At 41.7% G+C, this 57671-nt stretch carries 66 protein-coding genes (2 of these 66 only partly in view); 59 read left to right on the top strand and 7 right to left on the bottom strand.

Translation table 11 applies throughout. The annotated features are described in order from the left end of the window. On the bottom strand, window positions 1–86 hold the 5' portion of the coding sequence (locus MHH26_RS08970) for a YpzI family protein (RefSeq protein WP_066030721.1). 46 nt of this gene lie to the left of the window's left edge; 86 of the gene's 132 nt are visible here — the first part of the coding sequence; the start codon lies at window positions 84–86; the stop codon falls past the left edge of the window. 120 nt (window positions 87–206) lie between these two features. On the opposite strand from MHH26_RS08970, the gene MHH26_RS08965 reads away from it, so the two are divergent. The 36 genes from MHH26_RS08965 to ypjB all read left to right on the top strand — a co-directional run bounded on the left by MHH26_RS08965 (window position 207) and on the right by ypjB (window position 31959). Continuing rightward, on the top strand, window positions 207–809 hold the full coding sequence (locus tag MHH26_RS08965; protein WP_334749544.1) for a YphA family membrane protein: 603 nt from the start codon (window positions 207–209) through the stop codon (window positions 807–809). Then, complete coding sequence (locus MHH26_RS08960) at window positions 806–1690, top strand: YIEGIA family protein (RefSeq protein ID WP_034661083.1); 885 nt, start codon at window positions 806–808, stop codon at window positions 1688–1690. Before MHH26_RS08965 ends, MHH26_RS08960 begins: the two co-directional genes overlap by 4 nt. 6 nt (window positions 1691–1696) lie before the next feature. Further along, complete coding sequence (locus tag MHH26_RS08955) at window positions 1697–1891, top strand: capping complex subunit for YIEGIA (protein ID WP_003215794.1); 195 nt, start codon at window positions 1697–1699, stop codon at window positions 1889–1891. A 159-nt stretch (window positions 1892–2050) separates the two neighbouring features. After that, window positions 2051–3361: a ribosome biogenesis GTPase Der gene (der, locus tag MHH26_RS08950; protein WP_034661082.1), complete on the top strand. Its 1311-nt coding sequence runs from the start codon at window positions 2051–2053 to the stop codon at window positions 3359–3361. A gap of 14 nt (window positions 3362–3375) precedes the next feature. Continuing rightward, window positions 3376–4413, top strand: a complete 1038-nt coding sequence (locus MHH26_RS08945) for an NAD(P)H-dependent glycerol-3-phosphate dehydrogenase (RefSeq protein ID WP_034661081.1) — start codon at window positions 3376–3378, stop codon at window positions 4411–4413. A gap of 265 nt (window positions 4414–4678) precedes the next feature. Then, the gene (locus tag MHH26_RS08940; RefSeq protein ID WP_034318888.1) at window positions 4679–4882 is read left to right on the top strand and encodes a DUF2768 domain-containing protein; all 204 of its coding nucleotides are present in this window, start codon (window positions 4679–4681) and stop codon (window positions 4880–4882) included. Between the two features lie 18 nt (window positions 4883–4900). Beyond that, window positions 4901–5626, top strand: coding sequence for a hypothetical protein (locus MHH26_RS08935; protein WP_034661080.1), 726 nt, complete (start codon window positions 4901–4903; stop codon window positions 5624–5626). 205 nt (window positions 5627–5831) lie between these two features. Further along, window positions 5832–7310, top strand: coding sequence for a stage IV sporulation protein A (spoIVA, locus tag MHH26_RS08930; RefSeq protein WP_008344534.1), 1479 nt, complete (start codon window positions 5832–5834; stop codon window positions 7308–7310). A 374-nt stretch (window positions 7311–7684) separates the two neighbouring features. Beyond that, window positions 7685–7963: a non-specific DNA-binding protein Hbs gene (hbs, locus tag MHH26_RS08925; RefSeq protein ID WP_003215863.1), complete on the top strand. Its 279-nt coding sequence runs from the start codon at window positions 7685–7687 to the stop codon at window positions 7961–7963. 190 nt (window positions 7964–8153) lie between these two features. Beyond that, entirely contained in the window at window positions 8154–8723 is a 570-nt protein-coding gene (folE, locus tag MHH26_RS08920) for a GTP cyclohydrolase I FolE (RefSeq protein ID WP_034661079.1), read from the top strand. 24 nt (window positions 8724–8747) lie between these two features. Further along, a complete protein-coding gene (gene mtrB, locus MHH26_RS08915; protein WP_008344541.1) occupies window positions 8748–8978 on the top strand; it encodes a trp RNA-binding attenuation protein MtrB in 231 nt (76 codons plus the stop codon). A 114-nt stretch (window positions 8979–9092) separates the two neighbouring features. After that, window positions 9093–9860, top strand: a complete 768-nt coding sequence (locus tag MHH26_RS08910) for a heptaprenyl diphosphate synthase component 1 (protein ID WP_307499836.1) — start codon at window positions 9093–9095, stop codon at window positions 9858–9860. Between the two features lie 3 nt (window positions 9861–9863). Continuing rightward, entirely contained in the window at window positions 9864–10568 is a 705-nt protein-coding gene (locus MHH26_RS08905; RefSeq protein ID WP_034661076.1) for a demethylmenaquinone methyltransferase, read from the top strand. Between the two features lie 24 nt (window positions 10569–10592). Beyond that, window positions 10593–11555 (top strand): heptaprenyl diphosphate synthase component II, encoded by a 963-nt coding sequence (gene hepT, locus MHH26_RS08900; RefSeq protein ID WP_034661075.1) that lies wholly within the window; start codon window positions 10593–10595, stop codon window positions 11553–11555. Window positions 11556–11684: 129 nt separating this feature from the next. Beyond that, on the top strand, window positions 11685–12131 hold the full coding sequence (ndk, locus tag MHH26_RS08895) for a nucleoside-diphosphate kinase (protein WP_034661072.1): 447 nt from the start codon (window positions 11685–11687) through the stop codon (window positions 12129–12131). 145 nt (window positions 12132–12276) lie between these two features. Continuing rightward, window positions 12277–13056 carry a CheR family methyltransferase gene (locus MHH26_RS08890; protein ID WP_307499834.1) on the top strand — a complete coding sequence of 260 codons (780 nt, stop codon included), beginning with the start codon at window positions 12277–12279 and terminating at the stop codon, window positions 13054–13056. Between the two features lie 73 nt (window positions 13057–13129). Next, window positions 13130–14302 carry a chorismate synthase gene (aroC, locus tag MHH26_RS08885; protein ID WP_060596745.1) on the top strand — a complete coding sequence of 391 codons (1173 nt, stop codon included), beginning with the start codon at window positions 13130–13132 and terminating at the stop codon, window positions 14300–14302. Beyond that, window positions 14302–15393: a 3-dehydroquinate synthase gene (gene aroB, locus MHH26_RS08880; protein WP_307499833.1), complete on the top strand. Its 1092-nt coding sequence runs from the start codon at window positions 14302–14304 to the stop codon at window positions 15391–15393. The genes aroC and aroB overlap by 1 nt, the downstream gene beginning before the upstream one ends. Further along, window positions 15390–15773 carry a chorismate mutase gene (aroH, locus tag MHH26_RS08875; protein ID WP_034661065.1) on the top strand — a complete coding sequence of 128 codons (384 nt, stop codon included), beginning with the start codon at window positions 15390–15392 and terminating at the stop codon, window positions 15771–15773. Before aroB ends, aroH begins: the two co-directional genes overlap by 4 nt. Window positions 15774–16004: 231 nt before the next feature. Continuing rightward, entirely contained in the window at window positions 16005–17552 is a 1548-nt protein-coding gene (trpE, locus tag MHH26_RS08870; protein ID WP_307499831.1) for an anthranilate synthase component I, read from the top strand. After that, window positions 17524–18546, top strand: a complete 1023-nt coding sequence (gene trpD / locus MHH26_RS08865) for an anthranilate phosphoribosyltransferase (RefSeq protein WP_307499830.1) — start codon at window positions 17524–17526, stop codon at window positions 18544–18546. Before trpE ends, trpD begins: the two co-directional genes overlap by 29 nt. Next, the gene (gene trpC, locus MHH26_RS08860; protein WP_095285336.1) at window positions 18539–19291 is read left to right on the top strand and encodes an indole-3-glycerol phosphate synthase TrpC; all 753 of its coding nucleotides are present in this window, start codon (window positions 18539–18541) and stop codon (window positions 19289–19291) included. The genes trpD and trpC overlap by 8 nt, the downstream gene beginning before the upstream one ends. A gap of 5 nt (window positions 19292–19296) precedes the next feature. Then, a complete protein-coding gene (locus MHH26_RS08855; RefSeq protein WP_307499829.1) occupies window positions 19297–19956 on the top strand; it encodes a phosphoribosylanthranilate isomerase in 660 nt (219 codons plus the stop codon). Next, window positions 19937–21136, top strand: a complete 1200-nt coding sequence (trpB, locus tag MHH26_RS08850; protein ID WP_309415597.1) for a tryptophan synthase subunit beta — start codon at window positions 19937–19939, stop codon at window positions 21134–21136. Before MHH26_RS08855 ends, trpB begins: the two co-directional genes overlap by 20 nt. Next, window positions 21133–21936: a tryptophan synthase subunit alpha gene (gene trpA / locus MHH26_RS08845; protein ID WP_095285333.1), complete on the top strand. Its 804-nt coding sequence runs from the start codon at window positions 21133–21135 to the stop codon at window positions 21934–21936. Before trpB ends, trpA begins: the two co-directional genes overlap by 4 nt. A 10-nt stretch (window positions 21937–21946) precedes the next feature. Beyond that, entirely contained in the window at window positions 21947–23044 is a 1098-nt protein-coding gene (gene hisC / locus MHH26_RS08840) for a histidinol-phosphate transaminase (RefSeq protein ID WP_340973207.1), read from the top strand. Window positions 23045–23159: 115 nt separating this feature from the next. Further along, the gene (locus tag MHH26_RS08835; RefSeq protein WP_340973205.1) at window positions 23160–24275 is read left to right on the top strand and encodes a prephenate dehydrogenase; all 1116 of its coding nucleotides are present in this window, start codon (window positions 23160–23162) and stop codon (window positions 24273–24275) included. Between the two features lie 10 nt (window positions 24276–24285). Next, window positions 24286–25572 carry a 3-phosphoshikimate 1-carboxyvinyltransferase gene (gene aroA / locus MHH26_RS08830; protein ID WP_187703938.1) on the top strand — a complete coding sequence of 429 codons (1287 nt, stop codon included), beginning with the start codon at window positions 24286–24288 and terminating at the stop codon, window positions 25570–25572. A 290-nt stretch (window positions 25573–25862) separates the two neighbouring features. Next, complete coding sequence (locus MHH26_RS08825) at window positions 25863–27134, top strand: tetratricopeptide repeat protein (protein WP_340973203.1); 1272 nt, start codon at window positions 25863–25865, stop codon at window positions 27132–27134. A 75-nt stretch (window positions 27135–27209) separates the two neighbouring features. Beyond that, a complete protein-coding gene (locus MHH26_RS08820) occupies window positions 27210–27749 on the top strand; it encodes a ReoY family proteolytic degradation factor (RefSeq protein WP_008344562.1) in 540 nt (179 codons plus the stop codon). Between the two features lie 61 nt (window positions 27750–27810). After that, the gene (locus MHH26_RS08815) at window positions 27811–28257 is read left to right on the top strand and encodes a YpiF family protein (protein WP_034661055.1); all 447 of its coding nucleotides are present in this window, start codon (window positions 27811–27813) and stop codon (window positions 28255–28257) included. Window positions 28258–28401: 144 nt separating this feature from the next. Continuing rightward, window positions 28402–28908: a ubiquinol-cytochrome c reductase iron-sulfur subunit gene (locus MHH26_RS08810; RefSeq protein WP_007500911.1), complete on the top strand. Its 507-nt coding sequence runs from the start codon at window positions 28402–28404 to the stop codon at window positions 28906–28908. Window positions 28909–28910: 2 nt separating this feature from the next. Beyond that, window positions 28911–29585, top strand: coding sequence for a menaquinol-cytochrome c reductase cytochrome b subunit (gene qcrB, locus MHH26_RS08805; protein ID WP_003215804.1), 675 nt, complete (start codon window positions 28911–28913; stop codon window positions 29583–29585). A 43-nt stretch (window positions 29586–29628) separates the two neighbouring features. Then, window positions 29629–30396, top strand: a complete 768-nt coding sequence (locus MHH26_RS08800; RefSeq protein WP_003215888.1) for a menaquinol-cytochrome c reductase cytochrome b/c subunit — start codon at window positions 29629–29631, stop codon at window positions 30394–30396. A 100-nt stretch (window positions 30397–30496) separates the two neighbouring features. Further along, complete coding sequence (locus MHH26_RS08795; RefSeq protein WP_334749519.1) at window positions 30497–31090, top strand: DUF1405 domain-containing protein; 594 nt, start codon at window positions 30497–30499, stop codon at window positions 31088–31090. 65 nt (window positions 31091–31155) lie between these two features. Next, window positions 31156–31959, top strand: coding sequence for a sporulation protein YpjB (ypjB, locus tag MHH26_RS08790; RefSeq protein WP_060596735.1), 804 nt, complete (start codon window positions 31156–31158; stop codon window positions 31957–31959). Between the two features lie 31 nt (window positions 31960–31990). Here the strand turns inward: ypjB and MHH26_RS08785 are convergent, their stop codons facing one another. Next, a complete protein-coding gene (locus tag MHH26_RS08785; protein WP_003215598.1) occupies window positions 31991–32863 on the bottom strand; it encodes a YitT family protein in 873 nt (290 codons plus the stop codon). Window positions 32864–33000: 137 nt separating this feature from the next. Between MHH26_RS08785 and MHH26_RS08780 the strand changes: the two genes are divergently transcribed. From MHH26_RS08780 to MHH26_RS08700, 17 genes are all read left to right on the top strand, one after another. Further along, complete coding sequence (locus tag MHH26_RS08780) at window positions 33001–33336, top strand: nucleotide pyrophosphohydrolase (protein WP_003215805.1); 336 nt, start codon at window positions 33001–33003, stop codon at window positions 33334–33336. A 5-nt stretch (window positions 33337–33341) separates the two neighbouring features. Then, a complete protein-coding gene (gene dapB / locus MHH26_RS08775; RefSeq protein ID WP_058014826.1) occupies window positions 33342–34145 on the top strand; it encodes a 4-hydroxy-tetrahydrodipicolinate reductase in 804 nt (267 codons plus the stop codon). Window positions 34146–34162: 17 nt separating this feature from the next. Continuing rightward, window positions 34163–34582 carry a methylglyoxal synthase gene (gene mgsA, locus MHH26_RS08770; protein ID WP_012010363.1) on the top strand — a complete coding sequence of 140 codons (420 nt, stop codon included), beginning with the start codon at window positions 34163–34165 and terminating at the stop codon, window positions 34580–34582. Continuing rightward, window positions 34569–35273, top strand: coding sequence for a bacillithiol biosynthesis deacetylase BshB1 (bshB1, locus tag MHH26_RS08765; RefSeq protein WP_034661049.1), 705 nt, complete (start codon window positions 34569–34571; stop codon window positions 35271–35273). Before mgsA ends, bshB1 begins: the two co-directional genes overlap by 14 nt. Window positions 35274–35275: 2 nt before the next feature. Further along, the gene (gene bshA, locus MHH26_RS08760; RefSeq protein WP_106039206.1) at window positions 35276–36421 is read left to right on the top strand and encodes an N-acetyl-alpha-D-glucosaminyl L-malate synthase BshA; all 1146 of its coding nucleotides are present in this window, start codon (window positions 35276–35278) and stop codon (window positions 36419–36421) included. Next, on the top strand, window positions 36414–37616 hold the full coding sequence (locus MHH26_RS08755; RefSeq protein WP_340973199.1) for a CCA tRNA nucleotidyltransferase: 1203 nt from the start codon (window positions 36414–36416) through the stop codon (window positions 37614–37616). Before bshA ends, MHH26_RS08755 begins: the two co-directional genes overlap by 8 nt. Continuing rightward, on the top strand, window positions 37589–38572 hold the full coding sequence (locus MHH26_RS08750; RefSeq protein WP_034661046.1) for a biotin--[acetyl-CoA-carboxylase] ligase: 984 nt from the start codon (window positions 37589–37591) through the stop codon (window positions 38570–38572). Before MHH26_RS08755 ends, MHH26_RS08750 begins: the two co-directional genes overlap by 28 nt. Window positions 38573–38769: 197 nt before the next feature. Further along, window positions 38770–39609, top strand: a complete 840-nt coding sequence (gene panB, locus MHH26_RS08745) for a 3-methyl-2-oxobutanoate hydroxymethyltransferase (RefSeq protein WP_334749512.1) — start codon at window positions 38770–38772, stop codon at window positions 39607–39609. Beyond that, complete coding sequence (panC, locus tag MHH26_RS08740) at window positions 39606–40472, top strand: pantoate--beta-alanine ligase (protein WP_307499821.1); 867 nt, start codon at window positions 39606–39608, stop codon at window positions 40470–40472. The genes panB and panC overlap by 4 nt, the downstream gene beginning before the upstream one ends. Further along, window positions 40465–40848 carry an aspartate 1-decarboxylase gene (gene panD / locus MHH26_RS08735; protein WP_340973195.1) on the top strand — a complete coding sequence of 128 codons (384 nt, stop codon included), beginning with the start codon at window positions 40465–40467 and terminating at the stop codon, window positions 40846–40848. Before panC ends, panD begins: the two co-directional genes overlap by 8 nt. Before the next feature lie 113 nt (window positions 40849–40961). Beyond that, window positions 40962–43754 (top strand): ATP-dependent DNA helicase DinG, encoded by a 2793-nt coding sequence (gene dinG, locus MHH26_RS08730; RefSeq protein ID WP_340973194.1) that lies wholly within the window; start codon window positions 40962–40964, stop codon window positions 43752–43754. Window positions 43755–43886: 132 nt separating this feature from the next. After that, on the top strand, window positions 43887–44057 hold the full coding sequence (locus tag MHH26_RS08725; protein ID WP_008344594.1) for a YpmA family protein: 171 nt from the start codon (window positions 43887–43889) through the stop codon (window positions 44055–44057). A 12-nt stretch (window positions 44058–44069) separates the two neighbouring features. Further along, window positions 44070–44555 carry a cell wall elongation/penicillin-binding protein regulator TseB gene (tseB, locus tag MHH26_RS08720; RefSeq protein WP_060596725.1) on the top strand — a complete coding sequence of 162 codons (486 nt, stop codon included), beginning with the start codon at window positions 44070–44072 and terminating at the stop codon, window positions 44553–44555. 114 nt (window positions 44556–44669) lie between these two features. Further along, window positions 44670–45962, top strand: a complete 1293-nt coding sequence (gene asnS, locus MHH26_RS08715) for an asparagine--tRNA ligase (protein WP_095285348.1) — start codon at window positions 44670–44672, stop codon at window positions 45960–45962. A gap of 98 nt (window positions 45963–46060) precedes the next feature. Then, window positions 46061–46765 carry a DnaD domain-containing protein gene (locus tag MHH26_RS08710; protein ID WP_307499819.1) on the top strand — a complete coding sequence of 235 codons (705 nt, stop codon included), beginning with the start codon at window positions 46061–46063 and terminating at the stop codon, window positions 46763–46765. A 17-nt stretch (window positions 46766–46782) separates the two neighbouring features. Further along, window positions 46783–47445 (top strand): endonuclease III, encoded by a 663-nt coding sequence (gene nth / locus MHH26_RS08705; RefSeq protein WP_340973192.1) that lies wholly within the window; start codon window positions 46783–46785, stop codon window positions 47443–47445. Then, on the top strand, window positions 47442–47951 hold the full coding sequence (locus MHH26_RS08700; RefSeq protein WP_334749499.1) for a YpoC family protein: 510 nt from the start codon (window positions 47442–47444) through the stop codon (window positions 47949–47951). The genes nth and MHH26_RS08700 overlap by 4 nt, the downstream gene beginning before the upstream one ends. Before the next feature lie 35 nt (window positions 47952–47986). Here the strand turns inward: MHH26_RS08700 and MHH26_RS08695 are convergent, their stop codons facing one another. Both MHH26_RS08695 and recU read right to left on the bottom strand, forming a co-directional pair. Then, complete coding sequence (locus tag MHH26_RS08695; protein ID WP_340973190.1) at window positions 47987–50692, bottom strand: PBP1A family penicillin-binding protein; 2706 nt, start codon at window positions 50690–50692, stop codon at window positions 47987–47989. 43 nt (window positions 50693–50735) lie between these two features. Then, on the bottom strand, window positions 50736–51347 hold the full coding sequence (recU, locus tag MHH26_RS08690; RefSeq protein ID WP_060596723.1) for a Holliday junction resolvase RecU: 612 nt from the start codon (window positions 51345–51347) through the stop codon (window positions 50736–50738). Window positions 51348–51393: 46 nt separating this feature from the next. Between recU and MHH26_RS08685 the strand changes: the two genes are divergently transcribed. Further along, window positions 51394–52350, top strand: a complete 957-nt coding sequence (locus MHH26_RS08685) for a DUF2515 domain-containing protein (protein WP_340973189.1) — start codon at window positions 51394–51396, stop codon at window positions 52348–52350. Window positions 52351–52372: 22 nt separating this feature from the next. Here MHH26_RS08685 and sspM read toward each other — a convergent pair whose 3' ends face one another. Next, window positions 52373–52477 (bottom strand): acid-soluble spore protein SspM, encoded by a 105-nt coding sequence (sspM, locus tag MHH26_RS08680; protein WP_012010346.1) that lies wholly within the window; start codon window positions 52475–52477, stop codon window positions 52373–52375. Window positions 52478–52673: 196 nt separating this feature from the next. Here sspM and MHH26_RS08675 point away from each other — a divergent pair, with 196 nt between their 5' ends. The 3 genes from MHH26_RS08675 (at window position 52674) to MHH26_RS08665 (ending at window position 53897) form a co-directional block, all read left to right on the top strand. Then, entirely contained in the window at window positions 52674–52907 is a 234-nt protein-coding gene (locus MHH26_RS08675) for a DUF5446 family protein (RefSeq protein ID WP_340973188.1), read from the top strand. Between the two features lie 58 nt (window positions 52908–52965). Beyond that, window positions 52966–53337 carry a YppE family protein gene (locus tag MHH26_RS08670; protein WP_340973187.1) on the top strand — a complete coding sequence of 124 codons (372 nt, stop codon included), beginning with the start codon at window positions 52966–52968 and terminating at the stop codon, window positions 53335–53337. 107 nt (window positions 53338–53444) lie between these two features. Next, a complete protein-coding gene (locus MHH26_RS08665) occupies window positions 53445–53897 on the top strand; it encodes a YppG family protein (protein ID WP_060596720.1) in 453 nt (150 codons plus the stop codon). A gap of 20 nt (window positions 53898–53917) precedes the next feature. Here the strand turns inward: MHH26_RS08665 and MHH26_RS08660 are convergent, their stop codons facing one another. Further along, window positions 53918–54337 (bottom strand): Hsp20/alpha crystallin family protein, encoded by a 420-nt coding sequence (locus MHH26_RS08660; RefSeq protein ID WP_060596719.1) that lies wholly within the window; start codon window positions 54335–54337, stop codon window positions 53918–53920. Between the two features lie 167 nt (window positions 54338–54504). On the opposite strand from MHH26_RS08660, the gene MHH26_RS08655 reads away from it, so the two are divergent. Beyond that, a complete protein-coding gene (locus MHH26_RS08655) occupies window positions 54505–55011 on the top strand; it encodes a PTS sugar transporter subunit IIA (protein WP_340973185.1) in 507 nt (168 codons plus the stop codon). Window positions 55012–55064: 53 nt separating this feature from the next. Here the strand turns inward: MHH26_RS08655 and MHH26_RS08650 are convergent, their stop codons facing one another. Then, window positions 55065–56183: an NADH-dependent flavin oxidoreductase gene (locus MHH26_RS08650; protein WP_223250492.1), complete on the bottom strand. Its 1119-nt coding sequence runs from the start codon at window positions 56181–56183 to the stop codon at window positions 55065–55067. Window positions 56184–56343: 160 nt separating this feature from the next. Between MHH26_RS08650 and MHH26_RS08645 the strand changes: the two genes are divergently transcribed. Continuing rightward, window positions 56344–57671 carry the 5' portion of a DEAD/DEAH box helicase gene (locus MHH26_RS08645; protein ID WP_340973183.1) on the top strand. It continues 919 nt past the right edge of the window, so the window shows 1328 of its 2247 coding nt (coding positions 1–1328); its start codon is at window positions 56344–56346; its stop codon lies off the right edge, out of view.

Here is a 57671-nt window from a genome sequence, read left to right as displayed (position 1 = left end):
GCCCCTTTATGATGAATGGATTGATCACGGTCAGATTCCACTCTTTTTGATGCCTTTAAGCGTTTTTCCTGTCTATCTTTTCCCATCATGCATCCCTCCTCAATTATTAGAGTGTCACCTCTTGTTTATTTCATACAATGCCCAAAGCGATCCCTTACGTTTAAAAATTGGGGATTTTCCCATAATGTAATTGAGGTGATGAGACGTTGGAGGCTTTGTACTATTATTGGTCCATATGGTTCGTTTGGATTATGGTGACATTTATTATGGAAAAAAGCTCATGGCGCAGTATGCTAGGCGTTTGTGTCCTCGTCCATATTATATGTAGTCATTTCATGGTATCCATGTTTGATATGAGCCTCAATGCGGGGTACTTGATGACCTTTTTATATGCATGTGCAGGTTTCGTTATATTCCGGTCTGGCCATCAAATGATGAGAATCATGCAATTAGGCTCTATGGTGAGCGCATATGCCTTTTTTATGATTTTTGCATTATATGACCCGGTTTGGTTCACGCTAATAAAAGTGGATTGGGTCGTATTTGCCTTGCTGATCTTGATGTCTTTGACATATGGACATCATTTCACAGAACGAGTCACCCTATGGATGATGTCTATATGTCTTGGCGAAGCCCTTTATGCGCTGACGATTCACCGCCTGACATCATCGATTGTCATAGGAGATCTCTCTTTTCTGTCCCTTGTTGTTCAAGGGTCCATCTTCCTATTAGGTGTCGATCAGCTTGAAAAGCTCTTGAACGCCCGTTCATCAAGAAAACCAGTAAAAGGGGCTGCAAAATCAACATGACGGATTATACGTTTCCTGTGATTATTGGTGTCATCTTTGGGATGGCGGCCAGACTTTATATGTTAAGAACAGATTACCGGCAATACCCCACGTATATTCATGGACAAGTGATTCATATTGCGCTTGGTTTTATCGCTTCAGGACTTGGTGCGATCATTATGCCTGCACTCATTCAGGAGGAATTTACGGCGATTACCTTTCTCACGCTGGCGGCCACGCAATTCCGAGATGTCCGCAATATGGAAAGAAATACGTTAACTCAAATGGATTCATATGAGCTAGTCTCAAGAGGCAGTACATATATAGAAGGCATTGCCATTGCCTTTGAAAGCCGGAATTATATTGCGATTCTCACGGCACTGATTACTACCACAGCCTGTATTTTCTTCTCGCTCGTTATTGGGACAGTGGTCGGTATTCTTTGTTTTTTCTTGGCAAAGCTATTAATGTCTGGCAGCCAATTAAAGGATATTGTCAATATACAAAAAGGAGAGCTTCGCTTTGATGGGGCAGGGCTTTATGTGAATGATATTTACATCATGAATATCGGACTGCCCGAAAAGCAAAAGCTCATTTTAGAGCATGGGATGGGCTTTATTTTGACGCCGAAAAATTTCAACTCAGCCACAACGATTGCCAATCTTGGGCAGCGGCAAGCCATTTTATTTGATTTATCCAACGTACTTGGGGTGTATCGCGACTCTGGTGAACCATCGCTCTGTCCGCTCGCAAAACGTGATCTAAATAACGGCACACTTGGCGTGTTCATTTTACCGCAATGGTATCGTGAAGATTTGGCTGTCCGTGTATTGGAAGAAGTACCTATTTTAGAAAATGCCATCAGAATGCCGACAGAGTTCATAAAAAAGAAAGTGAGGTAATAGGGCATGGCGAACACCATTGAACAATTTATACTCGCTGTGGCTACAACAAATAAAGAGCGGGTCATGGGCGGAACAGCCGTTTTTTTCTGTGAAAATAAAGAAGAACTCGACATGTACGCCATGAATTTAGAGGCCATTTTAGATGGAATTGCACACGGAATTGGAGAAGATCTTTACTTGATTGTCAAACATTTTTAAGTTATTCATTGTGGTCTGATTAAAAATTGATATAATATATAAGTTGAACCCTTCATGTTTGAAGGGTTTATTTCATAAAACTGAATGAAAATTTTAAATCCCGGTTGAAACATGATGATGAACATATTGAATCGCGGCTGGATTGAAAGGAAGGGTACTATGGGTAAACCTGTCGTAGCCATTGTTGGAAGGCCCAACGTTGGAAAATCTACAATTTTTAATCGAATCGCAGGCGAAAGAATATCGATTGTAGAAGACACACCTGGTGTAACAAGAGATCGAATCTATAGCTCTGCTGAATGGTTAAATTATGACTTTAACTTAATAGATACTGGTGGAATTGATATTGGAGATGAGCCATTTTTAGCGCAAATTCGCCATCAGGCAGAAATCGCAATGGATGAAGCGGATGTCATTATCTTTATGGTGAATGGCCGAGATGGTGTCACATCTGCGGACGAAGAAGTCGCAAAAATTTTATATCGCACGAAAAAGCCAGTTGTACTTGCTGTCAATAAACTGGACAACCCTGAAATGAGAAGTGACGTGTATGACTTTTATGCACTAGGGTTTGGCGAACCGTATCCGATTTCTGGAACGCACGGATTAGGTCTAGGTGATCTGCTTGATGCTGTCGCAGAACACTTCAAAAACTTACCGGATACACAGTATGCGGAAGAAGTTGTTCAGTTCTGCTTAATTGGCCGCCCGAATGTAGGGAAATCTTCTTTAGTGAATGCAATGCTTGGAGAAGACCGGGTCATTGTGAGCAACATCGCTGGTACGACAAGAGATGCTGTGGATACGATGTTTACGTACAATCAGCGTGACTTTGTCATTGTCGATACAGCAGGTATGAGGAAAAAAGGAAAAGTATATGAAACAACAGAGAAATACAGTGTGCTTCGTGCATTAAAAGCCATTGATCGTTCTGATGTTGTCGCTGTTGTTCTAGACGGTGAAGAAGGCATTATTGAGCAGGATAAACGTATTGCAGGCTATGCACACGAAGCTGGTAAAGCTGTTGTGATCGTTGTGAACAAATGGGACGCTGTTGAAAAAGATGAGCGTACAATGAAGGAATTTGAGCAAAACATTCGCGAGCATTTTCAATTCCTGGATTATGCACCTGTCTTGTTTATGTCTGCTCTCACGAAAAAGAGAATTCATACGTTAATGCCATCCATTATTACAGCTAGTGAAAATCATGCGATGCGCGTTCAAACGAATATTTTGAACGATATCATCATGGATGCAGTGGCAATGAATCCAACACCGACTCATAATGGACAGCGTCTGAAAATTTACTATGCGACACAGGTGGCTATTAAGCCTCCGTCCTTTGTGGTGTTTGTAAATGATCCAGAGCTTATGCACTTTTCTTATGAACGTTTCCTAGAAAACCGCATTCGAGATGCATTTGGTTTTGAAGGAACACCGATTAAAATATTTGCGAGAGCGAGAAAATAAAAAGGGTGAGCAGGATGAAGAAAATTTCAGTACTTGGAGCAGGCAGCTGGGGAACAGCTCTTGCGCTTGTATTAGCTGATAATCATCATGATGTACACATGTGGGGACATAGACAAGAGCTTATTGATCAAATCAATGAGAAACATGAAAATCATGATTACTTGCCTAATGTCGAACTGCCAGCGTCTATTCAGGCGACGACAGATATGAAGCAGGCGTTAGAGGGGACAGACGCTATTATTGTCGCTGTGCCAACAAAGGCCATTCGCGAAGTATTAAAGCAGGCAAATGAGCTGATCACATCGAAAGTGCCGTTTGTCCATGTAAGTAAAGGGATTGAACCAGATACACTTCTTAGAATTTCTCAAATGATTGAACAAGAAGTACCTGCTGAGAAAAGAGAAGCTGTTGTTGTCTTATCAGGGCCGAGCCATGCCGAAGAAGTAGGCTTGCGTCATCCGACAACTGTCACTGTCTCATCAGAAAATATTGAAGCGGCTCAATTTGTTCAAGATTTGTTCATGAACAACAACTTTAGAGTATACACAAACCCTGATGTGATTGGTGTAGAAATAGGCGGAGCACTGAAAAATATCATTGCTCTTGCGGCAGGGATCACAGACGGACTTGGATATGGTGACAATGCGAAAGCGGCGCTCATCACTAGAGGACTCGCTGAAATCGCACGTCTTGGTACGAAAATGGGAGGAAATCCTCTGACATTTGCCGGATTAACAGGCGTGGGAGATTTGATCGTGACATGTACAAGTGTTCATTCGCGTAACTGGCGCTGCGGAAATCTGCTTGGTAAAGGGTATAAGCTTGAAGAAGTGCTTGAAAAAATGGGGATGGTTGTTGAAGGCGTCCGTACAACAAAAGGCGCTTATCAGCTCTCCAAAGAATACAAGGTCAGCATGCCGATTACAGAGGCGCTTTACCACGTCTTATTTGAAGGGAAAAAGGTCGACGATGCTGTAGAATCATTGATGGCACGTGTGAAAACACATGAAATGGAAGACCTTGTGAACATGTTTGAAAACCAAACAAAATAAATGGAAGACTGAACTTAGGCATGTAGAGGATGCAAGAAGGGGAAGACTTGCATAACATAGCAATGAAGTTTGAATAGAGCTTTGCCTCTACAGAATGAGGAAAAATAGTCGATTTAATGACTGAAGCAGAGTCCCCCTCTTTGCTTCAGTTTTTTATGCGCTTTTTTCTGAATGATTGGAAAAATGATTGATATTTACCTTATTTTTGGTTTAGAATGAAATATAAACGCTTACAATTTGTTCGTTTTGAAGGGGGACAGGCACGATGAGTTTTGCTTTAATCAAGATGTGGTTTGCGCTTGGTTCCATGGGGCTCATGTTTTTAGCCGTAGTAACCATTTATTTCAGTCGATTTAAGCTGAAAAGCCGGTTTCTTAAAATAACAGCCTCGACCGTCGCATACAGCTTGATGCTTATATCAGGTATCATTGTGTTTTTAGTTGTATTTAGCGGGCCGGTCAATGAATAAAGAAAAAGGAAGAATGTGATGATCAAAGCAAAAGTCAGTGTCACGTTGTTAGCACTTATTTTACTAACAGGATGTCTGTATCCAGAAAATCGCAAAACTGAAAACCGTGTGCCATATGAAGAACAGCTGCAAAGCGTTCAGACAGCGATTGAGGAATTTCAAAAAGCAACAAATGGCCTTTTGCCGATTGAAACGAAAGAAGCAGATACGCCGGTTTATCAGAAGTACGTCATCGACTTTAAGCGCTTGTCACCAAGATATTTACACGATGTACCGTCTACATCTTTTGAAGGCGGGGGAGAATATATGTATGTCCTCACAGACGTCGAAAAAAAACCAACGGTGAAACTGCTTGATGTCAAAATGACGCAAACCATCAGTGAATTACGGCTTAGAATCAAAATATATCAAGATGAACATACATATCCGCCATATGGCAAAGTAGTATCAAGCAATTTATATACGTTAAATGAAAAAAAGCTAGGCTTAAAATCGCCGCCTACGGTCATGAGTCCGGTGACGGGGAATTCCCTCCCGTTACTGATTTCATCAAATGGTGAAATCTATGTGGACTACCGCAGTGATTTTGCTCATATTTTGAAGAATACGAAACAAAAGCTCAAACCAGGTGAAAACATTCAAGATGTCTATTGGCAGGAAACCCCGTTTGTACCCGCGTTTTCTGTCCCATATACCATCAACAAAAAAGGTGAGCCTGACTTTTTAGAAAAAAAGACGTCATAAACAAGAATGAACCTTTTTCCTCTGCATATAAATGAGGAGAAAGGTTTTTTTATGGCTAAACATACTCTCAAAACAAAAAAGGTGTCATATTCAAATAGGACAACGTCATACACATATATTGTCCAGACACCTTTCAAGCACAGTTTGATTGAAGAATAGAGTATTTTATTTGAAAACGAGGATAGCAAGTCCGGGAGGGGATCACTTGGAAAAAGTCGATATTTTCAAGGATATCGCTGAACGAACAGGAGGCGATATATATTTAGGAGTCGTTGGCGCTGTTCGTACAGGGAAATCTACGTTTATTAAAAAGTTTATGGAGCTCGTGGTGCTCCCGAATATCAATAATGAGGCAGATCGTGCAAGAGCACAGGATGAATTGCCGCAAAGTGCAGCAGGAAAAACCATTATGACCACTGAGCCAAAATTTGTACCGAATCAAGCGGCATCGATCCATGTGAGTGACGGTCTTGATGTCAACATCAGGCTTGTTGATTGTGTCGGATACACAGTCCCTGGTGCGCGCGGGTATGAAGATGAAAATGGTCCAAGAATGATCAACACGCCGTGGTATGAAGAGCCAATCCCGTTCCATGAAGCAGCGGAAATTGGCACACGCAAGGTCATTCAAGAGCATTCAACCATCGGTGTTGTGATTACAACAGATGGTTCCATTGGAGAAATCCCAAGACATGATTATATTGAGTCTGAAGAACGTGTGATTGATGAGCTCAAAGAGGTTGGAAAGCCGTTTATTATGGTGATCAACTCTGTGAGGCCATATCACCCTGAAACAGAAGCGCTGCGGCAGGAACTCAGCCAAAAATATGATATTCCAGTACTCGCCATGAGTGTAGAAAGTATGAGAGAGCAAGACGTCCTTAGTGTGCTTCGTGAAGCATTATATGAATTCCCAGTCCTAGAGGTGAATGTGAACTTGCCAAGCTGGGTCATGGTGCTGAAAGAAGATCATTGGCTGAGAGAAAGTTATCAGGATTCAGTGAAGGAAACCGTAAAGGATATTAAAAGATTAAGAGATGTTGACCGTGTCGTTGGTCAATTCAGCGAATTTGACTTTATTGAAAGAGCGGGCTTAGCAGGGATTGAAATGGGTCAGGGGATTGCGGAGATTGACCTGTACGCCCCAGATGATCTATATGATCATATTCTAAAAGAAGTGGTTGGTGTGGAAATTAGAGGGAAAGACCATCTTCTAGAGCTCATGCAAGATTTTGCGCATGCGAAGACAGAATATGATCAAGTATCAGACGCATTAAAAATGGTGAAGCAGACGGGATACGGGATTGCGGCCCCGGCCTTGTCAGATATGAGTTTAGATGAGCCAGAAATCATTAGGCAGGGCTCGAGATTCGGCGTGAGATTAAAGGCGGTTGCGCCATCTATTCATATGATTAAGGTAGATGTAGAGAGTGAATTTGCACCGATTATTGGAACAGAGAAACAAAGTGAAGAGCTCGTCCGCTACTTAATGCAAGACTTTGAAGATGATCCGCTTTCGATTTGGAATTCTGATATATTTGGGCGCTCACTCAGCTCCCTTGTCAGAGAAGGTATTCAAGCAAAGCTGTCGCTGATGCCAGAAAATGCAAGATATAAGCTGAAAGAAACGCTTGAAAGAATTATCAACGAAGGATCAGGCGGTTTGATCGCCATTATTCTATAGCATGTGAGACCTCTCATTGACAGGGGTCTTTTTTTGCGTATTGAATGAGTCATAAAAAGACAATTGTATAAAGATTAGTCAGATTCAGGCTGAAATTAGGAATATTCGTTCGTAAAAGTGCCCTTAATCCTTGACGAATAAGGATTCTTCCCTTTAAAATGCTTGATATGGTATTTCATATGTGTTAATCTACTTACAGAAAATCTTCACTTTGTTGGACAAACATTCCTTCAAAGAGTTGTTTTCTAATGAATAGCCATGTATAACGCTTTCTAGACGCTCTTTTTTTCGAAAAAAGTGTATAGAAAGAAGATGAATTGTGAAGAAATGATAACAATCTACTGAATGCATATTTTTGGGAGGAGGTGAAAGGCATGAACAAGACAGAACTTATTAACGCGGTTGCTGAAGCAAGCGAGTTATCTAAAAAAGACGCGACAAAAGCAGTTGATTCTGTTTTTGATACAATTTTAGATGCACTTAAAAATGGTGACAAAATCCAACTTATCGGTTTTGGTAACTTTGAAGTACGTGAGCGTTCAGCTCGTAAAGGACGTAACCCACAAACTGGTGCAGAGATCGAAATCCCTGCAAGCAAAGTACCTGCTTTCAAACCAGGTAAAGCACTTAAAGACGCGGTGGCAGGTAAATAATCGTTATGTGTAATGATCCTATTGCAGGAGTTATACATATAAAGTTTCACACTGGTCTAGAAAAGCCCCTTTCATAAGGGGCTTTTCCTTTTGAATCAAAAGGTTCGTTTAGAACGCTCTCCTTTGCTTTTAGGATCTGAAGTGTGCTAGAATCTGATTGAAATGTAATCGCCTTTGGAGGATATAATACATGAGTGAAATAAATAAAGAACTAATCGAACACGCAGTACGCGATATATTAAAAGCCATCGGAGAAGATCCAGATCGTGAAGGACTTCTTGATACCCCAAAACGAGTAGCAAAAATGTATGAAGAAGTGTTCTCGGGATTAAATGAAGATCCAAAAGAACATTTTAAAACCATTTTTGGTGAAGACCACGAAGAACTCGTTCTTGTAAAAGATATTGCTTTCCATTCAATGTGTGAACATCACCTTGTACCTTTTTACGGAAAAGCCCATGTCGCTTATATTCCGCGCGGCGGAAAAGTAACGGGACTTAGCAAACTTGCAAGAGCTGTAGAGGCTGTTGCCAAACGCCCGCAGCTTCAGGAACGCATTACATCAACCATTGCAGATAGTATGGTGGAAACACTCAATCCGCATGGCGTGATGATTGTCGTTGAAGCAGAGCATATGTGTATGACGATGCGCGGAGTGAAAAAGCCAGGTGCTAAAACCGTGACATCAGCAGTACGCGGTACATTTGCAAATGATACGGCGGCAAGAGCAGAAGTGCTTTCCTTTATTAAAAACGACTAATTCAATAGATGGAAGGTGAACAGATTGAGTGAAAATAAAGCATCTGATTTTGTAGTGATTAAAGCCATTGATAATGGTGTAAATGTCATCGGCTTAACTAGAGGCTCTGATACAAGATTTCACCATTCCGAAAAGCTCGATAAAGGTGAAGTCATCATTGCACAATTTACTGAGCATACGTCAGCGATCAAAGTAAGAGGCGATGCTGTCATTCAAACGAGCTTCGGTGAAATTCAAAGCGAAGCAAAGAAATAAGCACTTGAATGCACTTGATAGCATAAAAGTGAGAGCTGATATGGTATAATAAATCTCTATACAATGTGCAGGGCTACATATGAAACTGTAATTTTTGGGACAAGGGTGATATCTTTGCAAGACATCTACGGAATTTTATCTAATCTAAATATAAAATTAAATAAAAAGCTTTCTCATCCTTATTTGGCGAAGCATTTACGTGCGCCACTCATCGATGAAGATAAGCTCCTTCTTTTTCATGCAATGTTTGATGAAGCTCAAATTGATGCAGAGAAAAAAGAAAATTATATTTTAACGGCGATGCTTGTACAAATTGCCCTTGATACCCATGACGAAGTCACAACTGCTGCAGCCATCAAACAAGACGAATTCAAAAATCGTCAGCTGACCATCCTAGCAGGAGACTATTTCAGCGGTCTCTATTATTCTCTTCTCTCTGACATGAAAGACATCTACATGATTCGCACGCTCGCAACGGCGATCAAAGAGATCAATGAACATAAAATTAGACTGTATGATCGATCCATTCAAGATGCAGCGCACTTTTACAAAAGTGTAGCAACTGTTGAGTCTGCGTTATTCCAAAGGGTTTCTGAGCATTTTCAATTAACGCATTGGAATGAGATTGCAAGTCGTTTCCTTGTTTATAAGCGTTTCATGAAACAAGCAGAAGATGACAAACATTTAAAACTTTTTTTGAACGATAGCTATACGGACGCCTATACATGTTTTGACAACTTTGAGAAGGAAGGCTATGAGCAAGCCAAACGACCGATCAAGGAGTATCTTGTTTCATCTCCGGTCGTTCAAAAAGAGCTATTAAATCGCTTGGATCATATGAAAAATGAGCCTGCGTACCATCAGAAAGTGGAAGAAGGGTAAGTCATGCAGCAATCAAAAGAACAGCGAGTACACGGTGTATTTGAAAAAATTTATAAAAATTATGATCAAATGAACTCTGTCATCAGCTTTAAGCAGCATAAAAAGTGGCGCGATAAAACAATGAAACTCATGAATGTTCAAAAAGGAGCCAAAGCATTGGATGTATGCTGCGGAACAGCCGATTGGACCATTGCGCTTGCTGATGCTGTAGGCGAAAAAGGCGAAGTCAAAGGCCTTGATTTTAGTAAAAATATGCTGAGTGTTGGAGAAACGAAGGTGAAAACTGGGGGCTATAATCAAATTGAACTGCTTCACGGCAATGCGATGGAGCTTCCTTTTGAGGATAACACATTTGATTATGTCACGATCGGTTTTGGCCTACGAAACGTCCCTGATTACTTAACGGTGCTAAAGGAAATGACAAGAGTCGTGAAGCCTGGTGGAATGGTTGTCTGTCTTGAGACATCACAGCCTGAAATGATTGGGTTTAAACAAGGCTACTATGTCTATTTCAAATACATCATGCCGCTCTTTGGTAAACTGTTTGCCAAAAGCTATCAGGAGTATTCATGGCTTCAAGAATCAGCCAAAGCGTTCCCTGGCATGAAAGAACTGGCGGCTCTTTTCGAAGAGGCGGGTCTGTCTGATGTCTCGTATCATCCATTTACAGGCGGTGTAGCAGCAACACATATCGGAAAGAAGCTTTGAATAAACGATATTTGGGTGAAAATAATGAAACTAAAAGCAATGATCTCTTTTTTAAATCATGATATCGATATTATTGAAAAAGAGCTTGAACAAACAGTTCGCTCTGATTATGCATTATTAAGTGAAGCAGGTCTTCATTTGCTGCAAGCGGGCGGAAAACGAATCCGCCCCGTTTTTGTTCTCCTTTCAGGCATGTTTGGCGACTATGACATTAATAAAATTAAATATGTTGCCGTTGCTCTTGAGCTGATTCATATGGCATCGCTCGTTCATGATGATGTCATTGATGATGCTGAGCTGAGAAGAGGCAAGCCAACGATTAAGGCAAAATGGGACAATCGAATTGCCATGTACACAGGAGATTATATGTTTGCAAGATCGCTTGAGTATATGACAAAGATCAATCACCCAATGGCGCATGAAATTTTGTCAAAGATGGTCGTCGAGCTCTGTCTTGGTGAAATCGAGCAAGTGAAAGACAAATACAATATGGATCAAAACCTGCGTACATACTTAAGAAGAATCAAACGAAAAACAGCCTTGCTCATTGCAGGCAGCTGCCAGTTAGGTGCGATAGCAGCAGGTACAGATGAGAAAACACATAAAGCCCTTTACTGGTTTGGCTATTATGTCGGTATGTCCTATCAGATCATTGATGATGTGCTTGATTTCACATCAACTGAAGAAGAGCTTGGTAAGCCTGTTGGGGGAGACCTTTTACAAGGAAATGTCACACTCCCGGTCTTATATGCACTGAAGAACCAGGCACTCGAAGGCCAATTAAAGCTGATTAATAGTGAAACAACGGAAATGCAGCTGAAGCCTGTGATTGAACATCTCAAACAAACAGATGCGATCGACCGCTCGATTCGAGTGAGTGAAATGTATTTGAAGAAGGCATTTGAACAGCTGGACAAACTTCCTCGAGGACGAGCGAAAACGTCACTCGCCTCCATTGCCAAATATATTGGAAAACGAAAATTCTAATCAACATGTTGTTGATTGGTTTTTTTGTGAAATTTTTTGTCAAAAATTGATTATTATAAAAAAAAATGATACGATCACTTTGTAACAATGTAAGCCTATACATACATAACGACGGGGTGGAGAACGTATATGGACAAAACATTTCTTATGGTCAAACCTGATGGTGTGGAAAGACAATTAATCGGTGAAATTGTGTCAAGATTCGAAAAAAAGGGGCTTCAGCTTGTTGGTGCAAAACTAATGAGTATTCCAAAAGAAGTAGCAGAAACACATTACGGAGAGCATAAAGAAAAACCATTTTTCGGGGAATTGGTTGACTTTATTACGTCAGGACCAGTATTTGCAATGGTATGGCAAGGTGAACAGGTAGTAGATGTAACAAGACAGATTATCGGCAAAACAAACCCGAAGGAAGCGCTTCCAGGCACAATAAGAGGAGACTATGGATTGACGGTTGGAAAAAACATTATCCATGGCTCAGACTCACCAGAAAGTGCTGAAAGAGAAATCAACTTATTCTTCAAACAAGAAGAACTCACAAGCTGGGATCAAACCATCTCAAGCTGGATTTATTAAGGTTCAAGCCAAGGTGTTCATCAAATGAGCACCTTGGCTTTTTTTATATGAATATTTCTACACGAAATTTCGCATGAGAAGATACAAATTTTCGATAAAAACAGCTATACTAGGACAAAGATAGATGAGACAGGAGAGGACTTTGATGGATCAATATCAAGTATTTGTCGGAAAATGGAAAAAACTAACCGGGGTGGATCTGAATTTATATAAAGAAGCACAAATGAAACGAAGATTAACGTCACTTTATGATAAAAAAGGATATAGAGATTTTGAAGCATTCGCGGCTGCCCTTGAAAAGGATAGAGCACTATTAGATGAGACGATGGATCGAATGACGATCAATGTGTCAGAATTTTACCGAAACTATCAGCGCTGGGAAGTGCTTGACCAAAAAATTCTTCCGCTGCTTTCGAAAAACAGCGGCACCCTAAAAATATGGAGTGCAGCATGTTCGACAGGAGAGGAGCCGTATACACTCTCAATGCTTCTATCAAGCCATCCGCTTGTGAAGGACTTCCAAATTATTGCAACTGATATTGATGATAAAGTTCTGCAATCAGCTCAAAAAGGAAGATATCATGAACGATCATTGCAAGAGGTACCAGATCAAATCAAGCAAAAATATTTCACAAAAGAAGATTCTTCATTTTACTCTGTGAAGGATGAGGTGCGAAAGCATATTCAATTTAAGAAGCACAACCTTTTAGCAGATCCTTATGAAAAACAGCTTGATCTTATCGTGTGCCGAAATGTCCTCATTTACTTTACAGAAGAGGCAAAAGAAGAGATTTACTTGAAAATGAGCAGCAGTTTAAAACCAAATGGCGTATTATTTGTGGGTTCTACTGAACAAATTTTTCACCCAGAAAAGTTTGGACTGACATCTGCTGATACTTTCTTTTATCAAAAGAAGGGGTTGTAGCTGACTTTTTAGTAGTAAGTGTGTTATCATATTTTTACTTAAAAGCGTTAATGCGATGAAGGGAGATCAAGTCATGAGATACTTAACAGCAGGTGAATCACATGGTCCACAATTGACCACAATTATTGAAGGCGTTCCAGCGGGACTTTACATAGAGCAGGATGACATCAATTATGAATTGGCTAGAAGACAAAAAGGTCACGGCCGCGGGCGAAGAATGCAGATTGAAAAAGACCAAGCGAAAGTGTTAAGTGGTGTTCGCCACGGGAAAACATTAGGTTCTCCTATTGCGCTTGTCGTTGAAAACAACGACTGGAAGCATTGGACAAAGGTGATGGGGGCAGAGCCGATCACAGAAGAAGAAGAGAGTGAAATGAAGCGTCAAATTTCACGCCCTAGACCAGGACATGCGGATTTAAATGGTGCGATTAAATATGGACATCGTGATATGCGAAACGTATTAGAGCGTTCATCAGCCCGCGAGACAACCGTTCGCGTAGCAGCAGGCGCAGTCGCCAAACAAATCTTGGCTCATCTAGGAATCAAGGTAGCTGGCCACGTTCTTGAAATTGGCGGAGTGAAAGCAGCTCATACGACATATAAATCGATTGAAGATTTGCAAAAGGTAACGGAAGAGTCGCCTGTTCGCTGCTACGACAGTGAAGCAGGTCAAAAAATGATGGATGCCATTGATGAAGCGAAGAAAAACGGTGATTCAATTGGCGGAATTGTTGAAGTCATCGTTGAAGGAATGCCGGTTGGAGTCGGAAGCTATGTTCACTATGACCGCAAATTAGACAGCAAGCTTGCAGGTGCTGTTCTGAGTATCAACGCTTTTAAAGGGGTTGAATTCGGTATCGGCTTCGAGGCGGCTTCTAAAAATGGCAGTGAGGTCCATGATGAAATCATCTGGGATGAAGAAAAGGGCTATACGAGAAAAACAAATCGCTTAGGCGGTCTTGAAGGCGGAATGTCAACTGGTATGCCAATTGTCGTAAGAGGGGTCATGAAACCAATCCCAACGCTTTATAAACCGCTTCAAAGCGTTGACATTGAAACAAAAGAACCTTTCTCCGCAAGTATTGAACGTTCTGACAGCTGTGCTGTTCCTGCCGCAAGTGTTGTCGCAGAAGCAGTCGTGGCTTGGGAAATTGCCAATGCTGTTGTTGAGCAGTTTGGTCTTGATCAAATCGACCGCATTAAAGAAAATGTTGAAAAAATGCGCCAGCTTCAGAGGGAATTTTAATGAAAACACTGGAAGTTAAGACGTCTTCAGCCACTTATCCTGTATACATCGGTGATGGGATTAAACGCAATATCGTCGACTTGATGACTTCCACGGGGCATTCCTATACGAAGCTCCTAATCGTTACAGATACAGCTGTTGATGCCATTTACGGTGATGAAATGGTTCGATTACTTAAGCAGAAGTGGTCTGTGCATAAAGTGGTTGTGCCAAGCGGAGAGCAGTCGAAATCTTTTGCTGAGTTTGAGCATATTCATACGAAGGCCATTCAGTTTCAGCTGGATCGCTCCTCGTGCATCATTGCGCTGGGAGGAGGCGTAATTGGGGATTTGGCTGGCTTTGTTGCTGCTAGTTATATGAGAGGCATTGATTTTATTCAAGTTCCGACGACGCTGCTGGCACATGACAGTGCAGTTGGCGGGAAAACAGGGATTAACCACCCCCTCGGTAAAAATTTAATCGGTGCATTTCATCAGCCGAAAGCTGTGATCTATGATACGAGTATGCTTGAGACACTATCTCAAATTGAATTGAGGTCAGGCTTTGCTGAGGTCATCAAACATGCCCTCATTTCAAGTGAAGACTTTTTATCAGAACTGATGTACATTCGTTCTTTGGCGGAATGTTCAAAGAGCGAGCTGGCACATATGCTGTATCAAGGGATTCAAGTCAAAGCGTCGATTGTTCAAAAAGACGAAAGAGAACAAGGCGTGCGTGCATTTTTGAATTTAGGTCATACACTTGGGCACGCCATTGAAGCAGAGTATGGATACGGCGTTATCACGCACGGAGATGCTATTGCAATCGGCATGCAGTTTGCGCTATATGTGAGCGAAAAGAAGCTGGGACTCAGCCTCAATCGGATGGAACTAAAAAATTGGATGAAAGAACTCGGATTCCCGGTACAAGTCACTCAAAACATTTCCACGAAAACATTTGTTGACCGAATGATTGGTGATAAAAAGGCAAGAGGCGGAACCGTTCAATTTGTTTTATTAAAACAGGTTGGAGACGCTGTCTTGCAGTCTTTCACAAAAGATGAGCTGCATCACTGGCTCGAAGAATGGAAACGGGAGGAGGGATGTCTATGATGTTTCGCGGGATACGTGGGGCTACAACTGTGACAGAAGATACAGAAACAGAAGTGTTAAACAAAACGAAACAGCTGCTAGAAGCGATTATTTCAAGAAATCAAGTAGATCCAGAACGTGTCGTGCAGATCTTAATTTCAGCTACACAAGATATTCACTCCGTTTTTCCGGCAAAAGCCCTTCGTCAGTTTGAAGGATGGACGTATGTGCCTGTTACTTGTATGCAGGAGCTGGACATTCAAGGCGGTCTAAAGCATTGCATTCGCGTTTTAATGACGGTCCAAACAGACACAAAGCAGGAAGATGTGCAGCATGTGTACTTGGAAGAAGCTGTGACGCTTCGCCCGGATTTACAGTTGACAAAAAACAAGGAATTATAATACGATATGAACAGCCGAAGTTTACACACAGGTGTAAACGGCATTGCAAGCTTAGAGAAGATGAGAATGAGACTAGGGTAGTTGAGATGAGTAGAGTTGAGCAGAGATACGATACGTCTATTTCATCATACTGCCTAAAAGAGCAACCCTCTTTTAGGCTTATTTCGTATACTCATACAAACCCTCTATATGTCCCCTCATTCTCCTTAATCCCATTTAAGGAGTGTGCTTATGAATTCCCAAACAAACCTGACCCAATTTTTAAGGGACAGCGAGTCCCACAAAACAATCCCGATTGTTGAAACCATTACAGTTGATACGCTCTCACCGATTCAAATTGTCGAAAAACTCAAGCAAGATATTGTGTATCTGCTAGAAAGCAGAGACGAGTCTTCTAGCTGGTCGAGATATTCCTTCATCGGATTACATCCTTTTTTAACCTTACATGATGACCAAAACCAATATATTGCACGTGACGCTGCAGGGCAGGAAGTCATGAAAAAGCAAGAACTGAAAGACTTACTAGACTGGATGAAAGAGCAATACCAAATCAAGACACCAGGTGTTGACATCCCATTTACAGGCGGGGCAGTTGGGTACTTAAGTTACGATCTTATTCCAAGCATTGAACCTTCTGTCAGGCCACACCTAAGCGCATCAACGACAGACAATTGTACTCTATTTGTCTGCCAAACGATGATTGCCTTTGATCATGAAACGAATCATGTTCATTTTATCCAATACACCCAGCTGACCGGAAATGAAACAGAAGACGAAAAAATACGAGCTTACAAAGAAAATCAAAAGCGGCTTGAACAGATGATTCACAAGCTCCATACAAAGATTGATATGAAAGAACTGATTTTATCAGGGAATATGAACGAATCACCGTCCTTTGAACATGTGACGTCAACCTATGAAAAAGCGCAATTTTTAAAGGACGTAGAAAAAATCAAAGAATACATTCGAGCAGGTGATATTTTTCAAGGCGTCCTCTCACAGCGCTTTGATATCCCAGTGTCAGTGAGTTCATTTGAATTATACCGCGTGCTTCGCATTGTGAATCCATCTCCATACATGTATTTTATGAAATTAAAAGACCGCGATTTAGTCGGAAGCTCGCCAGAACGATTAATCCATGCCAAAAATGGGCACTTAGAAATTCACCCCATTGCAGGCACAAGAAAACGAGGAACAACAAAAGAAGAGGACGCTGCGCTTGCAAGAGAGCTGCTAGAGGATGAGAAAGAAAAAGCAGAACATTACATGTTAGTAGATCTAGCCAGAAATGATGTCGGCCGCGTAGCAGAATACGGCAGTGTGTCTGTACCGACCTTTACAAAAGTTGTGAACTTTTCACATGTCATGCACATCATCTCCATTGTGACAGGGAAGCTAAAGCAGGATACACATCCAGTCGATGCGCTCATGTCCGCTTTTCCTGCAGGCACATTAACAGGGGCACCGAAAATAAGAGCGATGCAATTATTAAATGAAATGGAGCCTGAGCCAAGGGAAACGTATGGCGGCTGTATTGCCTATATTGGGTTCGACGGCAATATCGACTCTTGTATTACCATTCGCACCATGAGCATCAAAGATCAGACCGCTTCCATACAAGCAGGCGCTGGCATTGTCGCAGATTCTGTTCCAGAAAATGAATGGGAAGAGACATGTAACAAGGCAGGAGCGCTTCTGAAGGCCATTCAGCTTGCTGAACATATTTTCTCAGAAAAGGAGAGTGTGCAGGATGAATCAGCGACTTTCAGCTCTTGTTAACGGAGGCTTCCTATCAGAAAATGAAGCCCATAGGCTAATGCATGATATGATGAGCGGATCTTTAACAGATGCTGAAGTCGCTGCAAGTCTATCGATTTTAGCGCACAGAGGAGAAACCGCTGAAGAAATGACAGGCTTCGTGAGGGCCATGCGGCAAAAGGCAGCACCAGCGGAAAGATCGCTCGATGTCGTTGACACATGCGGTACAGGAGGCGATGGACTCTCTACATTTAATATATCAACTGCAGCTGCCATTGTGGCTTCCGCCGCTGGTGCTAAAATCGCAAAACACGGAAATCGTTCAGTCTCTTCTAAAAGCGGAAGTGCCGACGTGCTAGAGTGTCTTGGCATTCACATTCAATCCACTCCAGAAGAAACGAGAAGACAAATACAAGACAAAAACATGGGCTTTTTATTTGCACCACTGTACCATTCATCGATGAAACAAGTAGCAGTAGTCCGCAAGCAGCTCGGCTTCCGGACGGTATTTAATCTATTAGGACCGCTTTGCCACCCGATGCAAGCCAAAAAGCAAATCATCGGTGTGTACTCAAAGGAAAAGGCAAAATTAATGGCGAAAGCCCTTGCCCCATTAGAGCCAGAACATGTCCTGTTTGTGAGCGGGGAAGACGGGCTGGATGAATTAACGATTACAGCAAATTCATATGTGATTGAACTCAAAAAAGGTACCATGACAGAATATACGCTAAACCCGGAAGACTTTGGACTGGAAAAAGGAACCTTATCAGATATTCAGGTCCAATCACCGGAAGAGAGCGCAAAATTGATTCAGAATATATTGAATCATCAAACAGGAGGGGCGCCGCTTCATATTACAGCTCTGAATGCCGGGGCGGCTTTATATGTCGCAGGCAAGTCAGAAAGCCTCATGGCAGGAACATTAAAAGCGTTAGAAACGATTAAAAACGGCACAGCCAAAGAACAATTGGCTCGTTTAAAACAAAAAAAGAAAGAGGAAGAGATCTATGCTTAATCAAATCATTGCACGCAAAAAAGAACATATTCAAACGTTGCAGTTACCTGTGGATGGAGACTTTGAAAGACGATCATTTAAAGAAGCACTCATGAACCCTCACCGCTCGATTGGTCTAATTGCTGAGGTGAAAAAGGCATCTCCTTCCAAAGGAATCATTCAGCCGAATTTTGATCCTCTGCAAACAGCAAAAGCATACGAAAAATCGAATGCTGATTGCTTATCTGTCTTAACAGATGAACCATTTTTTCAAGGGAAGAACGAGTATCTTTCCTTAATTAAAGAACACGTCGCACGTCCAATTTTAAGAAAAGACTTTATCATCGACTCCATACAGATAGAAGAGTCAAGACGTATCGGTGCAGATGCAATTTTATTAATTGGAGAAGTACTTGAACCGCAACAGCTGCATGAGCTCTATGCTGAAGCGAAGGAAAAAGGACTAGATATTCTTGTCGAAGTTCATGCAGCAGATACACTGGAAAATATCTTAAATATATTCACCCCTGAAATCATTGGAGTGAATAACCGAAATTTAAAGACATTTAAAACAACAGTTGAACAAACAAAAGAGATTGCACCACTTGTTCCAAAGGATGTCTTACTAGTGAGTGAAAGCGGTATTCAGACATTTGATGATCTGACCTTTGTCAAAAAACATGGAGCGAGTGCTGTCCTTGTAGGTGAATCATTAATGAGAGAACCATCACAAGAAAAAGCCGTTCAGACGTTATTTGGAGAATGAGGAAGATGAAGCCTTTTTTAAAATATTGCGGGGCGGTATCACAAGAAGATGTAGAATGCATTGCGCAATCTCAAGCAGATGCGATCGGGTTTATTTTTGCTCCAAGTAAAAGACAAGTCGATCCAGAACAAGTGAAACAATGGCTCACCGAGTCGCAGTGCGAGAAAGAGATTACTGGTGTATTTGTAAATGAAAAAATCCAAAAAGTGTGTGACATCACAAAGCATGTTCCTTTAGATATCGTGCAGCTGCATGGAGATGAAACACGAGAGGATGCAAAAGAAATAAAACAACAAACAGGAGCGATTGTGTGGAAAGTCTTTCACCACGAGCCCGATGTAAAAGAAACACTCGTTAAAATGACGGCATTTGCGCCGTTTGTCGATGGCTTCCTCATTGATGCGAAAGTAAAAGGGATGAGAGGTGGTTCTGGCACAGCTTTTACATGGGAAGCGGTACCTGTATACATTCAGCAGGCAAAACGACTGGAGAAAACATGCATCATTGCAGGCGGAATAACACCAGAAACGCTGCCAGAGCTGCTTGCCTATGGCCCAAAAGCGATCGATCTTTCAAGCGGCATAGAAGAAAACGGGAAGAAAAGCAGCGCTAAGATCAAAGCGCTCGAAGAAAGGATGTTAAACGATGTACGCATATCCAAATGAGATTGGCAGATATGGAGAATTCGGAGGGAAATTTGTTCCTGAGACGCTCATGCAGCCACTCAAAGAAATCGAACAAGCATTTAATGAATTAAAAGAAGACCCTGCTTTTGAGCAAGAATATCTTTCCCTTTTGCAAAACTATTCAGGCAGACCGACTGCGCTGACATATGCTGATCAATTATCAGCATACCTCGGCGGCGCAAAAATCTATTTAAAAAGAGAAGATTTAAACCATACAGGCGCTCATAAAATTAACAATGCACTTGGGCAGGCCCTGCTTGCGAAAAAAATGGGAAAATCAAACATCATCGCGGAAACAGGCGCTGGACAGCACGGAGTAGCAGCTGCAACGGTGGCCGCAAAGTTTGGATTATCCTGCACAGTATTTATGGGAAAAGAGGATGTGGAAAGACAATCACTCAATGTATTCCGAATGAAGCTCCTTGGCGCTGAGGTCATACCTGTCGCAAGCGGGAACGGCACATTAAAAGATGCAACCAACGAAGCGATTCGTTACTGGGTCCAGCACTGCAGTGATCATTTCTATATGATCGGCTCAGTTGTAGGACCTCACCCGTATCCCCAAATCGTCAGTGAGTTCCAACGGATGATTGGTGATGAAGCAAAAGAGCAGATACTTAAAAAAGAAGGCAGGCTCCCACATAAAGTCATTGCTTGTGTCGGCGGCGGAAGTAATGCCATTGGAATGTACCGAGCGTTTTTAGATGAAGAGATTGATATTATTGGTGTAGAAGCCGCTGGAAAAGGAATCGATACGCCGCTTCATGCAGCAACCATTACGAAGGGGACAAAAGGGGTCATTCATGGATCTTTGACATATTTAATCCAAGACGAATTTGGCCAAATTATTGAGCCCTATTCCATTTCAGCTGGTTTAGATTATCCTGGGATCGGACCAGAGCACGCATATTTACATGCGAGCGGCCGTGTTCAATATGTGAGTGCTACAGATCAAGAAGCACTGGATGCGCTAAAGCTGCTGACGGAAAAGGAAGGAATCCTGCCAGCGATTGAATCAGCACACGCTTTAGCCAAGGCGTTTGAGATGAGCAGGACGATGAATGAAGATGAAATCGTCCTTGTCTGCCTGTCAGGAAGAGGAGATAAGGATGTGCATACATTAATGAATGTGCTTGAAAGTGAGGGCAAAACCAAATGATCACATTTCAATTAGAGCAAGGCGAGAAGTTATTCATCCCATTTATCACGGCAGGAGATCCGTCAGAAGAAGTCACGATTGATTTAGCTGTGTCCCTTCAAGCAGCCGGTGCACATGCGATTGAACTAGGTGTCCCTTATTCCGACCCGCTAGCGGACGGTCCTGTCATTCAAAGAGCCTCCAAAAGAGCTCTAAATCATGGCATGAATATCGTAAAAGCGATAGAATTAGCAGGGAAGATGAAAAAAAATGGTGTAAAAATTCCTGTAATTCTATTTACGTATTATAATCCTGTGTTACAATTAGACACAGAATACTTTTTCGCTTTACTGCGCAAAAATCATATTTCGGGACTCTTAACACCCGACTTGCCGTTTGAAGAGAGCAGTGAGCTGCAAAAGAACTGTCAAACTTATGACATTTCATATATTTCGCTCGTTGCACCAACCAGCAAGGAACGATTAGTAAACATTGTAGAGCAGGCAGAAGGTTTTGTGTATTGTGTTTCATCTCTTGGTGTAACAGGTGTCAGACAAACCTTTGACGAATCGATTACTGATTTTATTCAACAAGTGAAACAGCTGAGTCACATACCGGTTGCGGTCGGTTTTGGCATCTCAACAAGAGAGCAGGTAGACTCAATGAATAAACTGAGTGACGGTGTCGTTGTAGGCAGTGCACTTGTGAAAAAAATTGAAGAACTTCAAGATCAATTGTTAGCAAGTGATACACGTCAAGAAGCTTTAAGAGAATTTGAAACCTATGCAAAAACATTTAGTCCCCTCTATTCATTCAAATGAGGTGAAACTTTTGCAAATCAAAGATCAATTAAAACAACTAAAACCGTATCAACCTGGGAAACCAATTGAAGAGGTCAAAAAAGAATATCAATTAGACAAGATTGTGAAATTGGCTTCAAATGAAAACCCTTTTGGATGTTCCTTACATGCAAGAGAGGCGATACAAGCTGAGCTCGAACATTTAGCGATCTATCCAGATGGATACAGCGCAAGTTTAAGAACGGAGCTTGCTGAGTTTCTTCAAGTAAATGAAAAACAATTAATATTCGGGAATGGCTCAGATGAACTTGTGCAAATTATTGCTAGGGCATTCCTTGACCAACATACAAATACCGTCATCCCAGCTCCATCTTTTCCGCAATACCGTCACAATGCCGTCATTGAGCAGGCAGAGATTCGAGAGGTGCCGCTTTTAGACGGAGGAGCTCACGATCTGAAGGGCATGCTGGATGCGATTGATGAGAACACGAAGGTCGTCTGGGTATGCAACCCGAATAACCCGACGGGAAATCATTTGTCAGAATCTGAGCTTGTGGCGTTTTTAGACCAAGTACCAGCTCATGTGCTTGTTGTACTAGATGAAGCATATGTCGAATACGTTCGTGCGGAAGACTTTCCGAACAGCTTATCTTTATTACATTCCTATCAAAATGTCATCGTACTCCGAACGTTTTCAAAAGCGTATGGACTGGCTGCACTTCGAGTAGGCTATGGCATTGCGTCGGAAGAGCTGATTACTGCGATTGAACCAGCGAGAGAGCCATTTAATACGAGTCGTATCGCTCAGGCAGCTGCACGTGCAGCGATAAAAGATCAGGGTTTCATTCAATCTTGCAGACAGAAAAATGAAGCAGGTCTCAAGCAATATCAAGAATTTGCTGACCGTTTTGGACTTTTTATTTATCCGTCTCAAACAAACTTCGTGCTGATTGATTTTAAGAGAGATGCAGATGAATTATTCAATGCATTATTGAAAAAAGGCTACATTGTTCGTTCTGGTAAAGCACTTGGTTTTCCGACTTCTTTACGTATTACGGTCGGAACAATGGAGCAAAATGCAGAAATTCTAAGTACACTTGCCGATTTAATGCAAGGCATTCGTGCGTAGCATAACCATAAAGTCATATCCTAAGGCAGGATATGGCTTTCATTGTACCAACCTCATATACATATAAGCTGTTGAAATGGCTTTTTTAATTTTCGTGAAAAAACAGGTGATGAACATGAATGATGCAAACGAAACAATATTAATCGCTGGACTTGGTTTAATTGGAGGTTCCATCGCACTGTCGATTAAAAAAGAGTATCCCCATAAAAAAATTGTAGGATACGATGTGTCCAAAGAACAAATGGTTGCGGCAACAAAGTTGGGTATCATTGATTTAGCAGCTGATTCATTTGCGGCAGGTTTGGATGAATCTGCGACTATTATATTGGCAACACCAGTTCAGCAAACAGTCAAGATGCTTCGTGATATTGCAAACTCTGGAATTGAGAGAGAGCTCACAATTACCGATGTTGGCAGCACAAAGCAAAAGGTCGTCCATTTTGCTGAAAAAACGCTTCCTAAGCACTACCAATTTATTGGTGGACATCCGATGGCAGGCTCTCATAAGTCAGGAGTCATTGCAGCGAAAGACTTTTTATTTGAAAATGCGTTCTACATTTTAACGCCGGCAAAGGAAACAAACCGCCAGGCTGTTGAACGTTTGAAGGACTTGTTAAAGGGGACAAATGCTCATTTCATTGAGATGACCCCAGAAGAACATGATGCTGTAACAAGTGTGATTAGTCATTTCCCTCATATTGTTGCAGCCAGCCTTGTGCATCAAGCACATCATTTTGAAGAACAATTCCCACTTGTCAAACGGTTTGCTGCTGGAGGCTTTCGTGACATTACACGTATTGCATCAAGCAATCCTGCAATGTGGCGAGATATCCTTCTGCACAACAAAAACAAGATTTTAGACCGGTTCCATGAATGGAAAAAAGAGATCGACCGCATTGAGACCTTTGTACAGCAAGAAGACGCTGAAGGCTTGTTCTCTTATTTTCAAGAGGCAAAGGAATATCGCGATGGACTTCCTCTTAGGAAAAAAGGTGCCATTCCTGCTTTTTATGACCTTTATGTGGATGTTCCAGATCACCCTGGGGTCATTTCGGAGATTACAGGGCATTTAGCAAATGAAAACATCAGTATTACGAATATCCGTATTATTGAAACGCGAGAAGACATTAATGGGATTTTGCGCATTAGTTTTCAAACAGATGACGACCGTAAGCGTGCAGAGATCTGTATAAAAAATAGAGCGAATTACGATACATTTTATGCTGACTGAGGTGACAAACATGAAAATTCATAAAAATGCTCCTATGAATGGAGTCATTCATATTCCAGGTGATAAATCCATTTCTCATAGATCAGTGATGTTTGGTGCAATTGCTGATGGGACTACAGTGGTGAAAAACTTTCTTCCTGGAGCCGATTGTTTAAGTACGATTGATTGCTTTAGAAAGATGGGCGTTGAAATTGAACAAAAAGGGACAGATGTTGTGATCCACGGTAAGGGACTGAAAGAGCTCAAGGAGCCGTCTGACGTCCTCGATGTTGGGAATTCTGGTACAACCATTCGATTAATGATGGGAATATTAGCTGGTTGTGAGTTTCACAGTACACTGATCGGTGATGAGAGTATTGCTAAAAGACCAATGCAACGAGTAACAGGTCCACTTAAACAACTGGGAGCGAAAATAGATGGCAGAGCAAACGGCGAGTATACGCCACTGTCTATTCGTGGCGGTCATTTAAAAGGTATCTCATATGAGTCTCCGGTGGCAAGTGCCCAAATTAAGTCCGCTGTCCTTTTAGCGGGGCTTCAAGCAGAGGGAACAACAACATTAACTGAACCGCATAAATCAAGAGATCATACAGAAAGAATGCTCTCTATGTTTGGTGTAAAACTAGACGAAGATGAACAAAGTGTTTCCATTGAAGGCGGTCAAACATTAAAAGCAACAGATATATTTGTTCCTGGAGACATCTCTTCAGCTGCATTTTTCCTTGTTGCTGGATCTATTGTTCCTAACAGCCGGATTGTGTTAAAAAATGTCGGGCTAAACAAAACAAGAACGGGTATTATCGATGTACTGAAACAAATGGGTGCGAATCTTGAGATCAAAGAAGTAGATGCAAAAGACGGAGAACCGTATGGTGATTTAACGATTTCAACCTCTTCATTAAAAGGGATTGAAATTTCTGGTGACATGATTTCAAGACTCATCGACGAAATCCCGATTATAGCGCTTCTAGCGACACAAGCAGAAGGAACAACGATTATTAAAGATGCTGCTGAGTTAAAAGTAAAAGAGACCAATCGAATTGATACCGTCGTGTCAGAACTTAAAAAACTCGGTGCTGATATTGAAGCAACTGATGATGGTATGAAGATTCATGGTAAAACCACACTTCAAGGCGGCGCGGTCGTGTCAAGCTACGGAGATCACCGAATCGGTATGATGCTGGGGGTTGCTGCTTGCATCACAAAGCAAGCTGTTGAGATTGAAGATACAGATGCTGTTCGTGTATCATACCCGAATTTCTTTGAACACATTGAATACTTAACCAAAACAGTCTGAGGATGTCCTCAGGCTTTTTCTTTCCTTATGCATATTTGTAAGAAAGATAGCATAGCTTGTCTCAAGATGAAACCTGGAAAAAAATCATTTTATCCGATAAAAAAATGAATTTCAGGTGCTTACAGTTTACAAAACTTCCGTTTCGTAAAGGATGAAATGAAAAACAGTCTTTAAAACAAAAAAATGGGTTCATTTTAAAAGAGCAACATATTTGCTGGATGAGTACCTGTCGATTATGATATGAAGTAACAATAGTTTAGGTTTTTGGAAACAGAAAGGAACGGTTTGATTTGAATAGTTCATTACAAGAAGCCATAAAATTAGTTGAGGCGGGTGAGACTGAAAAAGGACTCCAAACACTTGCTCAGGCAGAAAAGCATTTGCATGATGAAGAAAAGGTGCAGGCAGCTCAGTTATATTATGATTGGGGAGATATCGATAAAGCGCGGAATCTCATCAGTGATTTACATGATTTATATCCAGAGGAAACAGGGTTAACATGTTTTTATGCAGAGCTACTGATTGACTCTGATGAAGAAGAAAAGGCGATTTCGGTATTAGAGACGATTCCTGAAGATGATGATGCGTATCCAGAGAGTTTATTGTTAATGGCAGATTTGTATCAAATGCAAGGACTATTTGAAGTCAGTGAACAAAAGCTCTTAAAAGCGAAAGAACTGCTTCCAAATGAAGCCATCATTGATTTTGCGTTAGGTGAATTGTATTTTTCACAAGGTCTTTCAAAGAAAGCCGCCGACTATTTCTACAAAGTCGCAGATCAACAACATGAGGTTGGCGGCGTCAATGTTTACCAGAGACTCGCTGAATCACTCAGCACAGCTGGAGAATTTGAAGATGCGCTTGAATGGTACGAAAAGGCAGTAAAACATCAAACAGACCCGAATACACTTTTTGGCTACGGATTTACAGCGATGAGGGCCGGCAGAACGAAAACAGCCATTCAGCAGCTTTCAGAACTAAAAGATATTGATCCGTCTTATTCGTCTCTTTATATGCCTTTAGCGAAAAGTTATGAGGAAGAAGGACTATATCAGGAGGCTTTAGAGGTAGTAAAAGAGGGTATTAAAGTTGATGAGTATAACAAAGAATTATATTTATATGGAGCAAAGATTGACTTGAAAAATGGGGATTCAGAAGATGCGAAAAAGCTGCTTCAAGAAGCACTTGCTCTTGATCCGGGATATATTGAAGCGGTTCAAACATTGCTCGCGATCTATTTAAATGAAGAGCTTTTTGATGAAATCCTGGATGTCATTAAAGAGGTTAAAAGCTTTGGGGAAGTTGATCCAAAATGGAATTGGTATGCTGCATCTGCTTCTGTTGGACGAGAGGAATACAAAGAAGCCGCCGATTACTTCAAGCTGGCTCTACCTGATTTTGATGAGGAGCGTGACTTTTTATATGAATACGCTTCGTTCCTTTTAGAAGAAGGCAGACAAAAAGAAGCATTGCCGCTATTACGCAAAGTTCTTCAGAAAGATGGCACGAATGAAGAAATCGAAGAAACGATTTTAAGAATTGAAGACGAAATTTCCTTATAGTTTGCAGGAATGAAGAACTGGTTTGTTGAATAATTCATGTATAGCAATTTAATTTACGATAGAGGAGGGAATAACATGCAGACCCCTGTTTCTGTCAATGAAAAGAAGGAATTCATCCGGTGGTTTTTAAACCATTATCAGCTAAAACGAAGAGAGTGTGTTTGGATATTAAATTATTTAATGAGTCACGACTCTTTGATGGAAAAGGTTCATTTTGTAGAGCAAGCAGAATTTTGCCCAAGGGGAATCATTATGTCAACACACTGTGTGGATGAAGTTCCCTTTAGATTTTATAAAGAAAACATCATGACGACAGATGCTGAAAAGTCATTTCATGATATTCGTTTGAATAAACAGCAAGATTTGTTTATTCAATTGAATTTCCGTTCTGCTTATCGTTCGCCGGAATATGCAGCTGTGCTTGAAACAAATCCTCATATTCCAAAGGATCTTTATGAGAACGAAAAAGATAAGGATCTTGCGGAGAAAGTGCTTGAACACTCGATCGCAACGTTCCAAAAAGAACGGCTTATGAAAGAGATAGATGAGGCACTTGACCGTCATGATCAAGAAACATTTAATAAGTTAGCAAAAGAATTAAGCCTATTGTCATAAACTGAACGAATAAGCCTTGCCCTATACAGGCAGGGCTTATGTCATGAAAGAGGGGAAATTGATGAAGTTTCAAGCGGAGGATGCGGATCGCTTTTTGCAATCTAAAGATTACATTGATACCGCTATCATTCCAATAGTTGGAATAGATGCGAATCAAATCAAACAAACTGTATCTTTAGGTGAGTTTACCATTCTTGTAGCAGAGGAACTTGAAAGGCAGCTGAAAGGGCGGGTCTTTCTTTTTCCGCCACATACATATGTAGAGATCAATGATCGAAAACTAGAAGACATCTTCACGATGAAGCAGTCGCTAGAAGATCATTTTCAGCATGTCGTGTTGATCTCATCTGATCATCAATGGAAAGAGCATGCGGCGGTTAGTGAAGCGCTATTTTTATTAAAGCCGGTTCCGCTCGAGCATTTAAAGGTAGAATTAAAGCAAAAAATCGTTCAAGACAGTGTAGAACAAATTTTGAACTTTTTGTTACAAAAGTGGAACCCTTCATAAAAACCCTTACATTTGCATTGTACATAGCTTTTTAGGCTGTTGACCTTGTGAATAGATTGATATATTATGAGGGTGTCCTAGTTTTATGAAATTTTTTCTAATTCAGTTATAAAGTAGCTGACGACCTGAGGGGGGGAGAAAAAAATGAGCGAGAAGAGACATGGAGTGTCCAGGCGTCAATTTTTGAATTACACGTTGACCGGCGTGGGGGGATTTATGGCCGCTGGAATGCTCATGCCTATGGTTCGCTTTGCGCTTGACCCTGTGCTAAAAGGAACAGAGGATCAGGATATGGTTCAAGTTGTCAGTGTAGATGAACTGACGAAGGAACCGAAGCGCTTTGACTTTAAAATTGATCAAGTAGATGCATGGTATGAGTCAAAGGAATCTAGGTCAGCATGGGTGTACAAAGAAGGGGATGAAATTGTCGCTTTATCGCCAATCTGTAAACATTTAGGATGTACAGTGAACTGGAACAGTGATCCGAAAAATCCAAACAAATTTTTCTGCCCATGCCACTATGGGCTGTACGACAAGGATGGTACAAACGTACCCGGAACTCCACCGCTTGCACCGCTTGACCATTATAAGCAGCAAGTGAAGGACGGATACCTCTATCTTGGAAAAGCTGTGCCGAAAGGGGAAGGGTAACGATGCTTAACAAGATTTATGATTGGGTAGATGAGCGGCTAGACATTACACCAATATGGAGAGATATTGCGGATCATGAGGTGCCAGAGCATGTCAATCCAGCACATCATTTCTCCGCTTTTGTGTACTGTTTTGGCGGTTTAACGTTTTTTGTGACAGTCATTCAAGTCCTTTCGGGCATGTTTTTAACGATGTATTATGTGCCGGATATTAAAAATGCCTGGGAATCTGTCTATTATTTGCAAAATGAAGTGGCATTTGGTCAGATTGTCAGAGGGATGCACCACTGGGGTGCGAGTCTAGTCATTGTCATGATGTTTTTACATACGCTAAGGGTCTTTTTCCAAGGGGCGTATAAAAAGCCTAGAGAGCTGAACTGGATTGTTGGTGTGCTCATTTTCTTTGTGATGCTTGGACTTGGTTTTACAGGATATCTCTTGCCATGGGATATGAAGGCGCTATTTGCGACGAAGGTTGGTCTTCAAATTGCAGAAGCCACACCATTCATTGGAAAAGAGATCAAAACGCTGCTTGCAGGTCATCCTGACATTGTAGGGGCACAAACGCTGACGAGATTTTTCGCTATCCATGTCTTTTTCTTGCCAGCGGCATTATTTGGGCTGATGGCTGCCCACTTTATTATGATTCGTAAGCAAGGAATTTCTGGACCGCTATAAAAAAAGTTGCGTTTGATGAATGTTCAATGAGGAGGGGATGACTTTGCATAGGGGAAAAGGGATGAAGTTTGTCGGAGACTCCAGAATTCCGGCAGAAAGAAAACCTAACATACCTAAAGACTATTCCGAATATCCGGGAAAAACAGAAGCCTTTTGGCCGAACTTTCTTTTAAAGGAATGGCTTGTAGGTGCCGTTTTTTTAATTGGATTTCTTGTCCTAACTGTTGTTCATGCACCTCCGCTTGAGCGGATGGCTGATCCAACAGATACCGGCTATATTCCGCTGCCAGACTGGTATTTCCTATTCTTGTACCAGTTATTAAAATATGAATTTGCTGCAGGAGGCTATACAGTAGTTGGCGCGATGATTATGCCTGGAATTGCGTTTGGTGCACTTTTGCTCGCACCATTTCTTGATTCTGGTCCTGAACGCAGACCGTATAGAAGACCGGTTGCAGTGGGGATGATGATCCTTGCAGTCGGCGCAGCAACATATTTAACGTGGGAGTCTGTTGCTACTCATGATTGGGAAGCAGCGGCGAAGCAAGGTGAAATTAAGAAAGAAGCAGAGATTGATACCTCAGCGGAAGAGTATAAAATTTATCAGGAGCAGACATGTATCTCCTGTCACGGGGATAACATGCAGGGCGGAGCAGCCGGACCGTCACTTGTTGACAACGGTCTTGCACCTGAGGAGATAGCTAAAATCGCTGTTGAAGGAAAAGGCAACATGCCTAAGGGTATCTTTAAAGGCAGCGATGAAGAACTTGAAAAGCTTTCTAAATATTTATCTGAGGTCAAATCTAAATAATTCAGTTGTTTAAAAGCAAGTACAAGGATATACTCAAAAGAGAAAAAGCTGGCGCTGTCAGCTTTTTTCTGATTTTAACAGATCGTGAGTGAAGAGACGTATGAGATGGATTCAATATCTGCTAGCCACGCGCTACATGCTTGTGCTAGTCCTGATGATCAATTTCCTTGGCAGTGTGTACGGCTACTATTGGTATATTCCTCAGCTTGTAGAGACGCCGGCTATCTTTTTAGCTTTTGTTCCAGACAGCCCAACGGCAAGCTTTTTCTTTTTATTTGTACTACTTGCGTTTTTGATGAAACGAAACGCTCCTTATTTTGAAGCACTTGCCCTTGTGACCTTGATTAAGTACGGGTTATGGGCTGTAGGAATGAATATCTTTGTGCTTTTATCTGTTGATGACTTTCCGTGGGAAGGATACATGCTGATTGGGTCTCACTTTGCGATGGCGGTTCAAGCTGTATTGTTTGCACCGTATTATCGTTTTAAAATGCGTCATTTGGTGGTAGCCGGCATATGGATTTTACATAACGATGTGATTGATTATGTATTTGGTATGATGCCGCGTTATTCTATGCTGTCTGCCTATTCAAACGAGATCGGCTATGTCACGTTTTGGTTAAGTATTGCTGTTCTTCTTGTTTCGTATTATCTCGTCCTATCGAAAAAATCGGTCAAGCTTGAACTCCCTTAACAATATTGGTCTAACCTTGTCCTTTTCTTCATACGCTGTATGGAGAAGGGCTAGGAGGGACTTGCATGAAACGAAAGCCAATCGCGATGATTCTATTATTTTTTCTCGTATTACAGCCATCTGTTGCCAAAGGCGAGGAAACAGCCGCTAACGTGCTGCAAGAATTAACGGAACTATCAGATTCAATCTTTCAATTAACGAGACAAGCTAAATATGATGAGGCGTTACAGGTCGCATTGTATGTTGAAAAGACATTTAAAGCTGAGAATTGGCGTGGTACTCTGACAAATACGCAGATTCGGCAAATTACACTTGGCTATCAAGATATTATAAAAGGGCTGCCGCAGGAAGAATTGAATGAGCGCGAAAAGCTTCGTTATGCCTCTCAGTTTAGAATGCTGCTCGATGCGATCCAGTCAGACTCTGAGCCTCTTTGGGGTTCGCTGGAGAAGCCCATTATGGGGTCTTTTCCTACTTTGAAAAAAGAAGTGAGGGATCCGGAGTCGACGACGTTTTATGAAACTTGGAATGAGCTGGTTTCTTTATACGATATGATATACCCTAGTTTAACCATTGATGTTTCGCCTGAAAAGCTGCAAACGATTAAGCAGCATATGGAAGTGATTGAGCAAGGTGAATTTTTAAAAGCATCAAGTGGGACAAAGCTTGAGCGTCTCACGAAGCTCGAAGAGGATTTATCGAGTGTGTTTGCTCACGTCGATCAAGATGAAGCTGATCCATCGCTTTTATGGGTCATTTTAACAACAGGGAGTATCATTTTATTAACGTTAACGTATGTTGGGTTTCGGAAATACCGTGCTGAAAAAGAGAAGAAGCAAAAGCGTCAGGCTGATTATCCGAAATCATAAAAAAAGAAGCACCATTTTTGGGCTTCTTTTTTTAATGCGGATTAAGCGGCTTTTTGTGTTCATCTAATGTGAAGCCTTCACCAAGCACATCATGCACGTCACTGACGGATACAAATGCATGAGGATCGACTGAGGTCACGACGCTTTTGAGATGGACAAGCTCGTTTTTCGGGACGACGCAATAAAGGACGTTGCGCTCCTGTTTTGTATAGGAACCAACCCCTTTTAAAATGGTCACACCGCGCTCCATTTCCTCTGTGATTTTCTTTTGAATGATGTCATCTTTTTCAGAGATAATCATGGCGCCTTTGGCTGCGTAAGCGCCTTCTTGCATGAAGTCAATGACCTTTGCGGCAACAAACACTGCGACGAGTGTATACATGGCTTCTTTGTAATTTAAATAAGTAAGAGAAATCGTAATGACACATGCGTCGAAGATGAACATTGTTCGTCCCATGGCCACCTGATAATGCTTGTTGATGAGTCTTGCGATGATGTCCACGCCGCCGGTTGTACCGCCGAACTTAAAGATGATCCCGAGGCCTGTTCCGATAAACACACCAGCAAAGAGCGCGGCTAGAGCCAAATCGTGCTGGAGAGGCATATGTATTTGAAAGCGCTGGAAGATGGCAAGAAAGACAGAAAGACTGACGGTTCCTACAATTGTATAAGTAAACATGGTTCTGCCGAGCATTTTCCAGCCGATAAAAAAGATCGGAATGTTTAAGACAAGGTTTGAAATGGATGGATCAATGTGAAATAGAAAATATAGAAGCAGTGTAATACCTGTAAATCCGCCTTCCGCCAAATTGTTCTGCATATTAAAATGAACAAGACCGAAAGAAAAAATCGCAGATCCTATTAAAATAAATACGATATTTTTAAGACGAATTTCTTTTAGCAAGAGACCACTCCTTTTTTTGCTTAGACAGCGATAATATTATATGGTATGGGAGAGAAACAAGCAAACTGAGTCTTAAACATTTGTCAAATATTTATGATTTCGCTAACATGTAAGAGATGGATAGGAGGATGAGCTTCATGACGAATGAAAAAACGCTGCGTCACGTGCAGCAAGAAGTAGATGATTACATAGGACAATTTAAAGAAGGCTATTTCAGCCCGCTTGCCATGATGGCCCGTCTGACAGAAGAATTAGGCGAGCTAGCAAGAGAGGTTAACCATTACTATGGAGAAAAGCCGAAAAAAACAACGGAAACAGAAAAAAGCATGGAAGAAGAAATTGGCGATGTTTTGTTTGTGTTAACATGCCTCGCTAATTCACTAGATATATCACTAGAGGAAGCACACGATCGTGTGATGCATAAATTCAATACAAGAGACAAAGACCGCTGGACGAAAAAAGAAGGGAAGTAGAGACGATGACGAACCAAACCATCAAAGTAGTAATCGCTGGAGCAAGAGGAAGAATGGGGATAGAGGCTGTGAAGCTGGCAGAAGAAACGAGCCATTTTGAGCTTGTGGCAGCCCTTGATCACGCGCACGAAGGAAAAAAATTATCTGATGTGATTCATACGACATCTGAGGCGCCAATTTATACAGATATTGATGTGTGTCTTTCAGAGACAGCACCTGATGTATTAATTGATTTGACGACACCAGAAATCGGGAAAGTACATACAAAAAAGGCCCTTGAACATGGCGTCCGACCAGTCGTAGGAACCACTGGATTTTCTGAAGCTGACCTGAAAGAGCTACAGCAATTAACAGAAGAAAAGGGCATAGGCTGTATTATTGCGCCAAACTTTGCTGTCGGTGCGGTCTTAATGATGAAGTTTGCCAAAATGGCAGCGAATTACTTTCCTGACGTTGAAATCATTGAGCTTCACCATGATAAAAAACTAGATGCTCCGAGCGGTACAGGGCTTAAAACAGCTGAAATGATTGCAGAAGTCAGAGAAAGCAAAAAGCAGGGACATCCAGAAGAGAAAGAATTAATCGAAGGTGCACGAGGCGCAGATTATGACGGTATCCGTCTGCACAGCGTAAGACTTCCGGGTATGATTGCACATCAAGAAGTACTGTTTGGAATGGACGGACAGACGCTCACAATTCGCCATGATTCTTATAACCGTGCATCATTTATGTCAGGTGTGAAGCTTTCAGTTGAACAGGTCATGCACATTGATCAGCTCGTCTATGGTTTAGAAAATATCATCGACTAATAAGGAGTGGATTCCTGATGAACATTGCTTTAATCGCTCACGATAAGAAAAAAAGTGACATGATCCAATTTGCCATTGCGTACCGTGATATATTGGCAGATCATACACTTTACGCAACAGGGACAACAGGTTTGAGAGTGAAAGAAGCGACGGGGCTTCCCATTCATCGTTTCCAGTCAGGACCACTTGGAGGAGATCAGCAGATTGGTGCTTTAATTGCTGATAATGCAATGGATCTTGTGCTCTTTTTTAGAGACCCGCTTACCGCGCAGCCGCATGAACCGGATGTATCTGCACTCATTCGGCTTTGTGATGTGTATACCATTCCACTAGCCACCAATATGGGGACCGCTGAAATTTTAGTCAGGAATTTAAATAAAGGCACGTTTGATTTTCGAGATGTAGCAAAAAACGGAGGAACAAATGAAACGACTTGATATCCTTGCATTCGGTGCCCACAGCGATGATGTTGAGATCGGTATGGGCGGAACGATTGCAAAATACGTAAAAAAAGGGGCGCGTGTCGGGATTTGCGACTTGACCCAGGCCGAATTATCTTCGAATGGAACGGTAGAGAGCCGTAAAGAGGAAGCAAAAGCTGCTGCCGCCATTTTAGGTGTGTCAACGCGAATCCAGCTCACACTGCCAGACAGAGGACTTTATCTAAATGACGAAGCGATGAAGGACATTGCAGGCGTGATTCGAACATACAAGCCGAAACTGATTTTTGCTCCGCATCACCAAGATCGGCATCCAGATCATGGTCATGCGGGCTCACTTGTAGAAGAGGCTGCTTTTTCGGCAGGTATACATAAATTTGAAGATTCATACAAGCAGCCAGCGCATAAAATAAGTCAGATGTATTATTACATGATTAACGGCCATCATCGTCCAGATTTTGTGATTGATATTTCTGAGGAAATGCACCAAAAAATTGATAGCTTGCATGCGTATAAAAGTCAATTTGTTAAATCGGCGAATTCAGTTGAGACACCTCTTGTGAACGGTTATATTGATTTTGTCAAAATGAGAGAGTCTATGTATGGAAGGGAAGTCAATAAAGCTTATGCAGAAGGGTTTATCACAAAGAAACCACTTTTGATAGATGACGACTTACTTGGGGGGTAATTATGAAAAAACTGAAGGTCGGAATCACTTGTTATCCAAGTGTCGGCGGCTCGGGCATTATTGCTACGGAACTTGGAAAACGTTTAGCTGAAAAAGGGCACGATGTTCATTTCATTACCTCAAGTATTCCGTTTAGGCTCAATAAAGTGTATCCGAATATTTATTTTCATGAGGTGGATGTCAATCAATATGCTGTTTTTCAATATCCGCCTTATGACCTTGCATTAGCAAGTAAATTGGCAGAAGTCGCAAAACGAGAGAAGCTTGATATTATTCACGCGCATTATGCGGTTCCGCACGCCGTCTGTGCGTTCTTAGCGAAGCAGATGACGGGACACTCTGTGAAAGTCGTCACGACGCTTCACGGGACGGATATTACGGTATTAGGCTATGATCCATCACTAAAGGAAGTCATTCGATTTGCGATCGAATCATCAGACCGGGTAACGGCGGTGTCGCATTCATTAGCTGCGCAGACGTACGACCTCATCAAACCAAATAAAAAGATCGAGACGATCCATAATTTTGTCGATGAACGGGTGTATTTGCGCGAAGATCACGAAGTGCTAAAGACACATTATGGTCTTTTACCGGACGATAAGGTCGTCATCCATGTATCAAATTTTCGAAAGGTCAAACGGGTGCATGATGTCGTTCATGTGTTTAAAAAGATCTCAGAACAGGTGCAGGCAAAGCTGCTGCTCATCGGTGATGGTCCTGAAAAATCGGTCGTATGCGAACTCGTGAAAAAACTGGGGCTGACAGACCGCGTGTTATTTTTAGGAAAGCAAGAGAAAGTAGAAGAGCTGTATTCCATCAGTGATTTGAAGCTGCTTCTTTCTGAGAAAGAGAGCTTCGGACTTGTGCTTCTTGAGGCGATGGCATGCGGTGTCCCATGTATTGGGACTGATGTTGGCGGGATTCCAGAGGTCATTACACATGGAGAAACAGGTTTCCTTGTCCCGCTCGGCGATATAGACGCGGCAGCTAAACACGCAGTCTCTATACTCAAAGACAAAGCGCTTCATGAACAAGTGTCTGCGTCGGCTCAGTCTAGTGTTCAGGGCCATTTCTCTTCTGAAAAAATTGTGAGTGAATATGAAAAGCTTTACCTAGAATTGATCGAAGGTGATGATGAACATGAATGAACCATTCACACATGCGATCCCTATTTTACATACACTGCACGAACATGGGCATCAGGCTTACTTTGTCGGCGGAGCAGTGAGAGATGTCCTTTTAGGCAGGGAAATCGGCGATATCGATATAGCAACAGATGCAACGCCTGATACGGTCGAATCCTTATTTGAAAAAACAGTTGATGTTGGCAAAGAGCATGGCACTGTCATCGTGTTACATGATGGGGTCAGCTATGAGGTGACGACGTTTCGAACTGAATCAGAATATGGAGATTTTCGCAGACCGAAAGAAGTGGCGTTTATCACATCATTGAAGGAAGATCTTTTAAGAAGAGATTTAACGATCAATGCGATGGCCATGGATATAAATGGGGAGATCATTGACCATGTAGGGGGCAAACAGGATATTGAGCGGAAACGAATTCAAACCGTAGGAGATCCTGCGTGCCGCTTTCAGGAAGACGCGCTTCGTATGATGAGAGCGGTCCGTTTTTTAAGCCAGCTTGGCTTTGAGCTCGCTGCAGAAACGGCTGAAGCGATGAAAAAAGATAAGCACCTGCTTGCCAACATATCAGTTGAACGCAAAAAGATTGAAATGGAGAAGCTTTTAAAAGGCCGTTATTGTGAGCGGGCGATTAAGGTGCTCATTTCTACCAAATTGTATGAAGAATTGCCGGGTCTCAAAAAGGATGGTCTGCAAGAATCCTTTCAATCATTTCCGTATTATTTACTGGATGGACTAGAAGAAGTATGGGGGGCTGTTATCCATTTGCTTGGCTTAGATGAAGCGGAGGCTGTGCTCTTCTTAAAAGAATGGAAGCTGTCAACAAAGCTTTTGAAAGACGCGGTGGCGATTAGCCAATACGTCGATTGTGACTGGGATGCGGAGAAGATGTTTGAGGCTGGTGAACACGTGCTCTTATCTAGTTTGAAGATCTCACAGCTAAAACACGAGCGTCGCATTTTCTTTGACGAGCTTGAGGCAGCGAAGCGTTCTTATGATGCCCTGCCGATTAAAACGCTTCAAGACCTCGCTGTTTCAGGAAAAGATTTAATGGCCTTTCGGCAAAAGATATCAGGAAAATGGATCGCAGAAGAGCTCGATTTGGTGAAAAAAGCCGTTCTGCAAAATCATTTGGAAAACCGAAAAGAAGCCATAGAGGAGTGGCTTACAGCATGCGATCAGCAATTAGAAAACGATTAATCGAACTATTTACAGCATCAAGTGAGGACTTTGTCTCAAGTCAGCAAATATGTGATGAGCTTGGCTGTTCTCGAACGGCTGTCTGGAAGCATATAGAGGGCCTCAGAAAAGAGGGCTATGAGGTAGAAGCCGTCAGAAGAAAGGGGTACCGCCTGCTTCGTAAACCGGACAAAATTAGTGAGGATGAAATTCTGTTTGGTCTAGAAACAGAGAGCTTTGGCAGGCACATTTATTTTCAGAAAGAAGTCGCCTCCACACAGCTGATTGCCCATGATCTTGTAAATGAAGGTGCGCCCCACGGTACGCTCGTTGTCAGTGATCATCAGACAAATGGGAAAGGCCGCCTTCAAAGAACGTGGCATTCACCAAATGGGACAGGCATCTGGATGAGTCTCGTTCTACGGCCTGAAATTCCGCTGCACAAAGCGCCGCAGATGACGCTTTTAGCATCTGTAGCCATCGCAGAAGCCATTGCAGAGCAAACAGGACTCAGTCCATCCATTAAATGGCCAAACGATATTTTGTTAAACGGGAAAAAGGTCGTTGGCATTCTGACTGAATTAAAAGCAGAGGCGGACCAGGTTCATGCGGTGATTATTGGCCCGGGCATTAATGTGAACCAAACGGCTGATGACTTTCCGGATGAACTAAAGGATGTCGCCACAAGCCTGCGAATGGAACTGAATGAAAAAGTGGACCGTGCTGCCCTCATACAACAGATCATGTCCACCTTTGAAAAAAGGTATGACGATTATATGAAGCATGGATTTACACCGATTAAACAATTATGGGAATCGTTTGCGATGACGATCGGTCAGCATATTGTTGCCCGCACCGTCAATGGGCAATACACTGGAAAAGCGCTCGGAATCAATGAAGAAGGTGTTTTATTGCTTGAAACGGAGGAAGGTATTCAAAAAATCTACTCCGCAGACATCGAGATAAAGTCAACTTAAGTGGAACACCCGGCACATTTTTGATATACTTCGTGTGGGCAGTATCTGAAAAAGAGCTGTACCTGTAGAAACAAAAATTTGATAAATTTCTGCCTTGATCCTAAGGGACTTGGACAGAGGGATGATTCGCCGCGCATGAGAGATCAAAACATGTGATGTGAGGCAAGCCATCTCCTCTCCAGAATGAGGAGGAACAAATGAAGACAAAGCTAGATTTTTTCAAAATGAAAGAACAAAACGAACCGATTGTGATGCTGACAGCATACGACTATCCATCTGCAAAGCAAGCAGAAAAAGCGGAAGTCGACATGATCTTAGTTGGTGATTCACTTGGGATGGTTGTACTTGGACTCGATTCGACAGTACAAGTCACAATCGATGACATGATTCATCACACAAAAGCAGTGAAAAGAGGCGCAAAAGACACATTTATTGTGACGGATATGCCATTTATGTCTTACCATTATTCATTAGCAGAAACATTGAAAAACGCAGCACGCATCATGCAAGAAAGCGGTGCGGATGCCTTAAAGCTAGAAGGCGGAGATGGCGTATTTGAATCCATTCAAGCTCTCACAAGAGGCGGGATTCCTGTCGTCAGTCATTTAGGCCTCACACCTCAGTCAGTTGGAGTACTTGGCGGATATAAAGTGCAAGGAAAAGACCACGAAAGTGCGCAGAAATTGATTGAAGACAGCTTAAAATGTGAGGAAGCTGGTGCGATTGCACTTGTGCTTGAATGCGTACCTGGTGAACTGACAAAACGAATTACCGACATGCTGAAAATTCCTGTCATCGGGATTGGTGCAGGAGCTGAGGCAGACGGACAAGTTCTCGTTTACCATGATGTGGTAGGATACGGGGTGTCTAGAACACCTAAGTTTGTGAAACAATACGCGCAAATTGATACTGTACTAGAAGAAGCGCTTATTCAATATACGAAAGAAGTAAAAGCACACACATTTCCAGAAGACAAGCATACATTTCATATCAAAGAAGAAGTCCTTAATGGTTTATATGGGGGTATGAAAAAATGAACGTTGTCACCCATATTCACGAGCTGAAAGAATGGATCAAACATCATCAAGAAAAACAGCATTCCATCGGCTTTGTCCCAACGATGGGCTTTCTTCATGAAGGACATCTGACGCTCGCGAAAGAAGCAAGGGATCAAAATGACATTGTGGTAATGAGCATCTTTGTCAATCCTTTGCAATTTGGACCGAACGAAGACTTTGAATCCTATCCAAGGGATATGGAAAGAGATCAGCGCCTTGCAGAAGAAGCAGGTGTGGATATATTATTTACACCTGATGTGAAAGAAATGTATCCAAATGATCCATCTATCACGATGACGGTTCAAAAGCGGACTGATGTCTTATGCGGGAAAAAACGTCCAGGACATTTCGATGGCGTTGTCACTGTGCTTACAAAGCTATTTCATCTTGTAGCACCAACAAATGTATACTTTGGTCTAAAGGATGCACAGCAAGTCGCTGTGATCGATGCGATGATCAAGGATTTCTTCTTTGATCTTCACCTTGTATCTGTGCCGACAGTTAGAGAAGAAAACGGTTTAGCGAAAAGTTCAAGAAATGTGTACTTATCTGAAAAAGAAAGACAAGAAGCACCTGCTTTGTACCGCGCATTGAAAAAAGGACAGTCAGCGGTTGAAAAAGGTGAACGTGACGTCAGTCGTATTTATCAGTTGGTAGAAGAGGAAATTCTTCAAACGAGCGGGGAAATCGATTATATTGAGATCTACTCCTATCCAGAGCTTGAGCCGCTTCAGCAGTTGGCAGGTCAGGTCATCATTGCGATTGCGGTGAAATTCTCACGGGCAAGGCTGATTGATAATGTGATATTCCATGTTCCTGAAAGCGGTGAAAAACATGTATAGAACCTTTATGACCTCTAAACTTCATAAAGCGACGGTAACAGAAGCAAACTTACATTATGTAGGAAGTATCACCATTGACGAAGATTTACTTGATGCGGCAGGCATGATGGCAAATGAGAAAGTACAGATTGTCAATAATCACAATGGCGCGAGACTTGAAACATATATTATTCCTGGTGAAAGAAAGAGCGGTGTCATTTGTCTAAATGGCGCGGCAGCAAGATTAGTTCAGCCGGGGGATGAAGTGATTATTATCGCTTATGGGATGCTCTCAGAAGAAGAAGCAAAGACACATACACCAAAAGTGGTCGTATTAAATAAACAAAATCAAATTGAACAAATGATTGGGCAAGAGCCTGCGAAAACGATTTTATAACGCATGCTGCAAGGAAACAGAACAGTTTTAAGAAAAGAAGCTGTTCTGTTTCAGCTATTTTGCCCAGAGCGTGTTTCACTTCGAGTGAAACGAGGAATTGAGGTGTCCATTTTATGGCCGATCAAAGGTTTGTTGTCGTTGATATTGAAACCACCGGAAATTCACCCAAAAAGGGTGATAAAATCATTCAAATTGCTGCGGTGGTCATTGAAAATGGACAAATTGTCGAACGGTATTCAAAATATGTGAACCCGGGAAAAGCGATCCCTGGATTTATTGAACAGCTGACAGGTATTCAGCAGCACATGGTTAACGATGCAGTGTTTTTTGAGGACATTGCCCAAGAGGTGTATGATCTTATTCAAGGCGCTTATTTTGTTGCGCACAATGTTCATTTTGACTTGAATTTTTTAAATGATGAACTAAAAGCATGCGGGAAAAATGAGCTGGATGTGCTAGCGATTGATACAGTTGAGATTTCTAGAATTCTTTATCCAGAGCTTGAAGGTTATAAGCTCACTGAATTAAGTGAAGAGCTCATGCTTCCACATGACCACCCGCACCGGGCGGATAGTGATGCGGAAGTTACTGCCATGTTATTTTTAACCTTATTACATCAATTAACACATACACCGCCAAATGTGCTAAAGCAGCTGCGCAGATTATCCTCTTATCTCTTAAGCGATATAGGACTTTTAATAAAGCAGCTTGAAACGAGTCGTGCTAGCCGTGAAGATTCTTTGGTAGAAGTGGGCTCTTTTGCTGTAAAAGATGTCACCAACCCTGAAACGGATACGACAGATTCAGTAGGGGAAGACGATGAACAGCTGTTTGAGGAGATCAAAAAGAAGCTTCCCCAAACAGTGGAAGGCTATGAAGTAAGAGAAGGCCAGCTCACGATGATGAATAAAGTGAGAGATGTGTTTCATGAAAGGGCCTATGCTTTAATTGAAGCGGCACCAGGTATTGGAAAAACGCTGGCATACCTCATACCAGCTGCACTAGAGGCAAAGAAATCAGGAAAACCTGTCATTATTAGTACATATTCCATTCTTTTGCAGCAGCAAATGCTTCAGCGCGATGTGCCGATTTTAAATCAATTGCTCCCGTTTGAGCCAGCTGCCTGTGTATTCAAAGGACGGGCGCATTATATTTGCTTAGATAAGTTTGAGCATGTGCTGCATGAGGAAGATGATAACTATGATGTGGTCTTAACGAAGGCGCAAATATTAATGTGGCTTCTTGTCACAGAAACGGGTGATTTATCTGAACTGAATTTACCGTCAGGAGCTGCCAATATAAAAGACCGTATTTCGTGTGTGCACATGCCGTTTACATCAAAAAAGCGCCGCTTTAAAGAATACTGCTTTTATGAACGTGCCAAAAAAAGGGCCAAAACAGCCAATTTAATTTTAACAAATCATCGCCTGCTCTTATCACAAACAGAAGCATCGTCTATCTTTCAGCATGCAGACGTATATGTGATTGACGAGGCTCATCAATTTGAGAAAACAGCCAATGAAACACTAGGAGATAGTGCGTCGTATATCCAGCTTCATGCGAAATTAACGCAGCTTGGCTCCTTACAGGGCGGTCTTTTAAACAAGCTGAAAAAGAGATTTCACGGTGCAGGTTTACAGACGGACACCTTTATCGAAATGGATGAGTATCTTCATCAGCTTCAAATGGAAAGTGACGCCTTCTTTAGTACCGTTCATTCTTTTGTCAAAAGGACAAAACCAAAAGCAGACATCAATCGTCTCATTCATAGAGTACGTCATCATTCGAAGCATGCGCAGTGGAAACGGATTAAAGAGACGGCAAGTAAGCTTTGTTCCTTGTTAATTGCTTGTGAAAAGCTGTATGAGCAGCAAAAAAGCGAGCTTCTTCAAAAAAGTGATCAGCTGACAGAACACTTTGCGTTTGAAGCAGAGGAATACGATCAAGTGATGTCGTTTATGCATACATTTTGCAGTACGCTGTACCGGTTTATTTTTGAACCGAAAAACGATGAAACGGTTTGGATTGAGATTGATGCAAAGGGTGCCAAAAATGCTGTCTTTATGCATGCACAGCCGCTAGATACAGGAGAGCTTTTAGCTGATCGTTTTTTTATGAACAAAAAAAGTGTTGTTCTCACATCAGGAACACTCACAATCAATGGGCGCTTTGATTATTGCTTAGAACGATTTGGTCTGCAGGATTTTTATCCGCATCTTGTACAGATTGAGTCACCGTTTGAACTTGAAAAACAGCTCAAGGTGATTGTACCAGCTGATATGCCGCCGATTACGAACCGTGATGAGCACGACTATGTAGAGCAAGCAGCACGGTACATTAAGGTGATGGAAAAGCAGCATCAAGCGAAGATATTGGTGTTGTTTAATTCACATGAGATGTTAAAAGCAGTGTATGAAGAGCTGAAAACAGAAGGGATGCAAGCCGCCCTTTTTGCTCAAGGTCTGACGGGCGGGAGCCCTGTTAAATTAACGAAAATGTTCAAATTAGCAAAACATGCGATTTTACTTGGTACGGGTAGTTTTTGGGAAGGTGTCGATTTTCCTGGATCAGAGCTGACAACAGTCATTATGGCACGTCTCCCGTTCAGGCCGCCTGATTCACCGCTCATTGAAGCAAAATGTGATGCCGCTAAAAAACAGGGGAAGAATCCGTTTAAAGCCGTTGCTCTCCCAGAAGCTGTGCTAACCTTTAAACAAGGTGCAGGACGCTTGCTGCGCTCTGAAAAAGACATAGGTACATTGCTCATTTTAGACCGCCGAGTGAAAACCGCTTCATATGGAAAGCTATTTTTAGAATCACTCCCTCATGCGCCAGTCCACGAGATGTCAAAAGAATCACTTGAGGCGTATATAGAGAAGCTCAACAACGAAAAGCCGCTGTCATAAGCGGCCTTTAGCTGGTGTGGGTTTGGAGTTAATTTATCGTAACGGCTTTTTGTGTTCCGTTGTAAAAATAGTATCGGTTCCCGCGCCGAAAAGTATGACTAACAATATTTACGTACCGAGGAGGAATTAGAAGTGGAAAGTAAAATAGAGGTACTTTCAACTGTTCAAATTAAGCATTCAGAGGACCTGTATAAAATTGTTGACTTATTGAACAGAACGCTTAAAAGAGAAGATCTCATGTTTGGATTAGCATTAGATCAAGAAGATCAAAATCAAGCGATATTTACGATATATCGCACATAGGGGAAGCTTGACATGAAAAAAATAGTCTGGATCATTTCATCCGTTGTGGCTCTCGTTTTGCTCATTGGCATCATCAGTTTTACGTGGATTTATCAAATTGCCATGGGACAAAAAGAACAAGGTCATGAGGCGGCGATTGAACGAGCAAAAAAACAAGCAAACATCGTACAAGTTGAGCAAGTGGAAACCTTTGTCGGGAAAGAAAAACAATTTATTGTTGAAGGAAAAAACAAACAAAATGAAACAACCTATGTTTGGGTACCTGCCAGCAATAAAGAAAAAGTGATCGCAAAAAAAGCAAAAGAAGGCATTACCTCAAATCAAGCAGTACAAGCCGTTCAAAAGGAGAACACTGTATCTAAGCTAAAGGACGTTCAATTAGCAAGAGAAGGTGACGTACTCCTTTGGGAAGTGACGTACTTAAATGAGAACAATCAATACAGCTTCAGCTATGTCGACTTCTCGACAGGACACGTGGAAAAAAATGTAACGCCATAGTTTCTCCTTTCTTGCGTTGACCATGCTGAATTAGAACGGTTATAATAAAATGTATGAAAAAAGATTCACACTGTTGAAAAGGTGAGTTTCTTTCTGGCTTTGGAGGGAATTATGTTGAAAACAACGATTAATCAAGTGTTCAAACATGTCGATGAAGATGTAACCATCGGCGCATGGATTGCCAATAAACGTTCAAGCGGTAAAATTGCATTCTTGCAGCTGCGTGACGGGACAGGCTTTATTCAAGGAGTCGTAGTAAAAGCAGAAGTGGAAGAGGAAGTCTTTAAGCTTGCGAAATCAGTCACTCAAGAAACATCTGTCTATGTGACAGGACAAGTGACAAAAGACGAGCGTTCACCTCTTGGTTTTGAATTGCAAGTGAAATCCATTGAAGTGATTCACGAAGCAACTGACTATCCAATTACACCAAAAGAGCATGGAACAGAATTCTTAATGGATCACCGTCATTTATGGCTTCGTTCTAAAAAGCAGCATGCCATTATGAAAATTCGTAACGAAATTATTCGTGCTACATATGAATTCTTCCATCAAGAAGGTTTCGTAAAAGTAGATCCGCCAATTTTAACTGGAAGTGCACCTGAGGGCACAACGGAGCTGTTTGCGACGAAATATTTTGATGAAGATGCGTACCTTTCTCAAAGTGGACAGCTTTACATGGAAGCTGCGGCAATGGCACTCGGAAAAGTATTCTCATTTGGCCCAACATTTAGAGCTGAAAAATCTAAAACAAAACGTCATTTAATTGAGTTTTGGATGATCGAGCCTGAGATGGCTTTTGTCGAATTTAATGAAAACCTTGAGTATCAAGAACATTATGTGACTCATGTTGTTCAAAGTGTACTTGAAAACTGTAAAGTTGAACTGCATACACTTGGCCGTGATACAGCAAAATTAGAAAACATCAAAGCACCATTCCCGCGCATCACTTACGATGAAGCGATTAAATTCTTGCAGGAAAAAGGCTTTGACGATATTGAATGGGGAGATGACTTCGGTGCGCCTCACGAAACAGCGATCGCTGAAAGCTACGATAAACCAGTGTTTATCACTCATTACCCAACATCATTAAAACCATTTTACATGCAGCCTGCACCGGATCGTGATGATGTCGTCCTTTGTGCAGACTTGATTGCACCAGAAGGCTACGGAGAGATCATTGGCGGTTCTGAGCGTGTGCATGATCTAGAGCTGCTTGAAGCAAGATTGAAAGAACATGGGCTAGATCAAGAAACTTACAAATGGTACACAGAATTAAGACAATATGGTTCTGTACCGCATTCAGGATTTGGTCTTGGACTTGAGCGTACAGTTGCTTGGATTAGTGGAGCGCCGCATGTGCGTGAAACCATTCCTTTCCCAAGATTATTAAACCGTTTATATCCTTAAGACATGAAAGCCTCCAACATATGGAGGCTTTTTCAAACGTTTTTTGGAGGGGCACGTGAAATAAAACGTGATATACTTAAAGTGAAGAGGTGTATCCGATGAATAGGCAGCAATTTATAAATATGCAGCAAATGGGTTCGACCAGTTTGCCTAATTTGCTGATTGCTCATTATGAGCAGTTAGGACTGAATGAATCACAAATGATGGTGATGCTTAAGATTAAAATGAATGAAGAACAAGGTGTTTTCTTTCAAACATTTGAAGAGCTGTCCCATGGCATGACCATTTCAGCTGAAGAGTGTGCGTATATGGTTCAGCATTTAATTCAAAAGGGATTTATTTCGATTCAGCCGTTTGAGGACGGGTCTGGTATTCAGCATGACCGATACTCAATTGAGCCTTTATGGGGCGTACTGTATGACTTTTTAGAAGCAAAACAAGCGAAGGAAGGTCAAAAACTTCATGTGCAGGCTGAAAAGTCTTTATATGCTCTATTTGAAGATGAATTTGGCAGACCGCTGTCTCCTCTTGAAGGAGAAACACTCTCGATCTGGATGGATCAAGACCATCATGATGCTGAAATGATTCGCCTAGCGTTAAGAGAAGCGGTTTTATCAGGAAAATTAAATTTCCGTTATATCGACCGAATTCTGTTTGAGTGGAAAAAGAAAGGGCTGAAAACAGCGGAAGAAGCAAAAGAGCATAGCCAGCATTTCCGTTCTCAGCAAAAAGCGCCACCTTCAAAAGAAGAGACGTCAACATATAAACGACAAGTTCCTTTTTATAATTGGCTGGAACAATAACCAATAAAGGAGAAGTCATGTTATCAAAAAAACAAATCAATGAATGTTTAGATATTATAGGAGATATGTTTCCAGAGGCTGAGTGTGAGCTTGTTCATTCCAATCCATTTGAACTTGTGATCGCTGTGGCACTCTCTGCGCAGTGTACAGACGTGCTTGTCAACAAAGTCACCAAAACGTTATTTCAAAAATATCAAACACCAGAAGACTATTTAAGTGTACCGCTTGAAGAATTGCAGCAAGATATTCGTTCGATTGGCCTTTATCGAAATAAAGCCAAAAACATTCAAAAGTTGAGCAAAATGCTGATTGAAGAATATGGCGGTGAAGTGCCAAAGGATCGGGACGACCTTGTGAAGCTTCCTGGGGTGGGCCGGAAAACAGCAAATGTCGTCGTATCTGTCGCTTTTGGAGTGCCAGCCATTGCTGTCGATACACACGTAGAACGAGTCAGCAAGCGTCTTGGGATTTGCCGGTGGAAGGATTCTGTTCTTGAAGTAGAGCAAACCTTAATGAAAAAGGTGCCAGAAGAAGATTGGTCTGTGACGCATCACCGCCTAATCTTTTTTGGCAGATATCACTGCAAGGCGCAGCGGCCGCAGTGCGAGTCTTGTCCGCTTCTTGATATGTGTAGAGAAGGGCAGAAGAGGCTGAAAAAAGGATTGGTGAAGCTGGCATGAGCGGGGCAGCTGTTTTTACCTCATATGTCGAAAAGCTAAAAGGGAAAAAGGTAGAGATGAAAGGCGATCGAGTAGACATACTTAGAGATAATCCACTCGCATATGATCTATCATCAGATCTTTTAACAGATGAGCTTCCATGGCAGAAAACAGAAGAGTTTGTTCCTGTGATGTTTGAACTGTGGAATGAATTAAAAGAAAAAATGCTTCCTCGTTTTCAAACAAGAAAGTCCCGGTGTGAAGAAGACGATATGCTGCAAGGTATTGTCAGTATGATTGCGATGTTTTACTGGATCAAAGGGGAGAGACTTCAAACGCTTGAATGGGAACATATCAAGCAAGAGACATTTCCTGTAGCTCCAATTAATTGGACAGAACGTTTAGAGTTCATTTTGCTAAAACCAACTCAATATCATTGCTTTATTCAACTGGACGAGCTATACACGGAACTAAAAAAGCAGTATGGAAAACATGAAGCACTTAAAAAGATCAGACAAAACCGTTAAAAAAAGCACTTGCCATATGGGCAAGTGCTTTTTCATTATTCATTTTCTTTTCGACTAGGAGAATTTGATTGCGAATTTGAGCTTTGAGAGTTTGTTTTCGCATCATCTTTCTTTTTATCTTTATTGTCAGTTTGTGAGTTCCCATTTGTACTGTCTGAGCCATCATCGGAAGAACCATTATTTCCATTTTCCGTATTTCCGCCTTGATCCTGATCCTTATCCTTATCTTGATCTTTTTTATCATCTGGCTTTTGCTCGTCAGTGCCTGGGGGTTGATTTTTGTTATCGTCAGTCTGGTCTGTCTGCTCGTCGTCAGGCTGCTGCGGTTCTTCTTCTTTATTCTCATCATCTGCTTTTTCTTCCTCATCTTCATCATCCTTGATGGTGAGGAAGGTAGAAGCTGCTTTACTTGTGACATCCTCTACAGTGGCTGTCACTTGGAATTTATAAGTAGAGCCAGGCTTCACATCAGAGATGACCGCTTCTTTAGCAGAACTGTTTTGAATCTCTTTATAGCCGCCGTTATCAACCGCTTGTTTTACATTAAATGTAGCATCTGCGTCGTTATCATAGCCCCAAGACAGTGTGATGGATTTTTTCTCTTCATCATACACCGCTTTTAAGTCAGAAGGCTTATCGGCTTCTTTTTTCTCATATGTGTCAGACACTTTTGTCGGAACCGTTCCTTTTACAAAGTATTCTGTTGTCTTCTTCTCACTTGGTGTATTTGGTCCGGCTAATCTTGCTGGATCTGATCCTTTTTCAACCGTAGCTTCAACGACACTGTCTGGTTTTTCAAATGAGCCGCTTCCATCATCAATTTGAGAAATTAATCGCTGGAAGACGAGTTTGGCAACACGCTGTTCATAATTTGTGAGCCATATTTTGCCGTCCGCATCTTTTGAGTTACCAATTCCAGTCCAAACGGCTGCTGTATATTGCGGCGTATAACCAACAAACCACGAATCTTTCGCACCGCCAGAAGGAATATTGTGTTTATTAATATCATCTTGTTCAAAGTTCGTTGTACCTGTTTTACCAGCTACTTGAACGTTTGGTACTTGTGCAAGTGTCCCAGTTCCAGATTGGACAGCAGTTTTTAGCATATCTGTGACCATAAATGCTGTGTAATCACTCATAGCCGCTTTGGAATCTGGCGTAAGGTCAAGCTTTGTACCGTCATTAAATTCAACAGACGTGACAGCATGCGGTTCGTTATAGTATCCGTTATTACCGAATGCACTAAATGCACCTGCCATTTTTAATGAAGACACACCATCTCCAAATCCACCAATTGAATAAGACTCTGGAATATCAGAAGGTAAGTCCATGCCTAAATTATTGGCAAATTGAGCTGCATTAGTTGAACCAGCTTCTTGGAATGCTTTGAGTGCAGGGATGTTACGTGATTGTGCCAAAGCACTTCTCATGGACATTTTCCCTAAATGTCTTCTGTCAAAGTTATTAATCGGTGTACCATCTGAGTACGTATATGGCGCATCATCAATTTGCTGATACGTAGACCATTTTTTGTTTTCAATGACAGGACCGTAATCTAAAATTGGTTTGATTGTTGAACCTGGCTGACGTTTTGCATCTGTCGCATAGTTAAAGCCGCCGGCTGGTACATCACGTCCACCGCCAATAGCTCGGATTTCGCCATTTTTCGTATCAAGCAGGGTGACACCCGCCTGCATACCTTTCGTAAAACCAACTGAATCCCCATTGATAATATCATCTAGGTGATCCTGTGCTTTACGATCGAGTGAAGTATAGATTTTTAATCCATCTGTTGATACATCCACTTTGGCTTTTTTCTGTACTTCTTCCATGACTTCTTCAATATAAGCAGAGTACTTACTTGAGTTCTGGCTCTTATATTTATCAGCTGAAACAACTGTCTTGCTGACAGGGGTTGCTTTTGCAACGTCATAGTCTTTTTCTGAAATGTAGCCTTGTTTTTTCATGAGGCTTAAAACGATATTACGGCGTTTTTCCGCTGCTTCAGGATGTTTCACTGGGTTATAGGCAGAAGGACTTTGCGGCATACCTGCAAGTGTGGCAGCCTGTGCAACGGTTAGTTTATTTAAATCTGTAACGCCGAAAAATTGTTCAGCCGCTTTCCCAACACCGTAAGCATAAGGTGAGAAGAAAATGCGGTTTAAATACATTTCTAAAATTTCATCTTTAGAGTATTTTTGCTCAAGCTGAATCGAGAGCCATACTTCCTGTACTTTACGTTTTAACGTTTTTTGATTGTTAAGTAGAGAGTTTTTCACAACTTGCTGTGTAATCGTACTTCCACCTTCAGCTCCAAAGCCGTCCTCGACGTTTGCGACAAGGGCACCGCCGATACGGATTGGATCAATCCCGTGGTGTTTATAAAAACGTGCATCTTCAGTTGCAATAAATGCTTCTTTTACCACATCGGGTATATCTTTAATCGAGACATACGTTCTTTTTTCCGCACCAACTTCTGCAAACACTTTCTTGTCTTTGTCATAAAGCTTTGAAGAATACGGTGTTTTGAGCTTACTATCATCAATAGAAGGAGCGCTTGATGCAAAAACGGCAAAAGTTGTGATTCCGGCAACTACACAAAGAAGACCGATCACGAGTAAAGATAAAAATATTTTTTTAAATAGACCTGCTTTCTTTTTGCCTTTTTTGTTCTTTTGCTTCTTATTGTTTTCTTGACTTGCTTTACGTCGCTGTTCACGACTTGTAAATTGATCAGACATCACATCTCAACCTTTCGTGTTAAACCTTTTTCGAACGTCATTGCTACTCACTTTCATCCGAAAAATGAAGTGTCTCCACTACTTTAATATAATCAATTCTTGGCGAATATCCAAGTGTCATTAAGTGGCCAGCTTCCATTAATTCGTCTTTGCTAATGGATTTCCGGCCGTTTTGCTGCTGCCGCTCCCAGAAGAAAAAGAGATCTGAAGCGGACAAATAATAAACGGAGCCAAATGCGGATATAATAACGAAACAAATACCGCCTTGCTTTTCTACCTGTTTCATATGCTCAATTTGATGATCGTGAAAATTTTTGAGTGGAAACGAGGTGGTGCTTTTGGTTTCCTTTGCTTCAAAATCGATATAGCGCCCTTTGTACACTCCATTATAGTCTGTTGTGGATGATTGTTTAAAATAGGCTTCTTTGATAACAGCAGCGCTTCTTTTTGGATAATCCACATTCACAATTTGAACGGGGGTAGGCTTTTTATGAATGACTGCGATCCCGTTGACCAAATAGTACTGGTTGGTTTCATTTAAGTCAGCCTCAAGCGTCATCCCGCGGTTACTATAAGAGGATTCGCCGCTGATTCTTTTTTTTGTCCCAATTTGTTGAATGGGCTGATACGATTTTCCGTTTGGATACCGAATCATCAAGTTTCAGCCTCCTTTTAATGCATTTTGTATTGGAGAGATTACTATGTTGTCACAAGAAGAGCACATCATCACTCAGTATATATTGCGTGAAACGAAAGCGAAAAATAAAGACAACCTGACGAGGACAAATGCTTACAAACGCTTTTATGACCGCCATCCAGAGATGAAATGGTCGCTGCTTGCTTCCTTTGTCTCGAGAAATGCTGGATGGTCTATGACGGATCTAAAGGGCGAGCTCTTTCATCCAGGTTTAACAGATCAGCAGGGGCACCTTTTTTTCACAGCATATGAAAGAGCGAATTGGCTGATCTTTTCGGATGCTTACCCTCAGCTTCTTTTGTATGAATGGTCTAAGCGGTGCAGCAAACCCTTGTTCCATCTGCTTCCATATTTTTCTGTTTCTCGTTTTATGAGCACTGAGTGGGAACGTTTTTGGCTAAAGCGTGACACAGAGCGCCTGCTTTATGCACTCATCATAAATGAACAATATACTATACAATCTCCTATTATACAAAATCCTCTTCTGAAAAAGAATGTTTTTCACTCGATTCAATATCTGTTCAGCGAGTGGGGACATTTTCAAACCGTTGTTTTTCCAACGGTGGACGGGCATTTGTACGGGTTAACCATACGGAAGTTTTCCCGCGTAAAGGAGCGTATTACATTAGGAAAAAAACTAGCGAAACTATTATTTCGAGCCGATTTATTTTCGGATTTTTATCATTTTTTGCATACTGTTCCGCATACCGGATCACGGTTTGATTTTGAGCCGTTTTTAGGGATCGCTAGGAGGTCAACACCTTTTCTTCGAACAGTTTATCCGGTGATGACACATTCATTAGACGATCAAAGGGACGATTGGTTTCAAAAGAAATTGAGCCCATCCTTATTTGATGCAGAGACGTTACCAAAACAAATTGAGCTGACCGACTGGTATTTTCATAAAAAAAGACAGCTTCGTTTTCTTTTCTCATTAGAGCACTATTTTTTGCATAAATAAAAAGCAGGGGGTACCTGCTTTTTTACGTGGATGGTCGATTAGGACCGCCGAGCTTTTTATCAAGCTGATCTGTACTGTTTTCTTTCCCTTTTGGCTTTTGCTCTTTTGGTGCTGGCTGCTTTTTCATGAAATCTACCTCCTTTGTCCTTAGAATTTACACAATCGGACGCAATCATACAAAGAAGGACAAGCATATGTCGAAAAGGAAGAAATAGCGCTCATCTACACTTAGATTGGCGATTTGCTTCTAGTTTTGTCATGTGTGAAGGAGGGTGTGAAAGAAAAGAGAATGTAACGAGAGACGATAAAGGAGGAATCTGATGATGAGCGAATTTGTATCAAAAGAATCCATTATGCAGTTATTAGAGGAAATCGAGCGGAAAATTGATGCGGTGGAAGAAGAACTGTCTCTTGCTGTGAACCAAACAAAACGTGCAGCCATAGAGGAGCAAGAACAAATGATAGACCGGCTTGAATCAGAAGTAAAGGACTGTGAAGTGAAGATTCACGCGGCTGAGTATAAACTGGCGGTAAGACCGGCATATCACGCCGGATAGCTTTTCTATTTGAGCAATAAGTAAACGTTTGATAGGATGGTTCATAGAGGTGAACATTTTGGATAATCAAACATTACTTGAACATACACAAGAGCTGAGAATATGGATCGAAGAGGCGTATGAGCAGTACCAAAAGGGAAAGGCTGAAGAGGAATACCCCGTATATGATTTTCACACGGACATTCAGCCGGCCGTTGAGACATTTGATCAGAAAATGGAAGAGTGGCTCACTGCTGCGATCTCGTTTATTCATCTGGTCAAACCTAGATATTTACACCAAGAACAGCTTGAAGCCGTCAAAGAAAATGGAAAAGAGGTTGTCCTGCAATCTTATTTTGGCAAACAGCATGCACCCCGTGTGAAAAATTTAGTTGAGTCAGTGATTTACACACTGAACCTTTTAATAGAAGAAATCAACAAGCGCAGCTGAAGACATATGCTGCGTTTTTCTTATGGCTGCTTTAGGCACATCTTCTGTTCTTGATCATAATATATGAGTGACATCACTATGTGTTGAGAGCGAGAGGAGCGAGATATATGATCCCTTATTCAAACCAGCAGCCTTATGAATTCAATCCATTCAATCGAGGGCCTTTTCCGTATCCAGATATGCAGCAGCAGCCTCCGCAGCCTCCAGAATATTTTATGCCGCCACATCAAGGTGGAATGAGCCAGGCACCATCTGCTGTCTATCAGCCGCCTTATGGATACCAAGAAAATGTGCCGCCTTTTCATCCGCCTGAAGCGATCAATCAACCCCAGATGCCGCCACCAGGCATGATGCCCATGCAGCAGCCTATGAACCCTTATCCTTTGCCAAGACCGCAAAAACAGCAATCATCTCAATTTAAAAGTGTGCTGTCACAATTCAAAAAAACGAATGGACAATACGACTTTAACAAAATGTTTGATACAGCTGGGCAAATGATGAGTACGATGAATCAAGTAGGTTCATTAGCGAAAGGATTTACAAGCATTTTTAAAGCATAGTTAAAACCCAATAGATGGACCTATTGGGTAGTTTGCTTTGGTGCCGTCACACGAAGCGTTTGATCTTTCCACACGCTCTTCATGTTCGTTTCATCTATTTTTGCCGGCATTAAAATGGTTTTGGTAAAGCTCGAATACGAGGAAGTTGTATCCGTTTTGATTGTTTCCTGCACGGATAAGTGTAAATATTGGGCTTTGACTTCTAGCGCGATATCCCCTTCGACAAAATGGTCGGGAAATTGGATCTCGATATACACAAACTGCTCATCCTCTGTCACATCGGTCGTAATCGATGCAAGTGAATGTGATGTGGTCATGAGCGCCTCCGCACTATTTATTATCTCGTGAAACGGGGAGGATGCGAAAAATTGTTCAATCGCTTCATTGAGAATATCTTCATTTGCCAGCAATTCATGTTTCTTTTCGCCTTCATGTTTCATTTGAATCACCTCTCATCTACAGCCTATGCAGAAAGGGCTCAGGCGGTTATCAATTGATGAGAGGAAAAAATTATGATTAAATAGTGTTGAATGAAGCAAGGTGTATGAGCGCAGCGTTTCATACGCGGAATAGAACTAGAAGCAAAGCTTGAAGGGAGCAATTGACATTGCTGAAAAAATTATTCGGTTTCGGAAAAAACCAAGATGATGTAAAGGAAGAAATCATTTATTCTCCAGCTGATGGAGAGTTAATGGATATGACGGATGTACCAGACCCTGTTTTTTCTCAAAAGATGATGGGAGACGGCGTAGCAGTAAAACCAAAAAGTGGCACGATTGTGTCACCAGTAGAGGGTGAAATCATCCAGCTCTTCCATACAAAACATGCAATTGGCATTCGAACACTCTCAGGGCTTGAGCTTCTGATTCATATCGGGCTTGAAACAGTGGGATTAAATGGTGAAGGATTTGAAGCGCACATAAAAGAAGGGGATAAAGTGAAGATCGGTGACCCTCTCATTACGTGTGATTTAGAACTGATTGAAGAGAAAGCGGCAAGTACAGTGACTCCGATTGTCATTATGAATGGTGACTTGATCGAGTATCTTGATAAAGAACCAAAGGGACCTGTGGAAAAACAGACTTCTAAGCTTTTTACCGTTAAACTAAAATAATCAGGACACAAAAAAAACTACCCAATCGTATGAGGGTAGTTTTTTTGATGACATTAATCTTCCATCGGAACCCAGCCTTGACTCGCTTCCATGACAGACCACAATCCTTCTGGAATCAAATACTTATCTTTTTGGCTGCGTTTAATGACAGTTTCAATCTCGCTTTCTCTGCCTTCTTTAATCTTCTTTGCCCAATCTGGGTCGACGATCAGCTCTCGTGCGACAGCGATAAGCGGAATTCCTTGATTATAAGCACTTAGTGCATCTTCGGCTGTAATGACGCTGCCCACACCGATGAGCGGAAGGGTATCGCCGCAGCGTTCTTTTAGCAGCTCCATACGTGTCTTATGAGTATCTGCACCACGTCTTGCTTTAGAGTCAATCTCCATTAAAGAGATATGCAAATAATCGAGGTTTTTTGTTTTGAGAACATCCACTAAGGTAAACGTCTCTGTCATTGTTAAACCAGGTGTTTCTGGTTCTTCTGGGGATAATCGATATCCAAAGATAAACGGTTTTGTTGCATGCTTTTCGATTGCCTCTTTGACTGCATCCACAATAGCGATAGGGAAGGCTAGACGCTTTTCTTCATTTCCTCCCCACTGATCTGTCCGCTGATTGCTATGCGGAGAGTAAAATTGCTGTAATAGATAACCATTTGCACCGTGGATTTCCACGCCGTCAAACCCTGCTTGAACCGCTCGTCTTGCCGCTTCTTTAAAAGAGTCAATGATATGGACAATTTCCTCTTCTTTTAAAGCGCGTGCAATCTGCTTTCCATCTTTAAACACATCACTTGGCGCAACCACATCACCGTTTGGAACTAAGTGAGGGAGAGCCTGAGAGCCGCCGTGATGAATTTGAATGATGGCTTTTGTTCCCTTTGCCTGAATCGCAGAAGCAAGTTTTTTCAGGCCAGGTATATCTTCATCTCTTGCAATAGAAGGCTGTCCTTCAAATGCCTTACCATCTGGAGTCACGTTTGCACATGCTGTGATCACCATGCCCATATCACTAGATCTAGCTGTAATGAAATCAATTTCCTCTTTAGAAATGGTGCCATCCTCGTGAGAACCGAAGTGTGTCATTGGCGCAACGACTAACCGGCCATCAATAGACGCACCTCCTGGAAACGTAAATGGTTCAAATAAAGGCTTAAATTCGTTTTTCACTCTCATCATCTTCTTCCTTGATAAAATCATTTCACTATAGAAGTGTAATAGATACTGTTACAACACTTCAAAGTATTTGCTCATAGGCTGCGCATCAAAAAATTGCCGCCTAGTCATGCAAACAAATATTCGGTACACTATGTAAGAGAGGTGATGCGATATGAAAAAGAAAACAATGAACGAACTCATAGAAGAATTAAAGAAAGACGAACAGGTAGAACATTGGCATGAAATTGATGCGAAGCCTGCACAGACCTCTCCGGTTCCTGAAAGAGTGAACGACAGGCTGAAAAAGGCGCTTGAGAAACGAGGCGTGAGCGAACTCTACGTTCATCAAAAGGAAGCCTTTGAACGTGTGATGGATGGAGATCATGTGGTAACCGTCACACCAACAGCTTCAGGTAAAACGCTTTGCTACAATCTGCCTGTCCTTCAGTCGATCGCAGAAGATCAGACAAGCCGCTCCCTTTATTTATTCCCAACAAAAGCGCTCGCACAAGATCAAAAAAGTGAACTTAACGAGATCATCCACGAGATGGATGTTCCGATTCATAGTGAAACATATGACGGAGACACCTCTCCGGCCATTCGGCAGCGAGTCAGACAAGCAGGACATATTGTCATCACAAACCCGGATATGCTGCATTCAGCCATTTTGCCTCATCATACGAAATGGGTCAGCTTGTTTGAGAATTTGAAGTATATTGTCATTGATGAGCTTCATACATATCGAGGTGTATTTGGCAGTCATGTGGCCAATGTGATTCGCAGGTTAAAACGAATTTGTGCATTTTATGGAAGTGAACCGGTTTTTATTTGTACTTCCGCAACGATTGCGAATCCAAAAGAGCTAGCGCAGCAGCTAACGGGGAGCAAGGTGCATCTGATTGAACGAAACGGGGCACCTAGCGGTAAAAAGAATTTTGTGTTTTACAACCCGCCAGTTGTGAATAAACCATTAAATATTAGACAAAGTGCCGCCACTGTTGTCAATCAATTGGCAAAAACTTTTTTGAAAGAAAAAATCCAAACGATTGTTTTTGCTAGAAGCAGAGTAAGAGTTGAAGTGATTTTAAGCCATATTCAAGAGCTAGTGAAAAAAGAGATCGGTCCAAAATCGATTCGTGGATATCGCGGAGGCTATTTACCAAAAGAGCGGCGAGTGATTGAAAAAGGATTGAGAGAAGGAGACATTCTAGGTGTCGTCAGCACAAACGCACTAGAATTAGGAGTGGATATAGGTCAGCTAAAGGTCTGTATCATGACAGGGTATCCTGGCAGTGTAGCGAGTACATGGCAGCAGGCAGGACGAGCTGGAAGGCGTCATGAGGAAGCACTCATAATTATGGTGGCAAGCTCCTCACCTCTTGATCAATATATTGTCAGACACCCTGAATATTTCTTTAACAGGCCGCCTGAAGCTGCCAGAATCAACCCTGAAAACCTCATTATCTTAGTGGATCATTTAAAATGTGCATCCTACGAGCT

Origin of the sequence: Bacillus sp. FSL K6-2839, from assembly GCF_038003365.1 — a bacterium.
Lineage (GTDB): Bacteria > Bacillota > Bacilli > Bacillales > Bacillaceae > Bacillus.
This window is presented reverse-complemented; position numbering and strand designations above follow the sequence as displayed.

Coding starts and splice junctions, on each gene's coding strand:
- trpE (WP_307499831.1), top strand. CDS start 16,005: ATGAATTCCCAAACAAACCTGACCCAATTTTTAAGGGACAGCGAGTCC.
- panD (WP_340973195.1), top strand. CDS start 40,465: ATGTATAGAACCTTTATGACCTCTAAACTTCATAAAGCGACGGTAACA.
- hbs (WP_003215863.1), top strand. CDS start 7,685: ATGAACAAGACAGAACTTATTAACGCGGTTGCTGAAGCAAGCGAGTTA.
- MHH26_RS08710 (WP_307499819.1), top strand. CDS start 46,061: ATGAATAGGCAGCAATTTATAAATATGCAGCAAATGGGTTCGACCAGT.
- trpC (WP_095285336.1), top strand. CDS start 18,539: ATGCTTAATCAAATCATTGCACGCAAAAAAGAACATATTCAAACGTTG.
- MHH26_RS08935 (WP_034661080.1), top strand. CDS start 4,901: ATGATCAAAGCAAAAGTCAGTGTCACGTTGTTAGCACTTATTTTACTA.
- MHH26_RS08905 (WP_034661076.1), top strand. CDS start 9,864: ATGCAGCAATCAAAAGAACAGCGAGTACACGGTGTATTTGAAAAAATT.
- tseB (WP_060596725.1), top strand. CDS start 44,070: ATGAAAAAAATAGTCTGGATCATTTCATCCGTTGTGGCTCTCGTTTTG.
- ndk (WP_034661072.1), top strand. CDS start 11,685: ATGGACAAAACATTTCTTATGGTCAAACCTGATGGTGTGGAAAGACAA.
- ypjB (WP_060596735.1), top strand. CDS start 31,156: ATGAAACGAAAGCCAATCGCGATGATTCTATTATTTTTTCTCGTATTA.
- panC (WP_307499821.1), top strand. CDS start 39,606: ATGAACGTTGTCACCCATATTCACGAGCTGAAAGAATGGATCAAACAT.
- bshA (WP_106039206.1), top strand. CDS start 35,276: ATGAAAAAACTGAAGGTCGGAATCACTTGTTATCCAAGTGTCGGCGGC.
- MHH26_RS08755 (WP_340973199.1), top strand. CDS start 36,414: ATGAATGAACCATTCACACATGCGATCCCTATTTTACATACACTGCAC.
- MHH26_RS08780 (WP_003215805.1), top strand. CDS start 33,001: ATGACGAATGAAAAAACGCTGCGTCACGTGCAGCAAGAAGTAGATGAT.
- MHH26_RS08855 (WP_307499829.1), top strand. CDS start 19,297: ATGAAGCCTTTTTTAAAATATTGCGGGGCGGTATCACAAGAAGATGTA.
- MHH26_RS08835 (WP_340973205.1), top strand. CDS start 23,160: ATGAATGATGCAAACGAAACAATATTAATCGCTGGACTTGGTTTAATT.
- MHH26_RS08685 (WP_340973189.1), top strand. CDS start 51,394: ATGTTGTCACAAGAAGAGCACATCATCACTCAGTATATATTGCGTGAA.
- MHH26_RS08890 (WP_307499834.1), top strand. CDS start 12,277: ATGGATCAATATCAAGTATTTGTCGGAAAATGGAAAAAACTAACCGGG.
- MHH26_RS08795 (WP_334749519.1), top strand. CDS start 30,497: ATGAGATGGATTCAATATCTGCTAGCCACGCGCTACATGCTTGTGCTA.
- MHH26_RS08695 (WP_340973190.1), bottom strand. CDS start 50,692: ATGTCTGATCAATTTACAAGTCGTGAACAGCGACGTAAAGCAAGTCAA.
- nth (WP_340973192.1), top strand. CDS start 46,783: ATGTTATCAAAAAAACAAATCAATGAATGTTTAGATATTATAGGAGAT.
- aroC (WP_060596745.1), top strand. CDS start 13,130: ATGAGATACTTAACAGCAGGTGAATCACATGGTCCACAATTGACCACA.
- trpA (WP_095285333.1), top strand. CDS start 21,133: ATGATCACATTTCAATTAGAGCAAGGCGAGAAGTTATTCATCCCATTT.
- mgsA (WP_012010363.1), top strand. CDS start 34,163: ATGAACATTGCTTTAATCGCTCACGATAAGAAAAAAAGTGACATGATC.
- trpB (WP_309415597.1), top strand. CDS start 19,937: ATGTACGCATATCCAAATGAGATTGGCAGATATGGAGAATTCGGAGGG.
- recU (WP_060596723.1), bottom strand. CDS start 51,347: ATGATTCGGTATCCAAACGGAAAATCGTATCAGCCCATTCAACAAATT.
- MHH26_RS08955 (WP_003215794.1), top strand. CDS start 1,697: ATGGCGAACACCATTGAACAATTTATACTCGCTGTGGCTACAACAAAT.
- MHH26_RS08940 (WP_034318888.1), top strand. CDS start 4,679: ATGAGTTTTGCTTTAATCAAGATGTGGTTTGCGCTTGGTTCCATGGGG.
- der (WP_034661082.1), top strand. CDS start 2,051: ATGGGTAAACCTGTCGTAGCCATTGTTGGAAGGCCCAACGTTGGAAAA.
- hepT (WP_034661075.1), top strand. CDS start 10,593: ATGAAACTAAAAGCAATGATCTCTTTTTTAAATCATGATATCGATATT.
- dapB (WP_058014826.1), top strand. CDS start 33,342: ATGACGAACCAAACCATCAAAGTAGTAATCGCTGGAGCAAGAGGAAGA.
- MHH26_RS08815 (WP_034661055.1), top strand. CDS start 27,811: ATGAAGTTTCAAGCGGAGGATGCGGATCGCTTTTTGCAATCTAAAGAT.
- MHH26_RS08820 (WP_008344562.1), top strand. CDS start 27,210: ATGCAGACCCCTGTTTCTGTCAATGAAAAGAAGGAATTCATCCGGTGG.
- bshB1 (WP_034661049.1), top strand. CDS start 34,569: ATGAAACGACTTGATATCCTTGCATTCGGTGCCCACAGCGATGATGTT.
- folE (WP_034661079.1), top strand. CDS start 8,154: ATGAGTGAAATAAATAAAGAACTAATCGAACACGCAGTACGCGATATA.
- MHH26_RS08665 (WP_060596720.1), top strand. CDS start 53,445: ATGATCCCTTATTCAAACCAGCAGCCTTATGAATTCAATCCATTCAAT.
- qcrB (WP_003215804.1), top strand. CDS start 28,911: ATGCTTAACAAGATTTATGATTGGGTAGATGAGCGGCTAGACATTACA.
- MHH26_RS08750 (WP_034661046.1), top strand. CDS start 37,589: ATGCGATCAGCAATTAGAAAACGATTAATCGAACTATTTACAGCATCA.
- MHH26_RS08700 (WP_334749499.1), top strand. CDS start 47,442: ATGAGCGGGGCAGCTGTTTTTACCTCATATGTCGAAAAGCTAAAAGGG.
- aroH (WP_034661065.1), top strand. CDS start 15,390: ATGATGTTTCGCGGGATACGTGGGGCTACAACTGTGACAGAAGATACA.
- aroA (WP_187703938.1), top strand. CDS start 24,286: ATGAAAATTCATAAAAATGCTCCTATGAATGGAGTCATTCATATTCCA.
- trpD (WP_307499830.1), top strand. CDS start 17,524: ATGAATCAGCGACTTTCAGCTCTTGTTAACGGAGGCTTCCTATCAGAA.
- MHH26_RS08810 (WP_007500911.1), top strand. CDS start 28,402: ATGAGCGAGAAGAGACATGGAGTGTCCAGGCGTCAATTTTTGAATTAC.
- MHH26_RS08960 (WP_034661083.1), top strand. CDS start 806: ATGACGGATTATACGTTTCCTGTGATTATTGGTGTCATCTTTGGGATG.
- aroB (WP_307499833.1), top strand. CDS start 14,302: ATGAAAACACTGGAAGTTAAGACGTCTTCAGCCACTTATCCTGTATAC.
- MHH26_RS08660 (WP_060596719.1), bottom strand. CDS start 54,337: ATGAAACATGAAGGCGAAAAGAAACATGAATTGCTGGCAAATGAAGAT.
- panB (WP_334749512.1), top strand. CDS start 38,770: ATGAAGACAAAGCTAGATTTTTTCAAAATGAAAGAACAAAACGAACCG.
- sspM (WP_012010346.1), bottom strand. CDS start 52,477: ATGAAAAAGCAGCCAGCACCAAAAGAGCAAAAGCCAAAAGGGAAAGAA.
- dinG (WP_340973194.1), top strand. CDS start 40,962: ATGGCCGATCAAAGGTTTGTTGTCGTTGATATTGAAACCACCGGAAAT.
- MHH26_RS08945 (WP_034661081.1), top strand. CDS start 3,376: ATGAAGAAAATTTCAGTACTTGGAGCAGGCAGCTGGGGAACAGCTCTT.
- MHH26_RS08675 (WP_340973188.1), top strand. CDS start 52,674: ATGAGCGAATTTGTATCAAAAGAATCCATTATGCAGTTATTAGAGGAA.